Annotated in this window: 50 protein-coding genes and 2 pseudogenes (1 of these 52 only partly in view); 31 read left to right on the plus strand and 21 right to left on the minus strand. The window is 61.1% G+C overall.

What is annotated here, in order from left to right:
• Positions 1–104 precede the first annotated feature (104 nt).
• Positions 105–1667, minus strand: coding sequence for a DHA2 family efflux MFS transporter permease subunit (locus tag PQQ52_RS30755; RefSeq protein ID WP_408220085.1), 1563 nt, complete (start codon positions 1665–1667; stop codon positions 105–107).
• Between the two features lie 134 nt (positions 1668–1801).
• Positions 1802–2344 (minus strand): MarR family winged helix-turn-helix transcriptional regulator, encoded by a 543-nt coding sequence (locus PQQ52_RS30760; RefSeq protein WP_408220088.1) that lies wholly within the window; start codon positions 2342–2344, stop codon positions 1802–1804.
• A 251-nt stretch (positions 2345–2595) separates the two neighbouring features.
• Between PQQ52_RS30760 and PQQ52_RS30765 the strand changes: the two genes are divergently transcribed.
• Both PQQ52_RS30765 and PQQ52_RS30770 read left to right on the plus strand, forming a co-directional pair.
• Positions 2596–2958 (plus strand): hypothetical protein, encoded by a 363-nt coding sequence (locus PQQ52_RS30765; protein WP_408220214.1) that lies wholly within the window; start codon positions 2596–2598, stop codon positions 2956–2958.
• A 246-nt stretch (positions 2959–3204) separates the two neighbouring features.
• A complete protein-coding gene (locus PQQ52_RS30770) occupies positions 3205–4770 on the plus strand; it encodes an efflux transporter outer membrane subunit (RefSeq protein WP_408220090.1) in 1566 nt (521 codons plus the stop codon).
• 26 nt (positions 4771–4796) lie between these two features.
• Here the strand turns inward: PQQ52_RS30770 and PQQ52_RS30775 are convergent, their stop codons facing one another.
• The 8 genes from PQQ52_RS30775 to gspG form a co-directional block, all read right to left on the minus strand.
• A complete protein-coding gene (locus PQQ52_RS30775; RefSeq protein ID WP_408220093.1) occupies positions 4797–5576 on the minus strand; it encodes a type II secretion system protein N in 780 nt (259 codons plus the stop codon).
• A gap of 22 nt (positions 5577–5598) precedes the next feature.
• The gene (locus tag PQQ52_RS30780) at positions 5599–6102 is read right to left on the minus strand and encodes a type II secretion system protein M (protein ID WP_408220096.1); all 504 of its coding nucleotides are present in this window, start codon (positions 6100–6102) and stop codon (positions 5599–5601) included.
• Entirely contained in the window at positions 6099–7520 is a 1422-nt protein-coding gene (gspL, locus tag PQQ52_RS30785; protein ID WP_408220098.1) for a type II secretion system protein GspL, read from the minus strand. The genes PQQ52_RS30780 and gspL overlap by 4 nt, the downstream gene beginning before the upstream one ends.
• A 28-nt stretch (positions 7521–7548) precedes the next feature.
• A complete protein-coding gene (gene gspK, locus PQQ52_RS30790; protein WP_408220100.1) occupies positions 7549–8907 on the minus strand; it encodes a type II secretion system minor pseudopilin GspK in 1359 nt (452 codons plus the stop codon).
• A 752-nt stretch (positions 8908–9659) separates the two neighbouring features.
• Positions 9660–10337: a PulJ/GspJ family protein gene (locus PQQ52_RS30795; protein ID WP_408220103.1), complete on the minus strand. Its 678-nt coding sequence runs from the start codon at positions 10335–10337 to the stop codon at positions 9660–9662.
• Positions 10315–10719: a type II secretion system minor pseudopilin GspI gene (gene gspI / locus PQQ52_RS30800; RefSeq protein WP_408220105.1), complete on the minus strand. Its 405-nt coding sequence runs from the start codon at positions 10717–10719 to the stop codon at positions 10315–10317. Before gspI ends, PQQ52_RS30795 begins: the two co-directional genes overlap by 23 nt.
• A gap of 1 nt (position 10720) precedes the next feature.
• Positions 10721–11251 carry a GspH/FimT family pseudopilin gene (locus PQQ52_RS30805; protein ID WP_408220216.1) on the minus strand — a complete coding sequence of 177 codons (531 nt, stop codon included), beginning with the start codon at positions 11249–11251 and terminating at the stop codon, positions 10721–10723.
• Positions 11252–11455: 204 nt separating this feature from the next.
• Entirely contained in the window at positions 11456–11920 is a 465-nt protein-coding gene (gspG, locus tag PQQ52_RS30810; RefSeq protein WP_408220108.1) for a type II secretion system major pseudopilin GspG, read from the minus strand.
• Between the two features lie 235 nt (positions 11921–12155).
• Here gspG and PQQ52_RS30815 point away from each other — a divergent pair, with 235 nt between their 5' ends.
• The gene (locus PQQ52_RS30815; RefSeq protein ID WP_408220111.1) at positions 12156–12569 is read left to right on the plus strand and encodes a type II secretion system protein N; all 414 of its coding nucleotides are present in this window, start codon (positions 12156–12158) and stop codon (positions 12567–12569) included.
• 40 nt (positions 12570–12609) lie between these two features.
• Here PQQ52_RS30815 and gspF read toward each other — a convergent pair whose 3' ends face one another.
• Genes gspF through gspD form a run of 3 tightly spaced genes read right to left on the minus strand, consistent with a single transcriptional unit; the run spans position 12610 to position 17796 of the window.
• Entirely contained in the window at positions 12610–13827 is a 1218-nt protein-coding gene (gene gspF, locus PQQ52_RS30820; RefSeq protein WP_408220114.1) for a type II secretion system inner membrane protein GspF, read from the minus strand.
• Between the two features lie 4 nt (positions 13828–13831).
• Positions 13832–15412, minus strand: coding sequence for a type II secretion system ATPase GspE (gene gspE / locus PQQ52_RS30825; RefSeq protein ID WP_408220117.1), 1581 nt, complete (start codon positions 15410–15412; stop codon positions 13832–13834).
• Positions 15409–17796, minus strand: coding sequence for a type II secretion system secretin GspD (gspD, locus tag PQQ52_RS30830; protein WP_408220120.1), 2388 nt, complete (start codon positions 17794–17796; stop codon positions 15409–15411). The genes gspE and gspD overlap by 4 nt, the downstream gene beginning before the upstream one ends.
• Between gspD and PQQ52_RS30835 the strand changes: the two genes are divergently transcribed.
• The 3 genes from PQQ52_RS30835 to PQQ52_RS30845 all read left to right on the plus strand — a co-directional run bounded on the left by PQQ52_RS30835 (position 17790) and on the right by PQQ52_RS30845 (position 20323).
• Entirely contained in the window at positions 17790–17966 is a 177-nt protein-coding gene (locus tag PQQ52_RS30835) for a hypothetical protein (protein ID WP_408220123.1), read from the plus strand. The two genes, gspD and PQQ52_RS30835, sit on opposite strands and share 7 nt — an antisense overlap.
• 346 nt (positions 17967–18312) lie before the next feature.
• Positions 18313–18759, plus strand: a complete 447-nt coding sequence (locus PQQ52_RS30840; protein WP_408220125.1) for a lytic transglycosylase domain-containing protein — start codon at positions 18313–18315, stop codon at positions 18757–18759.
• A gap of 256 nt (positions 18760–19015) precedes the next feature.
• On the plus strand, positions 19016–20323 hold the full coding sequence (locus PQQ52_RS30845) for a GTP-binding protein (RefSeq protein ID WP_408220127.1): 1308 nt from the start codon (positions 19016–19018) through the stop codon (positions 20321–20323).
• A gap of 125 nt (positions 20324–20448) precedes the next feature.
• Here the strand turns inward: PQQ52_RS30845 and PQQ52_RS30850 are convergent, their stop codons facing one another.
• Positions 20449–20727: an HU family DNA-binding protein gene (locus PQQ52_RS30850; RefSeq protein ID WP_006050811.1), complete on the minus strand. Its 279-nt coding sequence runs from the start codon at positions 20725–20727 to the stop codon at positions 20449–20451.
• A 416-nt stretch (positions 20728–21143) separates the two neighbouring features.
• Between PQQ52_RS30850 and mnmC the strand changes: the two genes are divergently transcribed.
• From mnmC to PQQ52_RS30885, 7 genes and pseudogenes are all read left to right on the plus strand, one after another.
• A complete protein-coding gene (mnmC, locus tag PQQ52_RS30855) occupies positions 21144–23111 on the plus strand; it encodes a bifunctional tRNA (5-methylaminomethyl-2-thiouridine)(34)-methyltransferase MnmC2/FAD-dependent 5-carboxymethylaminomethyl-2-thiouridine(34) oxidoreductase MnmC1 (RefSeq protein ID WP_408220129.1) in 1968 nt (655 codons plus the stop codon).
• A gap of 842 nt (positions 23112–23953) precedes the next feature.
• Positions 23954–25159, plus strand: coding sequence for a cation:proton antiporter (locus PQQ52_RS30860; protein ID WP_408220132.1), 1206 nt, complete (start codon positions 23954–23956; stop codon positions 25157–25159).
• A 104-nt stretch (positions 25160–25263) separates the two neighbouring features.
• Positions 25264–26379, plus strand: a complete 1116-nt coding sequence (locus PQQ52_RS30865) for a YbdK family carboxylate-amine ligase (RefSeq protein WP_325044051.1) — start codon at positions 25264–25266, stop codon at positions 26377–26379.
• Positions 26380–26914: 535 nt separating this feature from the next.
• On the plus strand, positions 26915–27553 hold the full coding sequence (locus PQQ52_RS30870) for a MarR family winged helix-turn-helix transcriptional regulator (protein WP_408220135.1): 639 nt from the start codon (positions 26915–26917) through the stop codon (positions 27551–27553).
• Positions 27554–27681: 128 nt separating this feature from the next.
• A complete protein-coding gene (locus tag PQQ52_RS30875; protein ID WP_408220138.1) occupies positions 27682–28395 on the plus strand; it encodes a glutamine amidotransferase in 714 nt (237 codons plus the stop codon).
• 142 nt (positions 28396–28537) lie between these two features.
• Positions 28538–29580: pseudogene (locus PQQ52_RS30880) on the plus strand (NADH:flavin oxidoreductase/NADH oxidase).
• Between the two features lie 218 nt (positions 29581–29798).
• The gene (locus tag PQQ52_RS30885; RefSeq protein WP_408220141.1) at positions 29799–30317 is read left to right on the plus strand and encodes an SET domain-containing protein; all 519 of its coding nucleotides are present in this window, start codon (positions 29799–29801) and stop codon (positions 30315–30317) included.
• A gap of 70 nt (positions 30318–30387) precedes the next feature.
• Here PQQ52_RS30885 and PQQ52_RS30890 read toward each other — a convergent pair whose 3' ends face one another.
• Together PQQ52_RS30890 and PQQ52_RS30895 are read right to left on the minus strand one after the other, a co-directional pair.
• Positions 30388–31890, minus strand: a complete 1503-nt coding sequence (locus PQQ52_RS30890) for a sensor histidine kinase (RefSeq protein WP_408220142.1) — start codon at positions 31888–31890, stop codon at positions 30388–30390.
• A 142-nt stretch (positions 31891–32032) separates the two neighbouring features.
• A complete protein-coding gene (locus PQQ52_RS30895) occupies positions 32033–32719 on the minus strand; it encodes a response regulator transcription factor (RefSeq protein WP_028197606.1) in 687 nt (228 codons plus the stop codon).
• 173 nt (positions 32720–32892) lie between these two features.
• Here PQQ52_RS30895 and PQQ52_RS30900 point away from each other — a divergent pair, with 173 nt between their 5' ends.
• Positions 32893–33117: a DUF3717 domain-containing protein gene (locus PQQ52_RS30900; RefSeq protein WP_408220219.1), complete on the plus strand. Its 225-nt coding sequence runs from the start codon at positions 32893–32895 to the stop codon at positions 33115–33117.
• A 94-nt stretch (positions 33118–33211) separates the two neighbouring features.
• Here the strand turns inward: PQQ52_RS30900 and PQQ52_RS30905 are convergent, their stop codons facing one another.
• Together PQQ52_RS30905 and phhA are read right to left on the minus strand one after the other, a co-directional pair.
• Positions 33212–33502 carry a 4a-hydroxytetrahydrobiopterin dehydratase gene (locus PQQ52_RS30905; RefSeq protein ID WP_408220144.1) on the minus strand — a complete coding sequence of 97 codons (291 nt, stop codon included), beginning with the start codon at positions 33500–33502 and terminating at the stop codon, positions 33212–33214.
• 103 nt (positions 33503–33605) lie between these two features.
• On the minus strand, positions 33606–34496 hold the full coding sequence (phhA, locus tag PQQ52_RS30910) for a phenylalanine 4-monooxygenase (RefSeq protein WP_408220146.1): 891 nt from the start codon (positions 34494–34496) through the stop codon (positions 33606–33608).
• A gap of 147 nt (positions 34497–34643) precedes the next feature.
• Between phhA and PQQ52_RS30915 the strand changes: the two genes are divergently transcribed.
• A complete protein-coding gene (locus PQQ52_RS30915) occupies positions 34644–35135 on the plus strand; it encodes an Lrp/AsnC family transcriptional regulator (protein ID WP_408220149.1) in 492 nt (163 codons plus the stop codon).
• 90 nt (positions 35136–35225) lie between these two features.
• On the opposite strand, the gene PQQ52_RS30920 is transcribed toward PQQ52_RS30915, so the two are convergent.
• Entirely contained in the window at positions 35226–35762 is a 537-nt protein-coding gene (locus tag PQQ52_RS30920; RefSeq protein WP_408220152.1) for a class IV adenylate cyclase, read from the minus strand.
• 387 nt (positions 35763–36149) lie between these two features.
• Complete coding sequence (locus PQQ52_RS30925; protein WP_408220155.1) at positions 36150–37049, minus strand: LysR family transcriptional regulator; 900 nt, start codon at positions 37047–37049, stop codon at positions 36150–36152.
• Between the two features lie 133 nt (positions 37050–37182).
• Between PQQ52_RS30925 and PQQ52_RS30930 the strand changes: the two genes are divergently transcribed.
• The 16 genes and pseudogenes from PQQ52_RS30930 (at position 37183) to PQQ52_RS31005 (ending at position 56917) form a co-directional block, all read left to right on the plus strand.
• A complete protein-coding gene (locus tag PQQ52_RS30930) occupies positions 37183–38721 on the plus strand; it encodes a CoA-acylating methylmalonate-semialdehyde dehydrogenase (RefSeq protein WP_408220158.1) in 1539 nt (512 codons plus the stop codon).
• 483 nt (positions 38722–39204) lie between these two features.
• On the plus strand, positions 39205–40920 hold the full coding sequence (locus PQQ52_RS30935; RefSeq protein WP_408220161.1) for a GMC family oxidoreductase: 1716 nt from the start codon (positions 39205–39207) through the stop codon (positions 40918–40920).
• A gap of 387 nt (positions 40921–41307) precedes the next feature.
• Positions 41308–42087 carry an ABC transporter ATP-binding protein gene (locus tag PQQ52_RS30940; protein ID WP_097390772.1) on the plus strand — a complete coding sequence of 260 codons (780 nt, stop codon included), beginning with the start codon at positions 41308–41310 and terminating at the stop codon, positions 42085–42087.
• 85 nt (positions 42088–42172) lie between these two features.
• Positions 42173–42931, plus strand: coding sequence for an ABC transporter ATP-binding protein (locus PQQ52_RS30945; RefSeq protein WP_408220164.1), 759 nt, complete (start codon positions 42173–42175; stop codon positions 42929–42931).
• A gap of 51 nt (positions 42932–42982) precedes the next feature.
• Positions 42983–44197 (plus strand): ABC transporter substrate-binding protein, encoded by a 1215-nt coding sequence (locus PQQ52_RS30950; protein WP_408220167.1) that lies wholly within the window; start codon positions 42983–42985, stop codon positions 44195–44197.
• A gap of 195 nt (positions 44198–44392) precedes the next feature.
• Positions 44393–45277: a branched-chain amino acid ABC transporter permease gene (locus PQQ52_RS30955; RefSeq protein WP_408220170.1), complete on the plus strand. Its 885-nt coding sequence runs from the start codon at positions 44393–44395 to the stop codon at positions 45275–45277.
• Complete coding sequence (locus PQQ52_RS30960; protein WP_408220222.1) at positions 45277–46248, plus strand: branched-chain amino acid ABC transporter permease; 972 nt, start codon at positions 45277–45279, stop codon at positions 46246–46248. The genes PQQ52_RS30955 and PQQ52_RS30960 overlap by 1 nt, the downstream gene beginning before the upstream one ends.
• A gap of 573 nt (positions 46249–46821) precedes the next feature.
• A pseudogene (locus PQQ52_RS30965) lies at positions 46822–46944 on the plus strand (ABC transporter substrate-binding protein); the annotation flags it as partial.
• Between the two features lie 403 nt (positions 46945–47347).
• On the plus strand, positions 47348–48508 hold the full coding sequence (locus PQQ52_RS30970) for an ABC transporter substrate-binding protein (RefSeq protein WP_408220173.1): 1161 nt from the start codon (positions 47348–47350) through the stop codon (positions 48506–48508).
• A gap of 205 nt (positions 48509–48713) precedes the next feature.
• A complete protein-coding gene (locus PQQ52_RS30975; RefSeq protein WP_408220175.1) occupies positions 48714–49769 on the plus strand; it encodes a branched-chain amino acid ABC transporter permease in 1056 nt (351 codons plus the stop codon).
• A gap of 4 nt (positions 49770–49773) precedes the next feature.
• The gene (locus PQQ52_RS30980) at positions 49774–51558 is read left to right on the plus strand and encodes a branched-chain amino acid ABC transporter ATP-binding protein/permease (protein WP_408220178.1); all 1785 of its coding nucleotides are present in this window, start codon (positions 49774–49776) and stop codon (positions 51556–51558) included.
• A gap of 11 nt (positions 51559–51569) precedes the next feature.
• A complete protein-coding gene (locus tag PQQ52_RS30985) occupies positions 51570–52322 on the plus strand; it encodes an ABC transporter ATP-binding protein (RefSeq protein WP_408220181.1) in 753 nt (250 codons plus the stop codon).
• 175 nt (positions 52323–52497) lie between these two features.
• Complete coding sequence (gene mnmG / locus PQQ52_RS30990; RefSeq protein WP_408220184.1) at positions 52498–54456, plus strand: tRNA uridine-5-carboxymethylaminomethyl(34) synthesis enzyme MnmG; 1959 nt, start codon at positions 52498–52500, stop codon at positions 54454–54456.
• Positions 54453–55136: a 16S rRNA (guanine(527)-N(7))-methyltransferase RsmG gene (rsmG, locus tag PQQ52_RS30995; RefSeq protein ID WP_408220187.1), complete on the plus strand. Its 684-nt coding sequence runs from the start codon at positions 54453–54455 to the stop codon at positions 55134–55136. The genes mnmG and rsmG overlap by 4 nt, the downstream gene beginning before the upstream one ends.
• Before the next feature lie 83 nt (positions 55137–55219).
• Positions 55220–56011 (plus strand): ParA family protein, encoded by a 792-nt coding sequence (locus tag PQQ52_RS31000; RefSeq protein ID WP_408220190.1) that lies wholly within the window; start codon positions 55220–55222, stop codon positions 56009–56011.
• Positions 56012–56029: 18 nt separating this feature from the next.
• Entirely contained in the window at positions 56030–56917 is an 888-nt protein-coding gene (locus PQQ52_RS31005; protein WP_408220193.1) for a ParB/RepB/Spo0J family partition protein, read from the plus strand.
• A 299-nt stretch (positions 56918–57216) separates the two neighbouring features.
• Here the strand turns inward: PQQ52_RS31005 and PQQ52_RS31010 are convergent, their stop codons facing one another.
• Positions 57217–57339, minus strand: partial view of a hypothetical protein gene (locus tag PQQ52_RS31010; protein WP_408220196.1) — the 3' portion only. Its footprint extends 75 nt past the window's final position; only the last 123 of its 198 coding nucleotides appear in the window; its start codon lies off the right edge, out of view — the gene reads right to left on this strand; the stop codon is at positions 57217–57219.

A 57339-nucleotide genomic window follows, 5' to 3' on the forward strand; every position in this document is an offset into this window, starting at 1 on the left:
ACCGACAAGAAATCAAGGAGAGGCCAAAGAAGCCAGACCAAGGAAAGGCCAGCGGCATAAACCACAAACAACAAACAACAAACGCCGCACAGGCAAAAAAAACCTCAATGCCCCATAGAAGGCCCAACCCCCTTCCTGGGTTTAGTCACCCAAACCAGCACAGCAAGCACAAGAAACCCTGCACAAGAAATCCGAAAGAAATCATTAGTGGCCATCATATAAGCCTGCGCAGTAACAATCTGATTCAACTGCGCGGTGACGCCGTCACCAGAAAGCCCAAGACTCCCCAGCGCACTGGTAAAAGCATTCGTATTAGCCGAATAAACATTCACCGAATCGGTCAACATCGCATGATGGTAGATCGTGTCATTCTCCCAGTACGTCGTACTGATAGCCGTCCCAATTGCCCCGGACAAAGTCCGAAAAAAGTTCGACAAACCAGAAGCACTAGCGAGCCGATCATCAGACACGCTGGACAGCGTAATCGTAGTCATCGGCACGAAGAAGCAAGCAACGCCAATGCCTTGCACCAAGCGTGGCCAGATCACATGATTGAACGGCACATCGAGCGTAAAAGTCGAATTCCAGAACGACACGAACGCAAACACGATGAACGCAAAACTCGCCACCATGCGCAGGTTCAGCCGGTGCATGTTCTTGCCGATCATCGGCGACAAAAACAACGCAAGAATACCGACCGGCGCGGTCGCTAAACCGGCAAGTCCAGCGGTGTAACCCATCACCGTCTGCAACCAGAGCGGGAAAATCACCACCGATCCAAAGAACGCCATAAACCCGAACGAAATAATCACCACGCCGAGCGCGAAGTTACGATCCTTGAATAGCGAGAGATCGACGACGGGTTCTTTGTCCGTCATCTCCCACACCAACAGGAACGCGATCGACACCACCGCGATAATCGCCAGCGTGACGATGAACGTCGAGTTGAACCAGTCGCGATCCTTGCCCAGATCGAGCACCATCTGCAGGCACGACACGCCGATCACGAGCAACGCCAGTCCGACCGCGTCGATACGCTGTTTGGTGACCTTGGTCTCGCGGCCGCGCAGCAGCAGGAACGCGCACACCGCCGAGAACAACCCGATTGGCACGTTGATGTAGAAGATCCACGGCCATGTGTAGTTGTCAGTAATGTAGCCGCCCATCACAGGCCCGAAAATCGGCGCGCAAATCACGGTCATCGCCCAGAGGCCAAGCGCGAGTCCGCGCTTTTCCGGTGGGTATGAGCGCATGAGAATCGTCTGCGACAGCGGAACCATCGGCCCGGAGACGAGCCCTTGCAGGAGCCGGAACCCGATCAGCGACTCGAAGTTGTGCGCAAAGCCGCACAACGCCGAGGCGATCGTGAAAAGCAGAACGGACAGCGTGAACAGCCGCACTTCGCCGACGCGCCGCGCGAGCCAGCCGGTCAGCGGCACCGCGATCGCCGAGGCCACGGAATACGATGAGATAACCCATGTACCCTGGCTGGTCGCCACGCCAAGGCTGCCGGAAATGGTCGGCACAGCGACGTTCGCGATCGACGTGTCGAGTACCTCCATGAACGTGCCGAGCGCGAGGCCAACAGTGAGCAGCGCCAGCGCCCCGCCTTTGAGCGGGGTGAGAGCGGCGGCGGGTAGGGCTTCGGCGGGAGCCGTAGCAGCCATGTGTTTCTCCTCAACTGGGAAAGCTTGTCGCGGCAGCTTTATCGCGTCCACCGAACGGCACGCTTACATGCTGCATCACCCTCTGCCCAGACAGACATTTTCAAACGATGGCGCTTGCAAAAAACGCCTCCTGGTTACTGCCCGCCGTGATCTGACGACGGTTCTTCGGGTGAGTCTTCAAGCGATTCCTGCGACGCTCCGAGGCCGCAACACGCGCTGGCTCCCTCACCGATGCCGTTCGCAATGAAACGGCCGAGCAGGTCAAGCAAGGCGGAGTGATCCGCAGCGGAAAATCCGCGCAATTGCTCGTTCAACACGGCGGCCCCCAGAGCGGGCAATTGCTGCGCGGCGTCGTGACCCTGGGGCGTCAGCTCCAGCTTGACCATCCGGCGGTCGGCGTCACTGCGCGAGCGCACCACAAAGCCTTTCTTTTCAAGGCGATCGAGCAAACGCGTCATCGATCCGCTGTCGTATGACATGACGCGCGACAACTCGAACGGCGTGCTCGCGCGTTGCGCAGACAACAGCAGAATCACGCCGATTTGCTGGGCGGTCAGGCCTAACGGTTTGACCGCGCGGTCCATCCGCTCGACCAGCACGTTTCGCGCTTTCGTCAGGTAATAGCCAAGACTCGATTCGAGGTGAATCTCGTCCGCGTTGTAGGGCCCATCGGTCATCGTGTATCCGGGAACATCGTCTAGCAGAACAGATTTTAGCTGCCTAAGCAGACAAGTCAAATTTCGTTTCACGCAGTGCGGACGGCGCAAAAAACAACACCCCACGCCGCGCGAAGCAAAGTATCTTGAAATTTAATTGCATAGTCAATATTATTGTAGGCAACGAGTTACGCGCGATCCGCGCCACCCGAGACCATGTTCTGACCGATTGTCTGCACGCTGCGCTGGCGCCGTGCGAAAGGATTTTCCCGATGCTGTACCTCAAAAACACCCTTGGCGGCTTGAGCCGCTCCCTGACCGATTCCGCGCTAAGCACCTTTCAAGGGCCGCATCGCTGGTGGAAACTGGCGTTGTTCGCCGTGCTGTTCGTGCTGCCCGGTGGATCTGTGGGGGTCGCGGTGCTTGCGTGGCTGGAGCATCGCCGGGGTCAGAAGGGCGCTAAGGCCGCGCCAGAGGAATCGGTAGTGTCCTCCGTCGCGGCGGCGAATGTCGTTGTAGCCACGAGTGCTGCGACAAGCTCTGGGGGCGCTTGCCAGGCGCGTTTAGGTGCGCCGTGTCGGGCTGCGGCTGGAAAGCTGGCCCGGCAGACTACTTCATCGGATTCGCGGGTTTAATCCTGTCGGACAAAAGCCGGCCTTCGTTGCCCACGTGGTGTTTTTGCCGCCGCCAAGGGCAACGCAGCCGGTAATAGCATGTAACCATCCCGACACCCTAAGTAACACACCTCTTTCTCCCCCCGCATTACCCTTTCAGTTTTCCGCGCCCGCGCGGCTCCATACGCTAACATCCCGGCAGAGCCATGATCTTGGCCGGCAGTGCCGCCAACGGCCGCACTGCGGCGTCCAGAAGGAATCCATTGCATGCAGTTTGATCGAATCTCGCGCGCGCGGACGATTACGCCCCGCGTCCTGACTATCGCGGTAGCAGCGGCCCTCGCTACCCTGCTGGCCGGCTGTGCAGTCGGCCCCGACTACAAAACGCCCGGGGCTGAAATCCCCGCTTCCTACAAGGAAGCCGCCCCCGGCTGGAAAGTCGCCCAGCCGGCCGATCGGCAAGATCGCGGCGACTGGTGGACCATTTACGAAGACCCGCAACTCAACGCTCTCGAAGACAAGCTGAACGCGTCGAACCAGACCATCGCCCAATTTGCCGCCGCCTACCGGCAAGCACGCGCGCTGGTCGGCGAAGCGCGCGCGGCGTATTTCCCGACGGTCGGTGCATCGGCAGGCGCCACGCGCTCCGGCAACGGTTCGTCGTCCAGCGGCAACTCCACCACCGCATCGAGTCGCTCCGGTGTCAGCAACAGCTTCAATGTGCAACTCGATGCAAGCTGGGAGCCGGATCTGTGGGGTTCGGTCACGCGCTCGGTGAATGCGCAGAAAGCCGGCCAGCAAGGTGCCGCCGCCGATCTGGCGAATGCCCGCTTGTCCGCCCAGGCCACGCTGGCTCAAACCTATTTCTCGCTGCGCGCGCTCGACTCCGCCCAGAAGCTGCTCGACGACACCTTCGCGGCTTATCAGCGCTCGCTGCAGCTCACGCAGAACCAGTACGCAGCGGGCGTCGCCGCGCGCTCCGACGTGATTCAGGCGCAAACGCAGTTGCAATCGGCACAAGCGGCCGCGATCGACAATGGTGTGCAACGCGCGCAGGACGAGCACGCGATCGCCGTCCTTGTCGGCGAACCGGCCTCGATTTTCTCGATTCCGCCGATGCCGCTCACCGCCACGCCGCCTACCGTGCCCGCGCAGATGCCGTCGGCTCTGCTCGAGCGGCGCCCGGATATCGCATCGGCTGAGCGCAAGGCGGCGGCAGCGAATGAACAGATCGGCGTCGCAATCGCCGCGTTCTTCCCGTCGTTGACACTGTCGGCCACCGGCGGCTTCGAAAATTCGGTGTTCTCGCAATTGCTGACCGCGCCGTCGCGCTTCTGGACGCTCGGCCCGCAACTTGCCGCGACCATCTTCGACGCCGGCTTGCGCCAGGCAAAGACCGAAGCCGCTCGCGCTGCCTACGATCAGGACGTCGCGACATACCGCCAAACGATTCTGACGGCGTTCCAGGACGTCGAGGACAATCTTGCCTCGCAGCGCATCCTCGAACAGGAAATCGTCGTGCAGCGACAAGCGGTGGATTCGGCCAAACAGGCGCTGGCCATTGTCACGAACGAGTACAAGGCGGGTACGGTCGGCTACATCAACGTGCTGACCGCGCAAACCACCGCCTTCACGGCGGAGCAGAAACTGCAGAGCATCGCCGGACAGCGGATGGTGTCGTCAGTGGGTCTGGTGAAGGCGCTCGGCGGTGGCTGGGATACCGCGCAAATGAATCGCGAAACGGGCGATGTGGCGGCGCCCGCGCCGCTGCCGGCGGCGTCAATGCCTGTAGCACAAAACGGAGCCGCGTCGCAACCGGCGCAGAGCAACTAGGCGTGACACTCGCGCTAACCCACGCCTTAGTGCACGAACGTCAACGCGACCGTATCTGGCCCACTTGGCCGTCCCAACAGATTCAGCAGTCCCGCCAGGTTGTCGCGCGCTTCTGGGGCGGCGCCGGCGGTCCCATGAAACGACGTCGAGGCCGGCGACACGCTGCCATTACCGGTCAGCATCAGCGGCCCCTTGATGGTCGTCAGATCCAGCGTGGACGACGCGCCCTGCGCCTGGAACAGCAGCCGGTATGAACCCAGCGGCTTAACCAGCGAGACGCGCGAACTGACATCGTTCAGGGTCACAGTCAGTTGGCCGAACGCTTCCTGATTGAAGCTGCGCCAATCGGACCATGCCAGACGCACGTCGCCTTGCAGATCGAGCGTATTGAAAGGTGCGCCGAGACCGCTCAGCAACGAAGCCGGCACCGCCATCGCACCCGGCGTGACGATGGCGCTGCGCGGGGTGACGTCGACGGTGATCGGGTCGGGCATCGCTTCGCTGTGCCGCATGATCATGCGCACCCGGCCAGTGAAAAGCGGCCAGAACGCGGTGCGCCATTCGATCCGCCCTGGCAGCAGGGTCGCTGCGCTCATGTCGGAACCGGCGGCGAGCATCAGTGTGGCTGAGCCGTGCCACAACGAGCCGGCCGGGTCGACGAGATTGATGTGGCCACGGGTCTGTTTGGCGAACTGCGGTGTGACCCAGGCGGCCGGCAACAAGGTGAGCATCACGGCTGCGCTCGCCAGTATCGCGACCGCCAGCCAAGGTAGCGCGACGCGCAGGCGCCGCATCCAGTAATTCATGCGAGATCCTGTAGCGGCGCGGTCATTTCGCGGTAGACGGCTGTAACGACGCCGTCAGATCCACCTGACCGTCTTCCTTGAGCGCGGTCACGTGCGCCTCGGCGACCTGGACCTTGAACTGCTTGCGCGCATCGTCGACCCAGCTCGTCCACGCGGGGAACGACGCGTTCTTCATCTGGATCTGCACCGCGTTGCCGATCACCTGCACCTGGGTCGCAGCAAGACCGTGATCGCTGAGCGAGGCAGTGAGCGCATCCTTCAGCGCAACGCCGGTTGGCGCGACACCTTGAGCCGCTGCGGAGAGCTGGCGCGCTTCATTCGACTGCGCAGTCATCTGCGCCAGCTGACGCTGCAAGGTGGGCAGCGATTCACGCAGATGCGCGCGGCCATCCTGCGCCGGCGCCCACAGCACCGACCAAGCGATTACCACGGCCAGCGCGCCACCGCCCCATGCCAGCAGCGTTTTTTCGCGCTCGGTGCGCTGGTCCCAGAATCCAGCCCAGCTTTGGGCGAGTTCAGCTTTCATTGTCCGTTCCTGATGGTCCACTTGCCGGTGTTGCTATCGATCGCGCCGGTCAACCCGTTGCGCGCGAGGCGCTTGGCGAAATCGGTATCGAGTTTCACCTCGGGCTTGAAGGTCACATCGAGCCGCCGGTCGTGATAGTCGAGCGCGGCGATGCCGTTGACCGGTACCGGCGCCAGCGAACGCGCGAGACCATCGGCAAGCGACAGAAAGTCGTCCGGCGACAGCTCACCCGCCGCCACCCGCAACTGCTGCAATTGGCGCGACATCTGATCGGGCGCATCGAGCACGACCGTCGTCTTGGGGAAGGTATTGAGGAACAGCTCGGTCATCTGCGTGTTGATCGCGTCGCGCTGGCGCGCGAGCATCAGCCACTGCACATTCGCACCGATGATCGCGATCACCAGCGCGCCAATCGCCAGCATGACCGGCAGGCGCAGACGCCGCAGCGTCGCACGGTCGAGCCGCCACGGCTGCGAAGCGAACTCGAACTGACACAGATCGAAGCGGCACTCCAGCGCGCGCCGCGCGAGTTGCTCGAACGGCAGTGGGCTCGCCCCATGGATATGGGCAGCGAGCCTTGCGGGGCCGGTTGCAGCGAGACTCGGTTCGTTGCCAGGCACCTCGGTCAGCATGTACAGCGAAACTGGCGCTACGCCGGCCAGCGCCGCGAGCGTCGCGTTCACGGCATTAGCCGGCACCGCCAGTCCTTCGCCTTGCACGCCGCGTGCAATAGCCAGTTCGACGCGCGGCGCACCGCTGACCACCGCGCTTTCAATCGCGCTTTCGAGCAGCAACGCGGGCGCGGTCTGGACAACGGCGCCGAGCACGGCCGCCACCATCGGCACCGCCGACGCGACGCCGGGCGCCACCACCGGCGCCACGCCCGGCAGCGACGTCGCCACGCTAGCCGAGCCCGCCATGACCGGCTCGCCCGCATTGACCGTTTCCGCGACTTCGGCGGGGGCATCGAGCGCGACTGCTTGCGGCAGGCAGCGCGTGACCGGCACGGCGCGCACGCTGCGGTGGCCGGCTGCGGCAAAGCCCTCGCAGATGAAGCGGAACCAGCCCCGGTCGATGATCGCGAGCAATTGCCGGCCGCCCGCGACCGGCTGCGGGTCGACAGCGATGTGGCAGGTTTGCGGGTCCTGGATCAGCTGATCCTCGACGATATTCGGCAACGCCTGACGCAGCCGTGGGCCGCGCAACGGCGGCAGCTTCGCGGGCATCATCAGCAGGTCGCGGGCGGCGACCATCAGCACCGTCGACGAAGCGCGCGGCAGCAGCGCGAGCGCCGAGCGGCCCGCGCGTTGGGTGCGGCCCGACTTGTCGAGCAGCACGAACGGCAGGTCCGGCAGTTGCCATTCCTGCGATGGCACCGCCGGATCACGCGGCGGCAATAGAACGATCAGCGTGCTCAAAGGCCACTCTCTCTGGGAAAGGCGTTATTCATAGTTGGTCTTGTACCCGCACGATACGCGTAGTGTGAGTCAATGCGTCACGATAGACGAGGGTCGTGCGGTCCACTTCCGCGCGTTCGTGCTGCACACGGCCGTGGATCAGAAAGTAATTCGTGTTGACGTCCATTTCGCTCGGATCGATCCCGATCTGCTGTACGCCAGCGCCGGTCAAGGCGAGTTGCACATCGCTCACGTTATGGAAAAACACCGTCTGCCGGCGCGCGACGAAGGCTTGTGCGGACGACAGATTCATTCCCGGCACGATCGCCGCGATGACTTCGGCGGAGGCCGTATTCATGTTGACTGCCGATACCGTCGGCAGCACGGTGACGAACGGCCGCAAACGCGCGACCATTTCCGGCGTATAGCCAGGGATGTCGAGCAGCGAATCGACGCTGATCATTTGCAGCGGTGCGAGCGCCGCGTTGTCGTCGCCGTCTTCCATACCGGGTTTGTCGGTGAAGCTGCCACCGGTAGCGCCGCCCTGCGGAGTCGGCGTCGCTGTTGTTCCGGTGGTGGACGTGACGGTCTGGAAGCGTGTCGCCGATTGGGCGAGGCTCGCGCGGACCTGCACGGCGGTGTTTTTTGCCAGTTGGCTGTTCACGCCGAGGGACACGAGCAAACGCTGGTAGGCGCCTATCTGTTCCGTGTTCAGTTGCATGACGCCAGGCGCTGGGCTCGAGACCAGATTGCGGAGGTTGAATTTCGCCTGGGCGTCTTCGATTGAACCTGAGAGGTAGGTTGCCTGACCTTGCTCGGCTCTGACTTCACCTATTTGCCCAAGGAAATCCGACAGGCGTGTTTTGGCGATGGGGACGCCCCAAAGACCACCCAGATAGGTGATGCCTGCTGAGGTGTCGCCCTCCGAGCGGAGGATCAGGCGCGTCCAGTCGAGTGCGCCTCGGGCGACCCATTGGGCCTGGGATAGGAGGCGCTGGTTTTCTATCCTGCGGATTTGGACTTGCTGGCGCCAGAGCATGCCCGATACTAATATCGCTGATAGCGCGACTACTAGTAGGGCGCTGATGATTGCTACGCCTTGTTGTTTTGCCTGCGGCTGCTTTCTTAGCTGTGCGCCTGCGGCGTTGGCCTTTCCTCGGTTTGCCTGCGGCCGCTTTCCTGGCTGTGTGCCTATGGCGTTGGCCTTTCCTTGTTTTGTTATTGGTTTATTAGCTTTCCCCCTGTGCGGGGGGGCACCTACTTTTCTTTGCCTGCTGCAAAGAAAAGTAGGCAAAAGAAAGCAGCTCAAACCGCTAATTCTGAAGCGGGTCCCCTGGCTTGGAGGGGACAGTGGTGCATTTGGAATCTGTGCCCCCATACCCTCAACCCGTAGTGACAAGGCAGTCATACTTCCCGCCTCGCGCTGCGCGCTCGCCGGAAGGGCTTGCCTGGAAAACCAGTGGCTTCGCTTGAGGTGGGTGGGGGCCGTCGGCTTCGCCTCGGCGGGGCGCCTATCCACTTTTTCTGCAGATGCTTGTGCGTGAGGCCAAGTGCGTACAGCCGAATGGCCTGCCACGTCGGAGCGATCGGATGTGAGCGGAGGCGCTGATGGGAGTAGCCGTGCCTCCCCGCGTGCAAAGGCGATAGCCACCGGGACACAAGTGCCAAAAACACCAAACGCAGTGCCCATCGAGGCGTGAGTGTCGGAAATGCCAAAGGCGGTGCTCGGTGCACAGGCTTCAGAAGCACCCCGTGTTTTTCGTGATGTACCGCTCGGCGCGCGCAGCGCCGCCGGAACGGATGATGGCCTTGTCACACGCACGGAGTGTGCAGGGGCACCGATTCCAGATGTGCCACTACCGTTAGCTGTGCGGGGGGCCCGCTTAGCATTAGCGGTTTGAGCCGCTTTCTTTTGCCTACTTTTCTTTGCGGCTGCAAAGAAAAGTAGGTGCCTGCCCCGCACAGGGGCGACGCGAATAGACCGATAAGAAAACAAGGAAAGGCCAACGCCATAAGAGCGCAGACAAAGACAAACACGCCGAGCAGGCAAAGAATCGAAGAAACGGCACGGCCGCACGCGCCCAAACCCAGAGCGTCGCGGAGACAACAAAGACACCAAAACCCCAAAGCGTCGCGGAGACAAAAAAGAGAACTTCATATTCATTCTCCGACGAGAAAAACCCGCGTAACAGGCCGCGCCAACGACTTAGCCCCAACACTCACTTCCAGCCCAGTCACCGACCGCGGCAGCGGCGCATTCCCCAATTGGGGCACCTTCAAATTATTATCGTTCTCCGTGATAGCACTCTGCACATCCTTCATCTGCGTGGTCCAGCCAACCTTCGGCACATAAAGACGGGCAGAAATAGCACCGACCCCACCCATCAAAGGCACCGCCGTCCAGCCATCTCCCTCGCCACCGCGCAACGCGCGCCGCAACTCACCCACATTCCCCAACGGCGGCGACGCATACCGAACCACGCGCCCCTCGGACACGCGATACCTCACGACCTGCAAACGCGGCGCGGTCCCCGGCAATAACGTCTCCCGCACAATCTGCAGCACGCTGCCAGAAACCGACACCGCCGCCTGACCGGATTCATCATCCGACGCCGCCTGCCGTGCATCGATCCGCATCTGGTCGAATAGCTGCGCAAAGACGCGCTCGTCTTCCATCGCGCTCGTAATCGTCTGGCGGCCACGAATGATCTGATCGAGCCCGCGCCACGACAACACGGCAATCACCGCCATGATCGCGATCGCGACCAGCAACTCGATCAGCGTGAAACCACGCGCGCCCGATCGGCTACGGCGCTTAGAGCGAACGGTTGTTTTCATTCGCGACCACCGTCACCATCTGGGCAAGATTGCCGGAACGCCCAGGCATCGTCACCATCACTTCCACTCGACGAAACACCGGGTTCGGCGTCGCCGTCACATGCTCGGTACACATCAACTGCAAATTGCCCTGCGAACAGTCGAAACTCGTCGAGCCGACGTTCGGCCAGCCATGCGTCAAATGCAATTGCGCCAGCGTATTGTCCGCGCTCCATCCTGCAAGCAGACGACGATGCAAATCGGCCTCGCCATTCGCAAGACTCCCCACCGCGCGCAACGACGCCGCCAATGCAATCGCGATAATCGCCAGCGCCACCAGCACTTCGATCATCGTAAAACCGCGCTGCGCTACGCGCGCGCCCCTGTCCCTGCAACGACGCATCTCAGTGCACCTCATAGCGGCCATTGCCGGTGCCGACGATCGTCGCGCGCCCCACCGCCGAAAACAGCGTGATCTGTACCGGCACGTCGATCGCTTCGGTGCCGAACACGATGCGGCTCGGGTGCGAATCCGACCCCGGGTAATTGATCGTTACGCCGGTCACGCCACCTTCCCAGTTGCGCGGTCCAAGCAGATCGTCACGCAGCGGACGCCAGCCGTCTTCGGTACGCTGATCGAAGCGGAAGCCGCCGTCGAGCGGTTGCCAGGCGATTGGTCGTGCACGCACTTGCGCCTCGTCGCCGGCCGACTCGAACAGCAGCGCGAGGCGCTGCGCTTCTTCGTTCAGATCGGTGCGCGGGTTGCGGGTCATCGTCAGCGCGGTCAGCGATACCAGAATGCCCGCGATCAGTAGCACCACCATCATTTCGAGCAGCGTGAAACCCGCCGCGCGCTTCGGGCCACCTGCGCCGCGTAAGCCACGTGAGCCACATGAACCACGCGGCTCATGCACGCGCGCGCCGGCGCACGCCATGCCCGGCAGCGACGCCGTACACGGAGTGTCCACACGGGACTTGCAAGCGGACAGTCGCATAGTGCCGGCCACAAACGATCAACTAAAGATCAGAAAAACAATGAGTCGATAAGACGCGCGGTGGATCGCCAGAAGAGCAGGGCGATCCGGCGCGCCTGAAAATCAACGGCGCTTGCTGAGCTACTGGACTACCGGACTACCGGACTACTGCCACGAACCTATGTCGGCGTCGTTGCCTTCGCCGCCGGCTTTACCGTCCGCGCCATAGCTGAATACATCGATTTCGCCGTGCACGCCCGGGTTCAGATACTGATAGCTATTGCCCCACGGATCGTTCGGCAGACGTTCGAGGTAGCCGCCGTCCTTCCAGTTGTTCGGAACCGGGTCCGTGCTCGGCTTTTCGACCAGCGCGCGCAGGCCTTGCTCCTGAGTCGGATAACGGCCGTTGTCGAGACGATAGAGTTTCAGCGCCTGCATCACGGTGCCGATGTCCTGCTTGGCAGCCACGCGCCGCGCTTCGTCCGGACGGCTCATAATTTTCGGCACGATCAATGCGGCCAGAATGCCCAGAATCGCGATCACGACCATGATTTCAATCAGCGTGAAACCGCGTTGACGACGGCTGCGCGGACCCGCGATTTCAGTACGGCGAGTGGTCGACAGTTGCATAGCTTGCTACCTCTTCTCAGGTGAAATTTTCGATCGGGCGGGATTCGCGTGTCAGACAATCAGGGTGCCATTGAACACGCCCGGCCGGTCATTTTAATGTCATGGTGTTGAAGGGTTGCGAGAAAACGCAGGGCCGCCCCAAGTTTCTCGCGACCCCTCGGGGGTCTGGCGCGAAGCGCCTGGTTAGTGCAGTTTCCCCCAACGCAATTTTCACAATAGTCCGTACAATATGCACATGAACGCCATCCAAATCCGCCTTCTGTCGCTCGCGCTGTTCGCCGTGTTTTGCGCGACGCTGACCTACTGGGTCATCACGATCTCCACGACATCGGGCGCGCCGTTGCCGGCAGCCGCCGCGCATGCACAGGTCTCGACCGACCAGGCCGCCACGCTGTTCGGCGGCCAGCTCACTCGCAGCGCCAACCAGGACGTGCATCTGTTCGGCATCCTCGCTTTGCGTGAAGGCGCCGCGGCCATCGTCAGCGTCGGTGGCGAACCGCCGCATGCGGTGTCGCTCGGCAGCACGCTCATGCAAGGCGCCAAACTCTCCGAAGTCCGCCCCCGCTCGATCATCATCGACCGCAATGGCGCGCATTCCGAAGTATTCCTGCCGGCTAATCCAGCAGGTCCTACGATCTACGTGCGCTGAGTCAGTTGCAATCAGGCGTTTCGCCTGGCTGCAACTGCTCTTACTGCACCAGGTTGTTCAACTCGATGATCGGTAGCATCACCGCCAACACGATCACGAGCACCACGCCCCCCATCGCCAGAATCAGCAACGGCTCGAGCAGGCTCGTCAGGAACATCGTGCGACGCTCCAGCTCGCGTGCTTCGCCGTCGGCCGCGCGGTCGAGCATGGTCGTCACATCGCCGGTCGCCTCGCCCGACCGGATCAGGTGAACCAGCACCGGCGGGAAAGTCTTCGTATTGCCGAGCGCGCGCGACAGGGACGTGCCTTCGCGCACCCGCACGATCGCATCGTCAATGTTCTCGCGCATGGCGTTGTTGCTAAGCGTTTCGGCGGCGGCTTGCAGCGCGCGCAGAATCGGCACGCCCGCGGCCGTCAGAATGCCTAGCGTGCTGGCAAAGCGCACCGTGTTGTAGCCGCGCACGAGTTTGCCGAGCAGCGGCGCGGTCAACAACCACCGGTCGAAGGCGAGGCGCGGGCCGGGCTGCTTCAGGATCGAGCGCACCAGATACATCAGTACGACCACGCCGATCAGCATTGCCCACCACCAGTGCCGCACGAAACCGGATAGCGCCATCATCATGATGGTGAGAATCGGCAGTTGCTGTTTGGTGCTGGCGAACACGTTCACCACTTGCGGCACCACGTAGCTCAACAGAAACGTGACGATGCCGAACGCGATGAGGGTCACGATCGCCGGGTACGTGAACGCGAGCACGATCTTCTGCTTGAGTGCGTTGCGTTGCTCGATATAGTCGGCCAGACGCGAGAGCACGAGACCGAGTTTGCCGGTATGTTCGCCGGCGGCGACCAGCGCCCGATAGATCTCGGGGAAGTCTTTCGGATGCTGTGTCAGCGCATTCGCGAGCGAATGGCCCCCGAGCACTTCGGCGCGAATCGATGCCATCAGTTCGCGGATGTAATCCCGCTCCGATTGCTCGGTCAGCACCGAGAGCGCTTCGTCGAGCGGCAAACCGGCGATCAGCAGACTGGCCAGTTGACGCGTGAGAATGGCCTGCTCGCGCTGCGACAAACGCCGTCCCATCGACAAGCGCTGATTGCGCTCGCCGCGCGTGCGCGTCGCAGCCGGTTCGACGACGAGTGGCGTCAGCCCCTGCGAACGCAGATTGGTCCGCGCGCCGCGCGCGCTGTCCGCGTCGAGCACACCTTTTTGTGCTTTGCCCGCCGCATCGATCGCTTCAAAACGAAATGCCGGCATGCGCTTACGCTCCGCCCGTTACGCGGATCACTTCTTCGAGCGACGTCAGCCCGGATGCGAGCCAGCGGTCCGCGTCTTCGCGCAGCGTACGCATGCCTTGTGCGCGGCCGGCGATGAGAATCTCGGCGTCCGCTGCATTGCGGTGAACCAGCGTGCGGATTTCGTCGTCGATCAGAAGCAATTCGTACACGCCGCGCCGGCCTGCGTAGCCGGACTGGCCGCACTTGTCGCAGCCGACCGGATGCCAGCGCACGCTGCCATCCTCTTCGACGCGTTCTTCGCGGCACACCGAACACAAACGCCGCACCAGCCGCTGCGCCAGCACGCCAAGCAGCGACGACGCCAGCAGATACGGCTCAACGCCCATGTCAGTCAAACGCGTCACGGCGGATGCCGCGTCGTTCGTGTGCAACGTGGCCAGCACAAGGTGACCTGTCAGCGATGCCTGCACCGCGATCTGCGCGGTTTCCAGGTCGCGGATTTCACCAATCATGATGACGTCCGGGTCCTGCCGCAGAATCGAACGCAGCGCCCGCGCGAAGGTCATGCCGATCCGCTCGTTGACCTGCGTCTGGCCGATGCCGGACAGGTCGTATTCGATCGGGTCTTCGACCGTCATGATGTTGGTGGTCGCGGTCTCAAGCCGCGACATCGATGCATACAGCGTGGTCGTCTTCCCCGAGCCGGTTGGGCCGGTCACCAGTACGATGCCGTGCGGCTTGCCGATCAGCTTGTCGAATTTGACGAGCGTATCGGGCGCCATGCCGAGGGCTTCGAGATTCAGGCGCGACGCGTCCTTTTCCAGCAGACGCAGCACCGCGCGTTCGCCGTGACCGGTAGGCAGCGTCGAGACGCGCACATCGACCGGGCGTCCGCCGACGCGCAGCGTGATACGGCCGTCCTGCGGCAGACGCTTCTCGGCAATATCGAGCTGCGCCATGATCTTGATCCGCGAGATCAGCGCGCCGTGCAACGCTTTCTTCGGCCGCACGACATCGCGCAACGTGCCGTCGACGCGGAAGCGCACCACGGACGAAGTCTCGAACGGCTCGATGTGAATATCCGAAGCCTGTTCGCGTGCGGCTTGCGTGAGCAGCGCGTTGATCATGCGGATGATCGGCGCGTCGTCCTCCGACTCGAGCAGATCCTCGACCTCGGGAATGTCCTGCATCAAACGCGACAGATCGACTTCGCCTTCCACTTCGCCGACCACCTGCGCCGCGCTGCCGTCCTGGCGCGCGTAGGCCTGGTTGATCGCCTGGGCGAGTTCGTCAGCCGGCAAACGCACAATGGACACCGCGCCAAAGTTACGCGCGACTTCGGCAAGCGCTGCATCACTGGTGCGCTCGCTGATCCAGATTTCGAGGCTGTCGGCGTGTTGATGCGCGACCAGAATCTGGCCGCTGCGGGCAAAGCCGTAGGGCACGAGGCGCGCGGCGACGCCTGACGGCGCAATGCGTTCGGCATGCTCCGCCACGACCGCGGGCGGCATTGCCGAGGCTTGTGCCGCTGCTTGCGTCGATGCACCGGCTCGCGCCGCTGCCGGCGACGCGGAAGCTGACGGCGGCGTGGACGGCGTGCTCACGGCTGCACTCCGGGCGACGCGGTGGAAGGCGTCACCGTTCCCGGGTTCGTCTGCACAGCGGCGCCATTCGTGGCGGGGTACGTCTGCTGCACGGTTCCACCATTATTCATGACCGGATTCGTCGTCACAGCCCCGCCATTCGTGACCGGCGCCGGAGCAGAAACTGGCGGCGGCGCCAGCTGCTGACGACGCATCCTGTCGAGATCGAACAGGTTCATCGCGGGCGAGCCGCCCTGGCTCGGGCCGATCGGCATTGGCGGAACCACCGGATCGTCGTTGTCCTTGATCAGGTTGTTGTCCGACTTGTACGCACCCTGTACGCCCTGGATGTAATCGTAGCGGTTCGAGGTCACGGCCTGCGCGGTAGCGCGGTCGGTGATGATCACGGGACGCAGGAACACCATCAGGTTGGTCTTGTTGCGGGTCTTCTGTTCCGAGCGGAACAGCTGGCCGATCCACGGAATATCGCCCAGCAACGGCACCTTGCTGTTACTGACCTGATAGTTGTCCTGCATCAGGCCACCCAGAACGATGATCTCGCCGTTATCGGCCAGCACCGTCGACTGGATCGAACGCTTGGTGAACTCGGGGCCGGCCGGGTTGGTTGTCGCGTTGGTCGTGCCGTTCACGATCGCCGAGTCTTCCGTGTAAAGCTGCAGCTTGAGAATCCCGCCGTCGGTGATCTGCGGCTTGACGTGCAACGTCAGACCGACGTCGACACGGTCGTAGGTATTGAATGCCGAGGTCGCCGTACTGCTCGTGAGATTCGAATATGAACCCGTCTGGATCGGCACATTCGTACCGACGACAATCTTGGCTTCCTCGTTGTCGAGCGTAATGAGGTTAGGCGTCGACAGCACGTTTGCGTCGGCGGTTTGCGACAGCGCCTGTAACAGCGCGCCGAGTCCCTGCACACCGAAAATGTTGTGCACCCAACCGACGTTGAGCCCTTGCTGGAGCCCCCCGCTCGCGCTTCCGAGCGCCCCGGCGAGACCGCCGGTGGCCGCGCCCGCGGCGGCGGCGGCCGTCAGGTTAATGATGCTGTTGCTGTTGCCAGTCGACAGGTTGGTGCCGGCAAACAGCGAATTGTTCGCAACCTGCCACTGAATGCCGAGATTGGCATTCGTGTTCGAGTTCAGTTCGACGATCAGCGCCTCGATATAGACCTGCGCGCGCCGCGCGTCGAGCTGGTCGATCACCGCCCGCAGGTTGCGGTACACCGGCTCGGACGCCGTGATGATCAGCGAGTTGCTTGCCGAGTCCGCCTGGATCATGCCGCCTGGCTGATTGTCGTCGTTCTTGTCCTTGTCGCCGCCTAGCAGGCCGCTGGAACCGGCACCGCCGTTCTGGCCGTAGCCACCCCCGCTACCGCCCAACGGCGACGCCCCCGAGCTACCGTTGAGTCCGCCCGACGGCAGCGGCGGTGTGCCTGACGTGCCTGTCGAATTGCCGCCCAACCCGCCACCGCCGTTCTGGTTGAACGAATTCGCTTCGTTCGAACCGCCTGACGAGCCGCTGTCGCCGCCCTTGCCGAGCATCCCGCGCAAGGTCTTCGCGAGCTTCGTCGCGTCCGCGTTGCGCAGCGCCACGACGTGCATGTTGCCAGGCATGGTGGTCGGCGTATCCAGTTCCTTCGCCAGCTGCTTCGCCGCCGCGAGACGTGCGCCGTTCGACGCGCGGATCAGCAGGGAGTTGGTGCGCGAGTCAGCCGTGATCGACACCTTCAGCGTAGCGTCGGTGCTGCCGATCGCGCCGGGGTCAAGCATCTTGGTCAACTGCGTGGCGATGTCGATCGCGTTGGCGTTCTTCAACTGCACCACCGACACCGACTGGCCCGCGGCCGTATCGACACCCGCGATGATCTGCGCGATACGCCGCACGTTGTCAGCGTAATCGGTCACGACAATCGTGTTGTTGGCCGGGTAGGCCGCCACGGTATTGTTCGGCGAGATCAGCGGACGCAGGACCGGTAACAGGTTGTTGGCCGATTCGTTCTTCAGCACGAATACCTGCGTGACCACCTGATCGCCTCGCGCAACCGGTGCATTGCCGACGTAGGTCGGCACACCTTGCAGCTTGGCGTCGGCCTCGGGCACGACCTTCAGGACGCCGTGGTCCTGAACCAGCGCGAAGCCCTGCATCCGCAAAGCGGATTGCAAGGTCTTGAGCGCCTGGTCTTCGGGTACCGCGTTTTCCGAAACGAGGTTCAGCTGCCCCTTCACGCGCGGGTCGACGATGATCGTTTTGCCAGTTGCCGCGCCAATCGCCTTGGCCACCTGGTCGATATCGGCGTTCACGAAGTTGAGTGTCACCTGTGCCTGTGCTGTCTGCGCGGTGATCAATCCAGCCACCAGCAGCGCCGTTGCGACGCGACGCAATGCCATACGATTTCTTCTCATGGAATGTGGGATCGATGCCAACGGCCGTAGCCGTCGACGGTCATGCAGTGCGAACATTTGAGCAGGCCGCCGCCCTGTCGGTCTGCCAGCCGGCCTCACAGGCGATCAGCGCCCTGGATGCCGGACATCCAATGTCCGAAAAAAATGAACAGTAACAGTTTTTCATGTCGGATTTGTCACAAAACAAACGGCACCGTGCGATTACTCTAAAGACCGCCACGAACCGTCAAGCAATTGAAAGCAAATGAGCTTCCGTGCGCCAAACCGCAGAAGCCCTTCGTTTTACGCTCGATTATGTCGGTTAGCCAACTTGACGCGTCTAAGTCTGCCGGTATGATACGAGCCGTTCGAGGTACTGGTTGCGACTTGCCGACGCGGGTTTTCCCCGATGTCCGACGAAGGCCCAGCCAGTGAGCCTCAGCGGCTTCCAGCGGCTGAAGTATGGCCGATGCATTGCCTTACCAAACCTTACCCTTGCGATTTGTTTAGTCATCTTGACTGATGAAACGAACCTTCGTCACTGTCGCCGCAGGACTTGCCATGCTGATCGCAGCAGGGTCCGCGCGCGCCGATTGCTTTGACGCGGCTGCGGGGTATCAGAAGGTCAACCCCTTGATTCTGCGGGCAATTGCATGGCAAGAATCACACAATCGGCCGGACGCGCTGCATAAGAACGCCAACGGCTCGACCGACTACGGCGTGATGCAGATCAACTCGGTTCATCTGCCCACGCTCGCGCAGTACGGCATCTCGCAAGGCACGCTGATGGAGCCTTGCAAGAACGTCTATATCGCGGCATGGCATCTGCGCCGTCAGATGAACAAATACGGCAATACCTGGCAGGCGGTCGGCGCGTATCACTCCGAGACGCCGGCACTGCGCGATAAATATGCACAGCAGATCGCCGCGATCCTGCGCAAGTGGAACTTGATGCCCGCTGCCCACTGAGCGGCATCTTCGTGGGTACTTTCGTAGATTCGTTGTCAGGCGGTTTTGCCCGCGCTCATGCCGGTGCGGCTTTCCAGCCGGCACTTGTCAGCGTGACTGCTCAGGCTTTCTGATCCGGCCCGTCACGCGGCCCCTCCCCGTTTGATGCACAATGCGGCTTCGTGCTGCCGTCGCTGTTCGGCCATCTTCCGGGTCCCGGAGTCATGCAAGCCCAAGCCCGGCACGCCTTCCAATCCTCTTGTCTTTCCGTACTGCGATGAACCAGCCGCTATTGCCAGTCACCGTGCTCTCCGGTTTTCTGGGCGCCGGCAAGACCACGCTCCTGAACCATATCCTCGCGAATCGCGCCGGTTTGCGCGTCGCCGTGATCGTCAACGATCTGGCCGCCATCAATATCGATGCAACGCTCGTGCGCGATGCCGCCGCGCTTTCGCATGTCGAAGAACAGCTCGTCGAGCTGTCGAACGGCTGCATCTGCTGCACGTTGCGCGACGATTTGCTGGTCGAGATCAAGCGGCTTGCCGGCGAAAAGCGCTTCGATGCAATCCTGATCGAGTCCACCGGCGTGGCCGAGCCGATGCCGATTGCCGAAACCTTCACCTTCGTCGACGACGACGGCGTGTCGCTGTCCGACGTCGCCCAGCTCGACACGATGGTGACGGTGGTGGATGCCTTCAACTTCCTGCGCGACTACGGTTCAGCCGACGCGCTCTCCGAACGGGGCATCGCCGCGACCGACGAGGACGACCGGACGCTGGTCGAATTGCTGATCGAGCAGATTGAATTCTGCGACGTACTGGTGGTGAACAAAGCCGATCTGGTGAGCGCGGACGAACTCACGCGTTTGCAGCGCATCCTTGCCCGCATCAATCCGCGCGCCGTGCAGGTGGTGAGCCGTTTCGGCGAAGTGCCGCTTGCCGAAGTGCTCAACACCGGGCGCTTCGATTTCGACGAGGCATCGAGCGCACCGGGTTGGCTGGCGTCGCTCAATCACGAAAATGAGCATGATCATGGCCATGAACACGGCCATGCTCATCACGGTGAAGCTGACGAGTTCGGCATCGGCAATTTCATTTACCGCGCGCGGCGGCCGTTTCACCCGGAGCGCCTGTGGGCGCTGCTGCATGAGGAGTGGAAGGGTGTCTTGCGCAGCAAGGGCTTCTTCTGGCTCGCAACACGTAACGACATCGCCGGTTCGCTGTCGCAGGCGGGTGGCGCTTGCCGGCATGGTCCGGCGGGCATGTGGTGGGCCGCCCAGGATCGCAGCGAATGGCCGGATGGCGATGACGAGCTGGCCGCCGAAATTGCCGCCGACTGGTACGGCGATCCCGACGACCTGAGCATCGGCGACCGTCGCCAGGAACTGGTGATGATCGGCGTCGGCATCGACCCGGCTGCCTGGAGGGCGAAGTTCGACGCGTGCCTCGTGACCGACGAGGAATACGAAGCGGGACCGCAAGCGTGGCAACAATTCGTCGATCCGTTCCCGGCATGGGACTTCGACGAAGACGATCATGATCACGACGGCCATGGTCATGGCGAAATCGTGCATCGCCACGATTAGTCCGCCCTTGCGCCTGGCGCAGATTGTTTGGCCGCGACGCCCGTTACGGTTGCGGCCAAAACACAAAATCGCAGGCGAAAAAAAACCCGCCATTGGCGGGTGTCAACTGCCAGGCAGTAATCTGCTTAGCGCTTGTTGACTGCATCCTTGAATGCCTTACCAGCCGTGAACTTGACGGTCTTGGCGGCCGGGATCTTGATAGTCTCGCCGGTCTTGGGGTTACGACCCGTACGTGCTGCGCGCTTGCCCGAACCGAAGCTGCCGAAGCCGATCAACTGGACCGCGTCACCCTTCGACACAGACTTCTTGATCACTTCAAGCAACGTGTCCAGCGTCTCACCGGTTTGAGCCTTGCTGGCGCCGGTCTGTCCTGCGACGGCGTCGATCAGTTCCTGTTTGTTCATTAAGGTTCCTTTCTGAGTTTAGGTTGACACGAACAGCGCGAACGCGCCGATTATACGTGCGCGGGCCACGCCGTCGAGCAGCTGCGGGCCGGATCCCCTCCGGACAATAGCGCCGGGCGATTTGACTACCCGTCGGCCGTGCTGCCGCTCCCTTCGCGGCGCTTGCTATGATAGCGCAGCGCAAACCCAATCAGGATAAGGGTTTCGAAGAAATTAAGCGGTTCCGGAGCCGATATCGAGGGGAAACCCTTCGTTTTTTGCTTCCCGGGCCTCTTTTGGAGGCTCAAACCCAGTATGGACGGGGCTTAGCGTTGGTTTTTGCCAACGTCGCAGCGCGTCTTTTTCGCCGCCCGGCGAGCTGCGCGCGCTGGCGGTAACGTCTGACCCGCTCTTTCGAGCGTCATTTTCCGCCGCGCATGACCGATCCGTTGATCCCCGCCGTCCTCGCGTTTCGCGACAACGGCACGCCTTTTTCGCCGCTCTACGACGACATCTATCACAGTGCCGTCGGCAGTCTCGAGCAGGCCCAATACGTCTTCCTGCGCGGCAATGCGCTACCGGACCGATGGCAGGGCCGTCGCGTGTTCACCGTGCTCGAAACCGGCTTCGGCATGGGCATCAACTTCCTGATGACCTGGTCTGCCTGGCGTGACGATCCGGCGCGCTGCGAGCGGCTGCACTTCGTCTCGACCGAGAAACATCCCTTTACCCAAGCCGATTTGCAAAACGTCTATGCCGCGACGATTTCCGATCCGGCAATTGCCGCGCTCGCGCAAACGCTGGCTAGCGCATGGCCGATGCTCGTGCCCGGCACCCATCGGCTGGAGTTCGAAGACGGGCGGATCGTCCTGACACTCGTGTTCGGTGACGCAGGGGAAACCTTGCCGAACTTGAGGCTGCGTGCCGATGCGTTCTACCTGGACGGCTTCGCGCCGGCCAAAAACCCTGAAATCTGGACACCGGCGATCTTCAAGGCGCTCGCCCGGATGGCCGGCGAGGGCGCCACATTCTCGACCTACACCAGCGCCGGCGACATCAAACGCGCGTTGACGCAGTGTGGTTTCGAGTACCGCAAGGTCGACGGCTTCGGCTGGAAACGGGCGATGCTGGTCGGCCACTTCGCGCCGCGCTGGCGCGTGCGGCGCTACGAGCCGCCAGCGCCGCTCGAGGTCGACGAGCGGCACGCCATTGTGATCGGCGCCGGGCTTGCCGGTTGCGCCGTGATCGAGCGCCTGGCTGCACGGGGCTGGCGCGTCACCTCGCTGGAGCGTCACGCGGCGGTGGCGCAGGACGCCTCGGGTAATCCGGCCGGCGTGTTCCATCCGATGATCTCGCGCGACGACAGCGTCGCGTCGCGTGTCACGCGTGCGGGCTTTCTCTACACACTGAGGCGCTGGGCAGCGCTTGAACGGCGTGGCCACCGTGTGTTACGCAGCGGTCCCGGCCTGTTGCAGATCGCCGCGGACGACGAAGAAGCACGCTCGATGAGCCAGGCAATCGCGGCGTTCGGCTACCCGTCTGAATACGTGACGCCCGTATCGCTCAGCGAAGCACAAAAACTTGCTGGCATACCGCTCGCACGAAGCGGTTGGCTCTTTCCTCATGGTGGCTGGATCGACCCGGCATCCCTTTGCGCCGCACAGTGCGCAGCGGCAGGCGATCTGCTCGAACGCCGCTTCGGCGTGGACGTGGCGCGCCTCGAGCGGTCCGGCAATCAATGGACCGTCTTCGATGCAGAAGGGCAGGCCGTCGCGCGTGCGCCGGTGGTCATTGTCGCAAGCGCACACGACGCCGCGCGCATCGCCGGCTTGCGGCACGCGCCGACCCGCAGCATCCGCGGCCAGTTGACCTTGCTGCCACCGGGCGCCGTACCTTCGCTCGGAATGCCAGTGATCGGCGAAGGCTACGCAGTCCCACTAGCCGACGGCGTCACCCTCACTGGCGCTACCTATGAGCTCGACGACCCCGACACCTCACTGCGACCGGATGGGCATCTGGAGAACCTCGAGCGCGTCGCACAGATGCTGCCGGCCTTTGACGGCATCGTCGATCCGTCACAGGCGGCAGCACTCGCGGGACGCGTTGCGTTTCGCTGCGTCACGAGCGACCGCATGCCGATGATCGGCAACGTCGCCGATGAAGCCGCCTCGACGCGCGACGCCGAGCGTCTGCGTGGCGCATGGCCGCTCGATTTGCCGCGCGTCGACGGCTTGTACAGCGCATTCGCTTACGGCTCTCGCGGTCTGGTCTGGGCGGCGTTAGGCGCCGAGTTGATCGCCTCGCAGATCGAAGGCGAGCCATGGCCGATCGAACGGGAGTTGGCCGAAGACATCGATCCTGCTCGCTTCCTCTTACGCGCGTTGCGCCAGGGCACGGTGCGTTAACTGCGCGCGCTGAACATTGACGACAAAAAAGTTATCCACCGAAACATGTGGATAACCGCGCCGTTTACCCGCGCAACTCATGTGGAACCGTTGTGGACGTAAACGGGGTAACTTGGCTGGGGTCGAGAATCGCGAAAAGTTACCCTTGTATACCCGTCACTGCAGCACACGCTGTGCCTCCTGTTATACGAGCGGCAACCCAATGAATTGATTCGGTAAACCAAGGTTATCCACAGAAAACGAGGCACCTTGTTAACTATTACTACGTATACATACGGTAAACCTGTAAACAGAAGAACCGTCTCGAGATGGAACGCGATCGTCGGATCAGAACCGTCAGCAATCGATGAAAAACACCGCCCCGCGATGCACTGAAAAATACATCGGCCACGTTGAATCGGTACGCTATGAACAGTAGACTCGCCTTTCAAACGGTCGCTTTTTCCTCATCTCTGTAGATAACGCACGTTTTTACCGTTTTGCCTGCATGTTCCTGTCTTTTCGGTCAAGTCTGAAAAAGCTATGGCACAATCGCCGTTCTTTTCCGCGTCGTGCCTCGCCTCTGGCGGCACACGCTGCAACGGAACGGTGCCGCTCAATCAGAATCTGATTCAAAGTCGACGGCGTTCTTTCACCGTGCCGGGCCGGATGCTACGGCCGCACCCCGGAATGCGCCGCGCTCCCTGCGGCTGCTGCGCATTCAGATCATCCGATCGTTGAAAACTCGCAACGCTGGTCACGCGAAACGATCGCGACAGTGAGCGCCTCATGCGCCCACCCGCTCGCCGGTATTTGCGCCGGTTCGTGTCGTCCGCCGTTGCTGCAAAGGAGAACCCATTACGATGAAATCGGCGTTTTCATTTTTTCCAGCCTGGCCCCTCACACCCGACGCCATTTTTTGGGCTGGTCTCGCATTGCTCGCCGCGGGTCTGTGCGGTGAACTTTGCTATCGCGCGTGGCGTTTGCCGCGCATTTCCGGGTATGCGGTCATCGGCCTGATAGCAGGCGCCGCCGGTTCCGGCGTGATTGATGCGGATTCCGCCAGCGCCGCACGGCCGTTGCTCGATGTAGCGCTCGGTTTGTTGTTATTCGAACTTGGCAGCCGACTCGATCTGCGCTGGATTCGCCGCAATCCCTGGCTGATTCTGTCGAGCGTCGCCGAAGCCACGCTGACGTTCGCGCTGGTTTTGCCGGTTTTGTTGTTCCTGAAAGTGCCGCTGATGGTAGCGACTGTGCTTGCCGCGATTGCCATGGCGACTTCGCCGGCAATGGTGATCCAGCTCAAAACCGAGTTGCGCGCGGAAGGTCAGGTCACCCAACGTTTGTTGACCCTTACCGCGTTGAACAGCATGTATGCGGTCGTGATCGAAAAGCTGGTATCGAGCTGGTTGCATCAGGAGATTTACGGCAACGTCTATGCCACGATTCTGCAGCCGCTGTATCTGCTGGTCGGCTCGCTCGTGCTGGCGTATCTGCTGGCACGCACGTGCACGTTTTTCTATCGCCGCCTGAACATGCAGGACGAGCATTCTTTCGTCGCGCTGTTCGGCCTCGTGCTGCTGGCGATTGCGGTGGCGCACCTGTTTAAGCTTTCCACCATTCTTGCGTTGCTGGCCGCAGGCATCATCGTGAAGAATCTTGAAGCGCGTCCGCAATTGTGGCCGGAACATTTCGGCACGGCCGGCTGGTTGTTGACCGTGATTCTGTTCGTGCTGACGCTGACTTCGTTCGAATGGAAAGATATCGCGCTCGGCGGTGTTGCTGCGCTGGGTCTGATTATTGCGCGCCTGGTTGCGAAACTGGTCGGCGTGCTGGCCTTTGCCAAACCGAGCGGCCTGAACTGGAAGCAGGGCATGGCGTTAGGTTTGTCGTTATCACCCATGTCGGCGCTCGCGTATCTGCTCGTCGACGATACGTACAACCTCTATCCGAATTTCGACCCGCAGTTGCGGGCTATCGTGATGTGCTCGATTTTCGTGCTGCAGATTCTCGGGCCGTGGCTCGTGTATCGCAGCCTCGCGCTGGTAGGTGAACGGCGCGAAGAGTAAGCGCACAGCGCTTCTCGACGTTGTACGCGCTTTATCCAACTTATTCGCTTCAAAAACGGCCGGGCATGTGACAAATACCCGGCCGACCTGACCCAGGGGACGCCATGTCACTCGAACCCTTCATCGATTCGAAACCGTTTACTTTCGGTGTCGAACTCGAAATGCAGATCGTCAATACGCACGACTATGATCTGACCAAAGCCGGCTCGGATCTGATGCGTCTCATCAAGGATGAAAAAATCCCCGGCAACATTACGCCGGAAATCACCGAAAGCATGATCGAGTTGTCGACCGGTATCTGCACGACGCATGAACAGGCCGTCACCGATTTGCGCAAGATTCGCGACACACTGGTTTCCGCAGCCGACCACCTGAACGTCGGCTTGTGCGGCGGCGGTACCCATGCGTTCCAGCAATGGAGCGAAAGGCAGATCGTCGACACACCACGCTTCCAATATCTTTCCGAGTTGTACGGCTACCTGGCCAAACAATTCACGGTGTTCGGCCAGCACGTGCACATCGGTTGTCCGGATCCGAACAGCGCGCTGTATCTGCTGCATTCGATGTCGCGCTTCATTCCGCATTTCATCGCATTGTCCGCTTCATCGCCGTTCGTGCAAGGTGTCGATACCGGTTTTCATTCGGCACGACTGAATTCCGTGTTCGCATTTCCGTTGTCGGGCCGCGCGCCGTTTGTGCTGACGTGGGACAGCTTCGAAGAATATTTCTCGAAGATGGTTCACACAGGTGTGGTCAACAGCATGAAGGATTTTTACTGGGACATCCGGCCGAAGCCGGGTTTCGGCACGATCGAAGTACGCGTGATGGATACGCCGATGTCAGTGGATCGCGCCGCGGCGATCGCCTGCTACATCCAGACGCTTGCACGGCATCTCTTGCTCGACAAGCCGATCACGCCGAAAGAAGACGATTACCTTGTCTACACATTCAACCGTTTCGAGGCATGCCGATTCGGTCTGGCTGGCAACTGCATCAATCCGCAAACGAGCGAACGCAAGACCATTTCCGAAGATATCCTCGAAACACTGGATCTGATTGCACCGCACGCCGAAGCATTGGGTTCGGGCAACGCGCTCGCCGAAATCGGTGCGATTGCGCGCGGTCAGGTCAATGATGCGACGTGGTTGCGTGGCGTCTTCGAGCGGGAAAAGTCCTTGCACGAGGCCGTAAGGCAGCAATGTCTGCAGTGGCGAGCCTAGCCAGATACAGGATTGCGTACGTCAAACCGTAAGGAAGACCCGCTACGTGCGGGTTTTTTTTCGTAAATAATTTCCAGCTCGCGGAGCCTTAAGTTTTTCTAAAGTTTACGTATACAAACGTAGTAGTAGTTAACAAGCATTGCATCTGCCTGTGGACAACTGAATAATTCCCTGCAAAGTCAAAGTTCTACGTAAACTATAACTAGGCTGGCCAGAGGTGCATCGGCACGGGGAAACGAGGACAACTTCTGTAAGGCGGGGGTGGTCAGATTGCTTATCAAGAATCGACACACATGCCATCCCCTGTGTTTTCCCATGGTTATCCACAGCTTGCGTTGGATAACTTAGCTGTACGATTCGCCGCTCTCGCATAGAATGTCGTTTGCGCCGCTTTGGCTTGCAGGGCGGTAAATTTTTGAGATAGTAGATTCCGTCTCGTCTGCTTTTGGACGAGGCTACCCCACACAGGCTACGGGCGTGTTCGGCGGCGGTTCGTCGGCATCGCACGCAAGCTTTAATAAACCAAACGAAGATTATGAGCGAAGGCGTATACGGAGAACAGGCATCCGGGCGAGTGACCCACAGCCTATTGCGATTGAGCACGGCCATGCGGAGCCAGGCTTGGGAATGGGCGGAAGGCGCAGGCCTTACGCCGACCCAGGGCGAAATCCTGGTCTTGCTGATGCAACGCAAAGGCCCGATGCGTCTCGGCGAAATTGCCCGTGAAACGGCCCTGACCGCCGCGACTACCAGCGATGCCGTGAGCACGCTCGAGACCAAAGGCCTGGTCGAAAAACGCCGTGCCCTCGACGACGGTCGCGCCCTTGCCGTCCGTCTGACGGCGCGTGGCCGAACCGCCGCGAAGCGCGCTGCGCAATGGCCGGACTTCCTGGCCAAAGCGGTTGGCACGCTGCGCGACGAAGAACAGGCGTTGTTCTATCGCACGTTGCTCAAGACCATCCACCAGCTGGAAGCGCAAGGCACGATTCCGCCGCACCGCATGTGCCTGAGCTGCACACACTTCGAGCCGAGCAAGAATCCGAAGAAGACGCCGCATCACTGCGGGCTGCTCGACATGAATATGTCGGACACGGATTTGCGTCTCGATTGCTCGGTGTACGAAGCGGCTGACGTCGCCACCCAAAAGAAGACCTGGAAGATCTTCGCCCAGTAAGGCGGCTTCTCCTGGGACTATCCGCTACACTGCCATGCCGTGTTCCGGCGGGCGGTGATTGCCGTCTGCTGGCCGGTTCGCGCCGTGTAGCGGCAAGTCTTTAGTCAACCTGAAGGTGGGACAGGCTGATGAATCACGAAGTTCTGGCTATTCGCCATGTGCACTTCGAGGATCTGGGCAGTCTTGAACTGGAGCTCGGCGAACGTGGCCGCCCGGTGCGTTATCTCGATGTCGGCTTTGCCCGGATCGAAGCGCCGGACCCGGTAGCCGCATCGCTCATGGTCGTACTCGGCGGCCCGATCAGTGCAACCGACGACGCCCTTTACCCAACGCTCGTCCCATTGCTCTCCATGATCGAAAAGCGTATCGCCGCGGGTTTGCCGACGCTCGGCATCTGCCTCGGCGCGCAATTGATCGCACGAGCGCTCGGCGCGCGCGTCTATCCCGCAGGCCATACCGAACTCGGCTGGACACCGCTTACGCTCACCGAGGCGGGCCGTGCTTCGCCGATGCGTCATCTGGACGGCGCATACACGTCGATGCTGCATTGGCATGGCGACACTTTCGATCTGCCCGATAACGCCACACGTCTTGCTTCGACGCCTGCGTGCGAAAACCAGGCGTTCGCCTGGGGCGGTCATGTGCTGGGTCTGCAATGTCATCCGGAGATTCGCGCTGACCGTTTCGAACCCTGGCTGATCGGCAACGCCGGTGAGATTGCCGGTCACGGTATCGATGCGCGTCAGTTGCGGGCCGAGACCGCGCAGTTCGGTCCGGCACTGGAAGCCGCCGCGCGCCGGATGTTCGGAGAGTGGCTCGATCAGGTCGAGCCGAAACCCTGATCTGGGTGCGCCTGCAGACAATCACCTGCGGTGCTATGCTCGTTCGCTCTCGGGTTTTCACTGGGCGTAATCCATGAGCGCGCTTTTTTCCCCGCTCACGCTGCGTAGCGTGACGCTTCCCAACCGTATCGTTGTGTCCCCGATGTGCCAGTATTCCGCCGACCGTGGCGAGGCTACGGCGTGGCACATGATCCATCTCGGCAGTCTCGCGTTATCCGGCGCCGGCATGTTGTGCATCGAGGCGACCTCGGTCGAACCGGATGGCCGCATCACGCCGGGCGATCTCGGACTGTGGGACGACGCTACCGAAGCCGCACTTGAGCCCGTCCTGGCCGCGATTCGCAAGCATTCGCATACTCGTGTGGCGATGCAGCTGTCGCATGCGGGGCGCAAGGCGTCGAGTCAGACGCCTTGGGAAGGCGGTCAGCTGATTCCGGTGTCGCAAGGGGGCTGGCTACCGCATGCGCCGTCGGCGTTGCCGCACAAGGCGGGCGAAGAGCCGCCTTTGGCCCTTGATACGCCCGCACTGAACCGGATTCGCGAAGCGTTCGCGGCTTCCGCGCGTCGCGCCGCGCGGCTCGGCATCGATGCACTGGAAGTGCACGCAGCACACGGTTATCTGCTGCATCAGTTCCTGTCGCCGATCGCCAATCAACGTAGCGACGACTACGGCGGTTCGCTCGAGAACCGCATGCGCTTTCCGCTCGAAATCTTCGACATCGTGCGCGCCGCGTTTCCCGCCGACAAACCGGTCGGCGTGCGTGTCTCGCGACCGACTGGGTCGAAGGCGGCTGGACGCTGGAGGACACGATCACGTTCGCGCAGGAGTTGAAAAAGCGCGGCTGCGACTGGATCGATGTGTCGTCCGGCGGTGTCTCGCCGTTGCAGCGGATTCCGCTTGAGCCAGGTTACCAGATTCCGTTCGCGAGGGCCGTCAAACAGGCAACCGGCCTTGTGACCATCGGCGTGGGCCTGATTACCGATCCGCTGCATGCCGAACAACTCATCGAAGCGGGCGATGCCGATCTCATCGCGCTGGCCCGTGCGTTGCTGTACAACCCGCGTTGGCCGTGGCACGCCGCGGCGCAACTCGGCGCGACGGTCGAAGCGCCGCCGCAATACTGGCGTTCACAACCGCGCGAGCAAAAGGCACTCTTCGGCGAGATTTCGTTCGGACAACGGTGAACTTGCCCATGCGCCGTGTGCGCACATGTCTTTTTGACGGTTGAACGAAGCCGTCTTGAGCGTGTAGGATGCCGGATGTGGCGCATGAGCGTCACAAGTCGACGCGGCGCTCGCAAGGCGCCGCGTTTGCTATCCGCGTCAGAAAAGCAACGCGTTACACGCGGGCATTTCTGGCGGCTGCCGGATCTTCACCCCTAGTTCTTCAAAGGATTCATTCAATGAGTTCACGCAGGATCGCCGTGCTCCGTTCGGGTGTGCACGGCAAAGGCGTGTTTGCCATCGAGCCGATTGCGGCCGGCGAGCGGCTGATCGAATACAAGGGTGAGCGGATCTCCTGGAAAGAAGCATTGCGTCGTCATCCGCACAATCCGGACGATCCGAATCACACGTTCTATTTCGCGCTCGACAGCGGCAAGGTGATCGACGGGAAAGTGGACGGCAACAGCGCGCGCTGGATCAACCATTCTTGCGCGCCGAACTGCGAAGCCGAAGAGATCGATGGCCATGTGTTCGTGCACGCGCTGCGCGACATCGCCGAGGGCGAGGAAGTCTTTTATGACTACGGCCTCGTCATCGACGAGCGCCAGACCAAGAAGCTCAAGAAGGAATACGAATGCCGTTGCGGCGCACGCAAGTGCCGCGGCACGATGCTGGCTCCGCCGGAAAAAGAGAAAGAGAAGGGCGCGTCCAGATCCGACAAGACGGTGAAGAAGGCGAAAAAGGCGAAGAAGAAATGAAGCAGGCTGCCTGAGTTATACGTAAGCAAACTCAAGGCAGCCCGCAGTAGTGCATTGACCCACCGCAGAGTCACATATCGATCGGCGCCGAGTGCGCCGATTTTTTTGCCGGGCGCAGCACCTCGGGCTCGACGTCATACTGAACGCTGCTCGGCACAAGCGGAATACGCACGATGAAGCGCGCACCGCCTTCCGGCGCGTCTTCATAATGCACGCTGCCGTGATGCAGCACCATGATGTCGTGAACGATCGCGAGACCGAGACCGGCACCGCTATCCACACCGGCGTCGCTCTGACCGTCGCCGCGGAAGAACCGTTTGAACAGATCGGCTTGCTGAGTCGGCGGCACGCCCGGCCCATTATCTTCGACGATGATCTCGGCCATGCGCAGATCGTCGATCACAGTTTGCGACACCGTCACGGTAATGCGACCGCCATCGAAGCGCGACGGCGGCACGTACTTGAGCGCGTTATCCAGCAGATTGGCGATCACTTCGTGCAGCAGCACCGGATTGCCGCGTGCCATCAGCGGGTGACTGTTGGCGGGGTCGTCGAGGCGCTGGAAGCCGAGGTCGACGTGGAAAGTCAACGCGCGCGGCACCCATTCCGCACCCGTATCGAAAGCGAGTGCGGACATATCCACGTTGACGAAACGTGCCGCCTGTTCGCCCGGCTCCGCGCGTGCAAGCGAAAGCAACTGGTTGGACAGCCGCACGGCGCGATCAGCCGCTGCGCGCAGCTCGCGGACCGCGGCAAGGGTCTGCTGCGGGTCACGCGCGACCGCTGCCTGTTCCGCATGCAGCTTGACGGCGGTGAGCGGGGTGCGCAGCTGATGCGCGGCGTCAGCGATGAATTTGCGCTGGCCGTCGAGCGCGGTTTTCAGACGGCCGAGCAGCGCGTTCAGCGCGCCAGTGAGCGGTCGGATTTCAACCGGCACATAGGTTTCGTCCACCGGTTCGAGCGACGTGTGGGTTTGCCGGTTCAGTGAGTCTGCGAGATCGGTCAGCGGATTGAGCTGTTGGTTGACCACGCGCCACACGATTACCCAGCCCGCCAGCAGCAGCAGCAGCAGCGGCATCATGATCGCGACCAGAAACTCGGCGGCGATGCGAAAACGGTGATGCACCGGCTGACCCACTTCGACGACGATCGGATTGCCGCTGGGCTGATCGACGCGCACCTGTGCCACGCGTACCGTGACGCCTTCGTGTTGCGCCTCGAAGACGTACGCATAGTGCATACGCCGTACGCTGGTGCCTTGCAGCGGCAAATTGGGGTCGCCGGCCATTTCGGTTTCGCCATTGCTGATTCGATAGACGAGATGTTCGACCGGATCGGAGAACATGGCCTGCGCGAGCGGCGGCACGGTGACGCGCGCATTCGGTCCGGCAATCTGGATCTGTTTGGAGATCGCAGTGGCGAGGTCGGCGAGCGAGCGGTCGACCACATGCTGCGTGTACTGCCATGCCAGCCAGTAAGCGATCAGGCCGCTCATCAGCGCGAGCAGCGAAAGGGGAGCAGCGAGGCGCCGCAGCAGCGTGCGGCGCAGACTATTGGCGGCCGGCTGGGGCATGATCGAACGCGCGGAAAGAGGCAACGGCATAAAACACCGTGGTGCCGTGAAAATTCGCCGGATGCCGGCGAATTGCGCACCGAGTGCGCGGCGCCGGCCCGGCGCTGTCAGGCCGCAACACAGATTGCGGCCCTTGCGACGATTATGCGGCCTGGCGGATTTCCTGCAACAGGTAACCGAAGCCGCGCACCGTGACGATTTCGACACGGCAGTTTTCGAGCTTTTTGCGCACCCGGTGCACATACACTTCGATCGCGGTATCGCCGAGATCACCGCCGAAGTGCGTCAGATGGTCTTGCAGCTGGGCCTTGCTGACTACGCGACCGTGGCGCAGCAGCAGCATTTCGAGCACGGCGAATTCGCGCGGCGACAGTTCGAGCGGCTTGTCGTCGTTGAAAATGCGGCGATCGACGCCCGACAGACGCACACCGCCCAGCGACACTTCCGGACGCGGCATATCGCCGTGCGGGCCACTGCGACGCATCACGGCGCGGATGCGCGCTTCGAGTTCGGTGGGTTCGAACGGCTTCAGCATGTAGTCGTCCGCGCCGGAATTCAGGCCCTGCACGCGGTCGTTCAACTCGTCGCGCGCGGTGAGGATGATCACCGGCGTATGACGATTGCTCTGACGGAAGCGCGCGAGCAGCGTCATCCCGTCGATTCCGGGCAGGCCCAGATCGAGGATCACCAGCTCATGGCGGTTTTGGGTCAGGGCCTGTTCGGCGAAAATGCCGTCATGGACCATGTCGACGGTGAAGCCGGCTTGTTCGAGACTGCTTTGGATGCCGCGTGCGATGGGGCGGTCATCTTCGATCAGAAGGAGTCGCATGGATTTCGCTCAAGTACAATGGTTTTAGGCGTTTGGGCAAGCGGTTCGCCGGGGCGCCTGCTGCACAGGTAACGTGCGGCGTGGCCGTGCCGAACTGGCACAAAGCGGCCACGAAGCAGGTATCGAGCAGCCATGAAGTAGCCATAAAGCGGCCACCGAGCGATCACGAAGTCATGTCCGAGATAACGATTCACGAACTGGAAGCCGCGATCAACTTCTGGCGCGCCCGCTCACCTTCAAGCGGCGACGAACTCGTTCTGTGCAAGGAGGCAAGCGCGCTCTCCAAGCCGTATGCGCTGATGATTGTACAGCGTCAGCACACGCTATCGCCGGATCGTTTAGACGGGATTGCCAAGCAAGCCTGGGATTCTTACGTGCGCCTTAATAATAGCCTGTAGAACTGAAGGTTTGAGCGCCAGATTGCCTGCAATGCCCTTTCATTACCGCGAGATCGTTCGATTCAGGGCGCATCAAGGCACCTGATCGTCTGTATTAAGCAGTAATACTGTCGATAAATTGAGCCAATTTGATGTCCCGCTCAGTGACGCCATTGGCCTCGTGCGTCGACAGCGTGATCTCCACCTTGTTGTACACGTTGAACCATTCCGGGTGGTGGTCCATCTCCTGTGCCTTGATCGCCACGCGCGTCATGAAGCCGAATGCTTCGTTAAAGTCGGCGAATTTGATGTGGCGCTGGATCGCGTCGCGTCCCGCTACGGCTTGCCAGCCGTGCAGTTCCGCAATTTGCGTAGCGCGTTCTTCAGAAGTCAGTTTATGAATCATGGTGCTACCTCGTTAATCTGAACAGGCGCGCCAGTGGGCGTGCGCATCCGCTATTTTTTCACGGATGCCGTCAGCCTGCTGCCGGCCTGCCCAGGCTGTGTAGTCAGATATCACCGTCGGCTTGCCAGCCTTCCTGCGAACCGTGCGTGACGACGCGATCGTGCTCGAGCACGTCGCCAGCGGCGAATGCCGGTTCTGCAGCGAGCTTCGCCAGCAGCGGCGCGAAATCGGTTTGCGCGACGCCGAACAATTGCGCGAAGTCGTCGATCACGAAGTAGGTTTTCTGGAACGTGTCGATGCGATAGCGCGTGCGCATCACGCGTTCGAGGTCGAAGCCGAGCCGGTTCGGCGCCGCGCTCTGCTGACTGTAGAGCGTCTCGCCTTTGCTCGACACAATGCCCGCGCCGTAGATCTTCACGCCGTTCGGACTCGCCGCGTCGCGGATCAGGCCGAACTCGACTGTGTACCAATAGAGCCGCGCGAGCAGCGGCAGGGCGCCGGCATCATTGGCGGCGAGCGCGGCGCGGCCGTAAGCGTGCATGTAGTCCGCGAACACGGGATTGATCAGCAACGGCACGTGGCCGAACAGATCGTGAAAACAGTCCGGCTCCTGCAGATAATCGAGCTGGTCCGGACGGCGCATCCACCATGTCACAGGGAAGCGGCGGTTTGCCAGATGCTCGAAGAACACCTGGTCCGGCACCAGTCCGGGCACGGCGACGATTTGCCAGCCCGTCGCGGGCGTCAGCTTCGCATTGATTTCGTCGAAGGCCGGCACGCGACCGGGCGGCATGCCGATACGGTCGACGCCTGCCAGAAACTCATCGCACACACGGCCCTTGAGCAACGCGGTTTGGCGTGCATAAAGCTGTTGCCATACTGCGTGGTCGACGGCGCCATATCGTTCGGTCGGCTGGTCGATCGTGAAATCGGCGCGGGTTTCGAGGCCGGCGTCGAATTGTTCCTTGAGTTTGGCGGTGTTGGGTGTGGACATGTACTGCGCGCTCTACGGTGACTGCGGGTTGAAACGGTGATGCAAGTGTAGAGCGGCAGGCGTGCGGAAAGGGCGCAATGATGGCGTTATGATACGTCGATATGCAATAATCGTGCATCAATGACAGATTTAATGCGGATATCGATCATGTTAGAACTCGATCACTTCGATCTCGCGCTGCTGGACGTTCTTCAGCGCTTCGGCCGGGCCACGCATCAGCAATTGGCTGAGCAGGTGCCGTTGTCACCGTCGCAGATTGGGCGGCGTTTGCAGCGCTTGGAGCAGATCGGTGTCGTGGACGGTTATCGCGTCGTGTTGCGGCCGGAAAAACTCGGGCTTGGCGTGACGGCGTTTACCAGTCTGAAATTGAAGCATCACGGCGATTCGATCATCGAGCAATTCCAGCAACAGATCGAGGTGCTGCCGGAAGTACTGGAGTGCCACGCGGTGGTTGGCGACGCCGATTATCTGTTGCGCATCGTCGCACCCGATCTGAATTATCTCTCGACGTTCGTGATGAAGAAGCTGATGCGTGTACCGGGCGTCGACAGCGTGCGCTCCAATATCGTGTTGACCACGTTCAAGCGCAATGGGCCGCTTCCGCTCGGGCATCTGTCGCCGGGAACGGGCGCCGCTTGATGCGGCGCTTTCCCGGCCTTTCCGATGTTCCGGGGTTTTAGGGCCGCTGGTGCCAGATTGACGTCGCCGCGACCCCACGATGCCTAAGTTTTATGCAGCCTGCTTCGGCTCGCTGTCCGGACTCAGCAAATCGACGTAAGCCACCGCCACCAGATCCGATTCCGGCACGCCGAGGGTCGCGAACATCGCGTGTGCTTCGGCGTGACCGCTCTCTTCGTCGTCGTCCTGAGCCAGCAGGACTTCGAGCTCGACGAAGTCGCCGAGACCATCGACCCGATCCAGATGAATCCGCGTACGGCCCGTCAGATAGACGTGACGTTCCTTCGTGACGATCCCACGTGTGGTCAGCGCCGTGGCAAGCAGCGCGTGCATTGCTTCAGGGTTGGTCACCGGGCTGCGCGTGTAATACGACGCCTTCGGGCCGTCGCGGTCGTCGCGCTGATAGAAGATCAGTTCGGCCGGCGTGCCGTCGTCGAACTGGCGCAGCTTCAGGCGGCCGCGCGGCACGTCGTAGAAAAAGTCCTGCTGGCGAAAGATCAGTGGCGCGTCCGGTGCGAGCTTCGCGGCGCGTTCACGCAGTTGCTCGAAATGCTGGGCGCGGGCTTTGATTTCAATGTTGCGTGCCATGTCAGGGCTCCTGTCGAAGGATGGCGTGGTCGGCAGCTTCCGGTGTTGCCGGGGTGAAGCTGCCGGGAAGGACAAAGTCAGATGGAACAAAAAACGAGGCGGGGCCGGCGCGTGAGCGCGAACCCCCAATCTAACAAAAAGCGCGTGACGGTGTCGTTTCAGATGAGGGGATCGAAGAGGATGGCCTGCCAATGTGACTTGCGAGAGCGACCGGCGCTGACTGCCAACGCACGGCGATCAGCGACGGCGATCGGCAGGGGCCGCCAGAGATGTCGCCCTCAGAGGCAGTCAGCGACGTACCTATCGGCCGGGCCGACGCCATACAGCTGTCATGAGAGTGGCTCATATCGCTCTCGTCTTACCCTCAGGTGCGCCTTCTTGCCGCACTCAAGTCGCCCATTGCTGCTCGATCAGCTTCAACGCGGCGGCAATCGCCGGTTCGTCCTTGCGCTCCGCCAGCGTGATAAAGCTGAGCTGGGTCGGCACAGTGACGCCTTCGACGATGGTTAGCGCGTGCGCATGGGCTTCGGCGATCGCGGTGGCGTCGCGCGCGAGCGTCAGACCGACGCCTGACTTGACCAGGTCGAGCATCGACGGCTCCTGATCTACTTCGGCCACCTTAACCGGTTTTACGCCAGCCTCATCAAAGCAGCGCGTCAACAATCTGTTGTGCGCGGACGCGGGTGGCGTCCAGATCCACGGCAATGCGGCGAGCGAACGCCAGTCGCGCGCACCTTTCACGCGATCTTTCCAGCCCGCCGGGGCCAGCACGCGGTACTGGAAATGCGTGAGCGTGACGGCGTGAAAGGCAGCGCCGTCGCGGGTATCGTCATCGGACGGCAGGCCAATGTAGTAGCCCACATCCAGTTCCCCCACGCGAACCTGCTCCAGCACCCAGCCCGACATGCCGTGGCGTAAAGCCGTCTCGATGCGCGGCCAGGTTTCGACCAGTTGCTTGAGAAAGCCGCCGAGGCGCAGAAAGGCCGGATCGAGAATCGTGCCGATCCGCAATCGACCGCGCACTTCGTGGCGCAGCGACGCCGCCGCGCGCTGCACGTCGCTCGCGGCGCCCAGCGCACGTTCCGCATGGGGCAGCAGGGCCTGGCCGTCGCGTGTCAGCGAAAGCCCGTGCGAGGTCCGCGTGAACAAGGTCACGCCGAGCGTCTCCTGCAAATGCTTGATTTGCAGGCTGACGGCAGGTTGGGTCAGGTGAAGCTGCACCGCGGCACGCGTGAGGTTGCCCTCGCGTGCGACGGTGACGAACGCCCGTAGCAGAGTCAGATCCATATCCTGATATTAGCCCGGCTTATAGCGCAGTTGAGCATTACTCATTGGATTTGTCACCTCGAAGCGCCGTACGCTTGCGTTCATCACGCCGGTTGCGATGGGCGGAAGACATTCATAGGAAGAGGACACGAAGATGAGCGAGACATATCAGGACGAGACCGTCCGGAGCGAGACGGGTGCACGCGTGCTGACCCATTTCATCAACGGCAAGACTGTCGACGGCACGAGCGGCCGCTTCGGCGACGTCTTCAATCCCGCGCTCGGCAGCGTGAGTGCGCGCGTGCCGCTGGCAAGCGTCGCTGAAGTCGACGCGGCGGTCGCCGCCGCCAACGCCGCGTTTCCTGCATGGAGCGAAACCGCGCCGATCAAGCGGGCGCGCGTGCTGTTCAAGTTCAAGGAATTGCTCGACCGTCACCATGACGAACTGGCGGAGTTGATTACCCGCGAGCACGGCAAGGTGTTTTCGGATGCGAAGGGCGAGGTGATGCGTGGCATCGAGATCGTCGAATTCGCGTGCGGCATTCCGAATTTGCTGAAGACCGATTTCACCGACCAGATCGGCGGCGGCATCGACAACTGGAATTTGCGTCAACCGCTGGGCGTGGTCGCCGGCATTACGCCGTTCAATTTCCCGATGATGGTGCCGTGCTGGATGTTTCCGGTGGCGATTGCATGCGGCAACACGTTCGTGCTCAAGCCGTCAGAGCGTGATCCGTCCGCCTCGATTCGATTGGCTGAACTGTTCAAAGAGGCGGGCTTGCCGGATGGCGTGTTCAACGTCGTGCAAGGTGACAAGGTGGCGGTCGATGCGCTGCTCGTGCATCCCGAGGTGAGCGCGTTGTCGTTTGTCGGTTCGACGCCGATTGCCGAGTACATCTATACGGAAGGCACGAAGCACGGCAAGCGCGTGCAGGCTTTGGGCGGTGCGAAGAATCACCTGGTGGTGATGCCGGACGCGGATCTCGATCAGGCTGTCGATGCGTTGATCGGTGCGGCATATGGGTCGGCGGGTGAGCGCTGCATGGCGATTTCGGTGGCTGTTGCGGTGGGGCATATCGCCGACGAACTGATCGAGCGACTGACGCCGCGCGTGAAGAGCCTGAAGATTCTGAACGGCATGGAACCGGAAGCCGAGATGGGGCCGTTGGTGACGGCGGTGCATCGCGAGAAAGTGACTGGCTATATTGATGCCGGCGTTGCTGCGGGTGCGAAGCTGGTGGTCGATGGGCGTGGCCATCAGGTGGCCGGACATGAGAAGGGGTTCTTTCTCGGCGGCACCTTGTTCGATGATGTCTCGACCGATATGAAGATTTACCGTGAAGAGATTTTCGGTCCGGTGCTGTGTGTTGTGCGGGTGCCGGATTTTGCTTCTGCTGTTGAACTGATTAACGCTAACGAGTTTGCTAATGGGGTGTCGTTGTTTACCTCCGATGGCGGTGTGGCTCGGGCTTTTGCGCGGCGGATCGAGATTGGGATGGTGGGGATTAATGTGCCGATTCCTGTGCCGATGGCGTGGCATTCTTTTGGTGGGTGGAAGCGGTCGCTTTTTGGTGATCACCATGCCTATGGGGAAGAGGGTGTGCGGTTCTACACTCGCTACAAGAGCATTATGCAGCGGTGGCCCGATAGTATTGGGAAGGGGGCTGAGTTCACTATGCCGGTGGCGAAGTAGGTTTGTTTTTTGCCTGTGCGGCGCTTAGTGTCTGATTGCCTACAGTGGTGGATTTTTCTTGATCTGGCTTCGGTGGACTTTGCTTGATTTGTTTGCCCGCGCGGCACTTTTTGTTGTGTGCCTATGGGGTTGGCCTTTCCTTGTTTTCTTAGTGGTTTATTAGCGTTTGCCCCTGTGCGGGGCGGCACTTACTTTCTTTGCCGCCGCAAAGAAAGATAAGCAAAGAAAGCCGCCCTGCTTTCTTTTGCCTACTTTTCTTTGCAGCAGGCAAAGAAAAGTAGGTGCCTGCCCCGCACAGGGGCGGCACTAATAGACCAATAAGAAAACAAGGAAAGGCCAAAAGTCAGATCAAGGAAAGGCCAACGCAATAGGCAAACAAAAAACCGAGCGCCGCGAAGGCAAAAAAACCAGGCAAAGTCCAACGCCGCAGGCGTACAGCCGGAACAAGCGCCGCGCAGGCAAGAAAGCTTAGGAGACGAAACAATGAGCAACGCTGAAAAAACGCCACCATCACCTCCTCGCCTGGAAGGCGAATTCGACTACATCATAGTAGGCGCCGGCACAGCAGGTTGCGTGCTGGCCAACCGTCTGACCGAAGATCCAGAAATACAAGTCCTCCTACTAGAAGCCGGCGGCAAAGACGACTACCACTGGATCCACGTACCGGTAGGCTACCTCTACTGCATCGGCAATCCCCGCACGGACTGGCTCTACAAAACCCAATCAGAACCTGGCCTGAACGGCCGCTCCCTCTCGTACCCACGAGGCAGAGTATTAGGCGGGAGCTCATCGATCAACGGCATGATCTACATGCGCGGTCAGCGCGAGGACTACGACGAATGGGCCCGCGTCACCAACGACGCCTCCTGGTCCTGGAACGCCGTCCTGCCCATCTTCAAACGCAGCGAAGATCACCACGCCGGCGTGTCCGAATCGCATGGAGCAGGCGGTCCATGGCGCGTTGAAAAGCAACGCCTGAAATGGAAGATCCTCGAAGAGTTTTCACACGCCGCGCAACAAGCCGGCATACCCGCCACCGACGACTTCAATCGCGGTGACAACACCGGCGTCGGTTACTTCGACGTCAATCAGAAACGCGGTATCCGTTGGAATGCGTCGAAGGCATTCTTGCGCCCGGCGCTCAGGCGCCCGAATCTCACCGTCATCACCGGTGCGCACACCCAGCGCGTGGTGTTCGAAGGGCGCCGCTGCACCGGCGTCGAATATCGCGGCGACAACACCGACTTTATCGCCAAAGCCCGTTGTGAAGTGATCCTCAGTTCGGGCGCAGTCAACTCGCCGCAATTGCTCGAACTCTCCGGCATCGGCAATGGCGCACGTCTGCAGAATCTCGGCATTGAGGTTGTGAAGGATCTGCGCGGCGTCGGTGAAAATCTGCAGGACCATCTGCAATTGCGGATGGCATATAAAGTCGACGGCGTGCGCACGCTCAATACTGCCTCTGCGCATTGGTGGGGCAAGCTGATGATCGGCATGCAGTACGCGCTCTTTCAAAGCGGTCCCATGTCGATGTCGCCGTCGCAACTCGGTGCGTTCGCCAAATCCGATCCGGACGATCGCTCCCTCACGCGCCCCGACCTCGAGTATCACGTGCAGCCGCTCTCGCTTGATCGCTTCGGTGAACCGCTGCATCGCTTTAATGCGTTCACCGCGTCGGTGTGCCAGTTGCGGCCGACCTCGCGCGGCAGCATTCACATTGAATCAGCCGATGCTTCAGCACCGCCGTTGATCGCACCGAATTATCTGTCCACCGATTACGACCGGCACGTCGCCGCCAACGCATTGCGTCTTACGCGCCGCATTGCCGCGGCACCGGCGCTCGCACCCTATCGGCCGCAAGAGATTCTGCCCGGCATCCAGTACCAGACCGAAGAAGAACTTCGGCAGGCCGCGGGCGCGGTCGGCACCACCATCTTTCATCCGGTCGGCACCTGCCGTATGGGTACCTCTGACGATCCTGGCGCGGTAGTCGATAACCGCCTACGCGTTATCGGGGTTGACGGTTTGCGTGTGGTCGATGCGTCGGTCATGCCGTTCATCACCTCAGGCAACACCAATTCGCCGACGCTGATGATCGCCGAACGCGCCAGCGACATGATCCGGGAAGACCGCCGCGCACGCGTGGCCGGCAGCGTTGCGGCTCAGTCGAGCGCTGCGCCGTCCATGTCCGCTATGTGACACACAGTGTGACAACGGGAGCCGAGGCACGCGGGGCGTGCCTCGGCTTTCCTCCGGCATGCTTCGAGCAGGAGCGAAGCGCCGTTCGAGTATTCCCCAGGCCCTTCCCGAGCAAGGGTCAAGTACCACTCGAGCACCGCTCGAGCTTGCCTTGGGTCTGCTTTGGGTCCGCCTAAGGCAGTCGTCATCCACTAAGTGCAAATCCCGATGAATGCGCTGCATCATTGGCGCGACAATGGCAGCCATGCTGCGTGCCGCCCCATGGATTACCGTCCGGATTGGTGCAGCACGCCAACGAGCGGCACGGGGTGCCCTCGTCGTCCAAAGCCGCGCAGCCATTCGCGCGGAAGATCGTAATGCTTCGCCTTACTCCGTATGGAAGGGAACATGATTCTCGGCGATACGATTCTCGAAACGCGCGGCCTCACCCGCGAGTTCAAAGGCTTTATCGCCGTGAACGGGGTGAACCTGCGCGTGCGCCGTGGCTCGATCCATGCGCTCATCGGCCCCAATGGGGCAGGCAAGACCACCTGCTTTAACCTGCTCACCAAATTCCTCGAACCGACAGCGGGCCAGATCGTCTTTAACGGGATCGACATCACCAATGAGCGTCCGGCGCAAATCGCCCGTCGCGGCATCATCCGGTCGTTTCAGATCTCCGCGGTATTTCCGCATCTGACGGCATTGCAGAACGTGCGTATTGGCTTGCAGCGCGTGCTCGGCACGGCATTCCATTTCTGGAAGAGCGAACGCACGCTGCGTCAGCTCGACGATCGGGCGATGGACTTGCTCACCCAGGTCGGACTGACCGATTTCGCCGATGTGCTCACGGTAGAACTGTCCTACGGCCGCAAGCGCGCGCTGGAAATCGCCACCACGCTCGCGATGGAGCCCGAGTTGATGCTGCTCGACGAGCCGACGCAAGGCATGGGCCATGAAGACGTCGATCGCGTCACTGCCTTGATCAAGAAAGTATCGAGCGGCCGCACGATCCTGATGGTCGAGCACAACATGAACGTGATTGCCGGCATCTCCGACACCATCACTGTGCTGCAACGGGGCGAAGTGCTCGCCGAAGGCAGCTACGCCGAGGTGTCAAAGAACCCGCTCGTGATGCAAGCCTATATGGGTAGCGCAGACGCGGCGCTCGCCGGAGCACACGCATGAACACAATCGCAGAAATGTCAAAGGCCCCGGGCGTGATGCAAGCCTATGTGGGCAGCGCAGACGGCGCGTTGGCCGGAGCGCACGCATGAACACAATTGCAGAGCGCGAAAGCCTCGAAGTGAGCGGCATGGCCGGCGCTGCACCTGCGCTGGAGATTGCGGGCTTGCAGGCCTGGTACGGGGAATCCCATATTCTGCATGGTGTCGATCTGACGGTGAACCGCGGTGAAGTCGTGACGCTGCTCGGCCGCAACGGCGCGGGCCGTACCACGACGCTGCGCGCGATCATGGGCCTGACCGGTCGCCGCACCGGTTCGATCCGTATTGACGGACGCGAAACCATCAATCTGCCGACGCATCGCATCGCCCATTGCGGCATCGGTTATTGCCCGGAGGAGCGCGGGATTTTTTCGAGCCTCTCATGTGAGGAAAATCTGCTGTTGCCGCCGCCCGTTGGCGACAAGGCGCACATGATGTCGCTCGAAGAAATCTATTCGATGTTTCCGAATCTGCAGGAACGTCGCACGAGCCAAGGCACGCGCCTCTCGGGTGGTGAGCAGCAGATGCTGGCGGTTGCGCGCATTTTGCGCACCGGCGCGAGTCTGCTGCTGCTCGACGAAATCTCGGAAGGTCTCGCGCCCGTGATCGTGCAGGCGCTCGCCCGCATGATCATGACGCTCAAGGCGCGCGGCTACACGGTCGTGATGGTCGAACAGAATTTCCGCTTTGCCGCACCGCTCGCCGATCGCTTCTACGTGATGGAGCACGGTGCGATCGTGGAGCACTTCGGGGCCGCCGAGCTCGAAAGCAAGATGCCAGTACTGCACGACCTACTGGGCGTATAAAAACGTCCGATTGCCTCTGATAACCACAAGCGAAGAAACAAGGAGACAGGAATGAAAAAGAACCCACTCGCGCGGTTTGCCACACTATGTTTCGCGGTTGCGGCCGGCGCCGCGTTGACGATGAGCAGCGCGCAAGCGGCTGACGATGCGGTGAAGATCGGCTTCATCACCGATCTGTCGGGTCTGTACGCGGACATCGACGGGCAGGGCGGCCTCGAAGCAATCCGCATGGCAATCGCCGACTTCGGTGGCAAGGTCAACGGCAAGCCGATTTCTCTCGTCTATGCGGATCACCAGAACAAGGCGGATATTGCCTCCTCGCGGGCGCGTGAATGGTTCGACCGTGACGGCGTCGATATGCTGATCGGCGGCACGAATTCGGCGACCGGTCTGGCGATGAACACGGTGGCGGGCGAGAAGCACAAGGTCTACATCAACGTTGGCGCCGGCGCCGACACGCTGACCAACGAGCAATGCACGCCATACACGATTCACTACGCGTACGACACCACGGCGCTCGCCAACGGTACCGGTTCGGCGGTGACGAAGCAGGGTGGCAAGACGTGGTATTTCCTGACGGCTGACTACGCTTTCGGCAAGGCGCTGGAAAAGGCGACGTCAGATGTCGTGAAGGCGAATGGCGGTCAGGTGCTGGGCGCCGTGCGGGCGCCGCTGTCGGCCTCGGATTTCTCGTCGTTCCTGTTGCAGGCGCAGGCTTCGAAGGCGCAGATTCTCGGCCTCGCGAATGCCGGCGGCGACACGGTCAACTCGATTAAGGCCGCGAAGGAATTCGGCCTGACCAAGACGATGAAGCTGGCGGCGCTGCTGATGTTTATCGACGACGTGCACAGTCTGGGTCTGGAAACCACGCAAGGTCTCGTGCTGACGGACAGCTGGTACTGGAACAAGGACGCCACCACGCGCAAGTGGGCACAGCGCTACTTCGACAAGATGAAGAAGATGCCGTCAAGCCTGCAAGCGGCAGACTACTCGGCGACCATGACCTATCTGAACGCAGTTAAAGCGGTCGGCTCGACAGACACCGACAAGGTGATGGCGCAGCTGCGGAAAACAAAGATCGACGACTTCTATGCGAAGGGCTACATCCGTCAGGACGGCAGCATGGTCCACGACATGTACCTGATGCAGGTGAAGACGCCGGCCGAATCCAAAGAGCCGTGGGACTACTACAAGATCATGGCGACGATCCCGGGCGAGCAGGCGTTCACGACCAAGGCGCAGACACGCTGCGCCTTGTGGAAATAAGCGCGGATTGATAACCAGCAAACCGTCTGTGTGCCAGTCCTGACGGACGATTCTGAACGGCTGGATGGTACACGGTCTGGCGACAAACCGTTTCATCTGCCGCGTGCGATTGGTGAATGGCTGGCCGATCGCACGCCGGCCGGGTCGTGCGTAACCGATCTCACCTGGGCGATGGCTTAAGGGATTAAGGCTTCAATGGAAATCTTTGGCGTTCCGCTACCGGCAATGCTGAGCCAACTGCTGCTGGGGCTCGTGAACGGCTCGTTCTACGCGATTCTGAGCCTGGGTCTGGCCGTGATCTTCGGCTTGCTCAACGTGATCAATTTCGCGCATGGCGCATTGTTCATGCTCGGCGCGATGCTCGCGTGGATGGGCCTGTCGTATTTCGGTCTGCCGTACTGGGTGATGCTGGTGCTCGCACCGCTGATCGTCGGCGTGTTCGGCATGGCGATCGAACGCTCGATGCTGCGCTGGCTGTACAAGCTCGATCATCTGTATGGGCTGCTGCTCACCTTTGGACTCACGCTGGTTGTCGAAGGCGTGTTCCGATCGGTCTACGGTTCGTCCGGCCAGCCGTACGACGTGCCGTCGGCACTCGCCGGCGCAACCGATCTCGGCTTCATGTATTTGCCGAACTATCGCGCGTGGGTCGTGGTGGCGTCGCTCGTGGTCTGCTTTGCGACGTGGTTCGTGATCGAGAAGACACGCCTCGGCGCTTACCTGCGCGCGGGCACCGAAAACCCGAAGCTGGTCGAGGCGTTCGGTGTCAACGTGCCATTGATGATCACGCTCACATACGGCTTCGGCGTTGCACTGGCGGCGTTCGCCGGCGTGCTTGCCGCGCCAGTGATTCAGGTCTCGCCGTTGATGGGCCAGCCGATGATCATCACCGTGTTTGCCGTGGTCGTGATTGGTGGCATGGGTTCGATCATGGGCTCGATTCTTACCGGCCTGATGTTAGGCGTGATCGAAGGGCTGACGCGCGTGTTTTACCCGGAAGCGTCGGCGACCGTCGTCTTCGTGATCATGGCGCTCGTGTTGCTGGTGCGCCCGGCGGGTCTCTTCGGCAAGGAAAAATGATGCAGAGAAAAGTGCTCTACGGTCTGCTGCTGATCGCGCTTCTCGCGGTGCCTGTGCTCGGCATCTATCCGCTATTTGTGATGAAGGTTCTGTGCTTCGCGTTGTTCGCCGCGGCCTTCAATCTGCTGATCGGCTACACGGGCCTGCTTTCGTTCGGCCACGCGATGTTTCTCGCTTCGGCCGGCTACGTTACCGGCTACGCGATGCAGACGCTCGGCTTCTCTCCGGAACTCGGCGTGCTGGCCGGCACCGCTGCGGCAACGCTGCTCGGGTTAGTGGTCGGCCTGTTCGCAATTCGCCGGCAGGGCATCTACTTCGCGATGGTGACGCTGGCGCTCGCGCAGATGGTCTACTTCGTATTCTTGCAGGCGCCGTTCACGCACGGTGAGGATGGCCTGCAAGGCGTGCCGCGCGGCAAACTGTTCGGCTTGCTGGATCTGTCGTCAGACATGACGCTGTACTTTGTCGTGTTGGCCGTGATGGTCCTGGCATTCCTGCTGATCGTGCGAATCGTGCATTCGCCGTTTGGGCAGGTGCTGGTGGCTATCAAGGAGAACGAGCCGCGCGCCGTGTCGCTCGGTTACGACACCGATCGCTTCAAGCTGCTGGCTTTTATCCTGTCCGCGGGGCTCGCCGGCCTGGCGGGCTCGCTCAAGGTGCTGGTGCAGGGCTTCGAGACACTGAGTGACGCCTACTGGACCATGTCGGGCCTCGTCATCCTGATGACGCTCGTCGGCGGCATGGGCACCCTGTTTGGGCCGCTGCTCGGCGCGGCGCTGATTGTTGCGCTCGAAGACCGGCTCGGCGATATTGGCACGGCGCTGGCTGCGTCGACGGGCGTTGAATGGTTCCGATCGCTGGGTGAATCGGTAACCATCGTCACGGGCCTGATTTTCATTGCCTGTGTGCTGGCATTCAGACGCGGCATTGTCGGTGAGATCGTCGCGCGTGTGCGGCCATTGCGAGCCTGAAACGGCGCCGGATTTTAAATTGCTTTGGCATCCGATATAATTCGACGGCCTTGAAGTCGGCTGAGCCGGGTCCTGTATTGTGCGGACCTGATCCCTGCGACCCAAGCTGCACCAAACGTGCCCCAAATTTGTGCCGCAGTGCACCACTAGGGTAATTGCTAGTTGTAGTCACCCAGGTGCTCGTTTAATCTTCATGCAGTTCTGATGCACCACGAATTTTGCAGGTGGAGAACGAGGAGACAATGAGGCACTCAGTGCCCAGACGAAAGCGCTGTTGGATTGATATCCAACAGCGCTTTTTATTTGTGCTTTTCGTAATTCCCCATTCAAATCTTCCGCTAAATCGGTGCCCCTTTTTTATTCACCGAACCCCTCCCGATTTCACTCGTTACCACCCTGCAAATTGCTTGCAGCGCGGGGCTTTTGTCCGCTAAACTTGCCATTCACCGACCGCTTGGTCGGCGAATCGAATCTGCGGGTTTGAATTCAAATGAATAACGGGGTAGACAGGGGAGCGGGATGAAGTCGGCATTGCGTTGGATGAGCGCCGTATGGGTCGCCGCCGAAAGCATTAAAAACATGCCTGCTTCCCACGGCATCTTCAACATGAGCACGAACGACTATGCTGGCCTCGACCAGCGGGCGCGTGCGATGGTGGGGATCGTTGGCGGTAAGTGGAAGCTGTCTGGCGACTGAGCGGAGACGAAGCGATACGGAACCCCATTAAAAAGACGCGTGCAGTTGACGCGTCTTTTTTATTGCCCGCGTTTGCTGAAAGGCGGTGCATGAAGTGCGTTGGACGAGTGAAGGTTGGGCGGTCAAAGCGCCGCGAAAGCGGCCGGTTTCAGGACAAACCCGCATTCGGGCGACAGTCTATTGACCATGGATGATGCAGAACGCAATACTACTAACATATTAGTGTTTCGCATATGGAAATCGCAGCAATGGTTCGCAGCAGGGAGTAGCACCAGAACGGAGAAGGCATTGGCGCTGAGCAGGGAAAACCATGCTTGGCATGCCTGAACCCTATAACTAGATTCAGACACCCGGCCCGTGAGCCGGATTCAGATACGCGCTTCAAAGCGTTTGGAGACTTGCAATGAAAAAGACAAAGCAATGGGTACGCACCGGTATCGCGATGGCGTTGATGTGCGGCGCGGGCGCTGCCTTCGCACAGGTGAAAATCGGCGTCACGCTATCCACCACGGGGCCGGCTGCATCGCTCGGGATTCCTGAGAAGAACACGATCGCGTTGCTGCCGAAAGAGATTGGCGGCAAGACCGTGCAATACATCATCCTCGATGATGCATCGGACACCGGCAAGGCCGTTCAGAACACGCGCAAGCTGATCGACGAAGACCACGTCGACGCAATCATTGGCTCGACCGTCACGCCGAATTCGCTGGCGATGCTCGACCCCGCAGCCGAAGGCAAGACGCCGGTGATCTCGCTGGCAGCATCGGCGGCGATTATTTCACCGATGGACGCCAAGCGCGCATGGGCCTTCAAACCGCCGCAAAACGACAGCCTGATGGCTGACGCAATCGCCGATTACATGGAGCGTCACGGCGTGAAGACGGTCGGCTTCATCGGCTTCGCCGATGCGTATGGCGACGGCTGGAACAACGTCTTTACCGCTGCGGCCGCGGCACACCATCTGAAGATCGTCTCCAACGAACGCTTTAACCGCACCGATGCGTCGGTGACCGGCCAGGTGTTGAAGACGATGAGCGCGAACCCGGATGCAGTGCTGATCGCGGGCGCGGGTACGCCCTCGGCGCTGCCGGCCAAGACGCTCAAGGAGCGCGGCTACAAAGGCAAGGTCTATCAGACGCACGGCGTCGCCAATAACGACTTCCTGCGCGTCTGCGGCAAGGATTGCGAAGGCGAGTTCCTGCCGGCTGGCCCGATCCTCGTGGCGGATCAGTTGCCGGAATCGAATCCGGTGAAGAAGTCATCGGAAGCGTACAAGGCAGCGTATGAGAAAGCGTATGGCGCGGGCTCGGTGGCGACCTTCGGCGGTCACGCATGGGATGCCGGCCAGATGCTGCAGGCTGCGATCCCGGTCGCGCTGAAGACCGCTCAGCCGGGCACGCCCGCGTTCCGCGAGGCGCTGCGTGGCGCGCTTGAAAACATCAAGGAGCTGCCGGTCTCGCACGGCATCATGAACACCACGACGACCGACCACAACGGCCTCGACAAGCGCGCACGCGTGATTGTGCAGATCGTCGACGGCAAGTGGAAGTTGCAGAACGACTAACAACAAAAGCGGTACGCGCCTCTCGCGCAACCTGCGGCACGTCATGCCGCATTGCCATTCTGTTCGATGACAATGGCAACGACCGCCGCGCCGTGTTCCGGCGCGGCGGTCGCCCTTTCTGGCATTGCACGTCAGTGACCGGCCGCGCTTTTTGCCGCCACGACTGTTTCCCGGTTTCGATTTTGACGCTTCAGGACGAGGAAGTATGGATCTATCAATTGCGGCGATCCTCGCGCAGGACGGCATTACCACCGGCGCCATCTACGCGCTACTCGCGCTCGCGCTGGTGCTGGTGTTCTCCGTGACGCGGGTGATCTTTATCCCGCAGGGCGAGTTTGTTTCGTACGGCGCGCTGACGCTCGCCGCATTGCAGACACAGAAATTTCCCGCGACATGCTGGTTGCTGATGGCGATGGGTGCGGCCTGTTTTGTCGTCGAGATTGCGGGGCTGGTGCGGCATCCCGAAAGGCGCCGGCACGCGGCGCGTACGCTGGTGATACTAGTCGGCAAATATCTGCTGTTTCCGATCGCGGTTTACGCGCTCACGCGGGGTGTTTTCCTACAACCGCTGCCCATGCTCGCGCAAATCGCGCTGACGCTGCTGATCGTGATTCCAATGGGACCGTTCGTCTATCGGCTCGCGTATGAGCCGATCGCGGAGGCGACGACGTTGCTGCTGCTGATCGTGGCAGTGGCGGTGCACTTCGCCATGGTCGGCCTCGGGCTCGTGATGTTCGGTGCGGAGGGTTCACGCACCACGGCGTTCTCCGATGCGACCTTCAACCTCGGCACGTTGTCGATTTCCGGACAAAGCCTGTGGGTGCTGGGCACGGCGGTGGTGCTGATCGGCGCGTTATATCTGTACTTTGATCGCTCGATTTCCGGCAAGGCTTTGCGCGCGACGTCGGTGAACCGGCTCGGCGCGCGGCTCGTCGGCATCGGCACGACGCAGGCAGGGCGCCTCGCGTTCACGCTCGCTGCGGGCCTCGGTGCGCTGTGCGGCATCCTCGTCGCACCCTTGACCACCATCTACTACGACTCGGGCTTCCTGATGGGTTTGAAGGGCTTCGTCGGCGCGATTATCGGCGGCCTGGTCAGCTATCCGCTGGCGGCGGCGGGCGCGCTTCTGGTCGGTCTGCTGGAGTCGTATTCGTCGTTCTGGGCGAGTGCTTATAAGGAAGTGATCGTGTTCACACTGATTATCCCGGTGCTGCTATGGCGGAGTCTGGCCAGCCCGCACTCGGAAGAGGAAGAGGAGTGACACGATGAAACGGATCATGCAAAACAAGTTCTTCTGGTTGTTCCTCGTGGTGCTGTTCGCATTGCCGGTGTTGCCGCATCCGATTCATGTGCCGGAGTACTGGGTGACGCTGCTCAACTACATCGGCCTGTATTCGATCGTTGCGATCGGTCTCGTGCTACTGACGGGTATCGGCGGGATGACGAGCTTCGGCCAGGCGGCGTTCGTCGGCATCGGCGCGTATGCGACTGCGTATCTGACGACGACGTACGGCGTGTCGCCGTGGCTCGCGCTGATCGCGGGTGTGGTGGTGACGGCATTGATTGCGCTGATGCTGGGACTCGTGACGATGCGACTATCGGGCCACTTTCTGCCGCTCGGCACGATCGCGTGGGGGCTTGCGCTGTTCTATCTGTTCGGCAACCTGGAGATGCTCGGCAAGTACGACGGCATTAACGGAATTCCAGTGCTGAATGTTTTTGGCATCAACCTCGAGTCCGGTCGCCATATCTATTACCTGATCTGGGTGGTGGTGCTCGGCGCCGTGATTTCTGTTCAGAATCTGCTTAATAGCCGCCCGGGGCGGGCGATTCGCGCATTGCGCGGCGGCGGCATGATGGCCGAGGCGATGGGCGTCAACACGGCGTGGATGCGCGTGGTGATCTTTGTCTATGCGGCGGTGTTGGCATCGATTTCGGGGTTCCTTTACGCGCACTTGCAACGCGCGGTAAACCCGACGCCGTTTGGTCTGAACCATGGCATCGAGTTTCTGTTCATGGCGGTGGTGGGTGGCGTCTCGCACGTCTGGGGCGCGGTGCTTGGTGCAGCGATCCTGACCATCCTGCAGGACTATCTGCAAACGCTGCTGCCGAAGCTGCTTGGCGAGAACGGTAACTTCGAAGTGATCGTGTTCGGCATTCTGATGGTGTTGCTGCTGCAATACGCTCGGCAAGGTGTCTGGCCGTTTGTCGCGCGGTTTTTCCCGAAAGGGCCGCGCGCGCATGTGTCGGATCACGCCGAGCCTTTGCCGCAGCGCAGCAAGCCGGCCGCGGGCGAAAACCTGTTGACGGTGAATAAGGCACGCAAGCAGTTCGGCGGCCTGGTCGCAGTGAACGACGTCAGCTTCGAGGTGAAAGCAGGGCAGATCATCGGGTTGATCGGCCCGAACGGCGCCGGCAAATCGACCACCTTTAATCTGGTCACAGGCGTGTTGCAGGCAACGAGCGGCGAAATTACGTTTCGCGGCGAGCGTATCGATTCGCTGAGTTCACGTGAAATCGTCAAGCGCGGCATTGGCCGCACCTTCCAGCACGTCAAGCTGCTGCCCGGGATGACGGTACTGGAGAACGTTGCGATCGGTGCGCATCTGCGTGGCCAGGCCGGGGTGTGGCGCAGTGTGGCGCGCCTGAACGGCGTGGAAGAAGCGCGCTTGATGGCCGAAGCGGCTCGCCAGATTCGTCGTGTCGGGCTCGAACAGCATATGTACGACGAGGCGGGTAGCTTGGCGTTGGGACAGCAGCGAATTCTCGAAATCGCTCGCGCGCTGTGCTGTGACCCGACCTTGCTGCTGCTGGATGAACCTGCCGCCGGGCTGCGGTATCAGGAAAAGCTGCAACTGGCGGACTTGCTGCGCCGCCTCAAAGCCGAAGGCATGAGCGTGTTGCTGGTCGAGCACGATATGGATTTCGTGATGAATCTCACCGATCGTCTGGTGGTGATGGAGTTCGGCACGCGGATCGCGGAAGGCTTACCGCAGGATGTTCAGCAAGATCCTGCCGTGCTTGAGGCTTATCTGGGCGGGGTGGAGTGATGGAGAACACGATGAATGCAACTGCACCGATTCTTGACGTGAACGGTTTGTCGGTCCGCTATGGCAAGGTCGAAGCGCTGCACGGTGCGGCAATCAAAGTGCGCCCCGGGCAGATCGTCTCGGTGATTGGTCCGAACGGCGCTGGTAAATCTACGTTGCTGAACGCGATCATGGGTGCATTGCCGACCACAGGTCATGCGAAAGGCTCGGTCCTATATCAGGGCGAAGACGTCAGCGCGGTGCCGGTTGAAAAGCGAGTCGCGCGCGGCATGTGCCTGGTGCCGGAAAAGCGCGAGCTGTTCGCGTCGATGACCGTTGAAGACAATCTGGTCCTCGGCGCGTATCGACGCAAGCGGGCAGGGGAGCGCAACTTTCTCGATCAACTCGAACCCGTCTTTACGCTTTTCCCGCGTTTGAAGGAACGCCGGAAGCAGGCGGCCGGGACGCTGTCGGGTGGCGAGCGGCAGATGCTTGCTGTCGGCCGTGCATTGATGGGCAAACCGGATCTGCTCATGCTCGACGAACCGAGCTTGGGTCTCGCGCCACTGATCGTGAAGGAAATTTTCCACATCATTAGCGCGCTGCGGCAGACCGGCGTCGCAACGCTGCTGATCGAGCAGAACGCACGCGCTGCGCTGCAGATATCCGACTACGGTTATGTGCTTGAAACTGGTGAACTGGCGCTGGAAGGGCCCGCGACTGATCTGGCGCAGAATCCACGTGTGATTGAAACGTATCTGGGGCTGGCCAAGAAGGTGGCTTAGCTCTCCAGTTTCGTCCAGTTTGCCGTGGTTCAAAGCGGTGTGTTTCACGTGAAACACACCGCTTTTTTGTTGCCTGGCCGTTCGGACGAAATTCGGGCCTAAACCGAACCCGTTATAATTCGCCCATACATTTTCCTCTGAAAGGCTCACGCGACGATCTGGCGTGAGATCCGCGATGCTTTTTCCCACAGAATTTGACGTAATCGTCGTCGGCGGCGGTCATGCTGGCACCGAGGCCGCATTGGCTTCGGCACGCATGGGCAATACGACCCTACTGTTGACGCATAACATCGAAACCCTCGGTCAGATGAGCTGCAACCCGTCCATCGGCGGGATTGGTAAGGGCCATCTGGTGAAGGAAGTCGATGCGCTCGGCGGTGCGATGGCCGCTGCGACTGACGAGGGCGGAATCCAGTTCCGCATCCTCAATTCGTCGAAGGGGCCGGCTGTTCGAGCGACGCGCGCGCAGGCGGACCGTCTGCTGTACAAGCAGGCGATCCGGCATCGGCTGGAGAATCAGCCAAACCTGTGGCTGTTCCAGCAGGCCGTCGATGATCTGATGGTGGAAGGCGACCGTGTTGTCGGTGCCGTGACGCAGGTGGGGATTCGCTTCCGTTCGCGCGCTGTTGTACTGACGGCTGGGACGTTCCTCGACGGCAAGATTCACGTGGGTTTGAACAACTACACTGGCGGCCGCGCCGGCGATCCGGCGGCGGTGTCGCTGTCAGCGCGCCTCAAGGAATTGAAGTTGCCGCAGGGCCGCCTCAAGACCGGGACGCCGCCGCGCATCGACGGTCGGACGATCGATTTCTCGAACCTTGAAGAGCAGCCGGGTGATCTGGACCCGGTGCCGGTTTTCTCGTTTCTTGGGCGTGTCGAGCAGCATCCGCGGCAAGTGCCGTGCTGGGTGACGCATACGAACGAGCGTACGCACGACATCATCCGTGGCGGTCTCGACCGCTCGCCGATGTACACGGGCGTGATCGAGGGGGTGGGGCCACGGTACTGCCCGTCGATCGAGGACAAGATTCACCGCTTCGCGTCGAAGGAATCGCACCAGATCTTCCTCGAACCGGAAGGGCTGACGACCAACGAGTTCTATCCCAATGGGATTTCCACCAGCCTGCCGTTCGACGTGCAACTGGAACTCGTGCGCTCGATGCGTGGTTTGGAGCATGCGCATATTCTGCGACCGGGTTACGCGATCGAATACGACTACTTCGATCCGCGTGGGCTGAAGGCATCGCTGGAAACTAAAGTCATCAACGGGCTATTCTTCGCGGGCCAGATCAATGGCACAACCGGCTACGAAGAAGCAGCTGCGCAAGGTTTGCTGGCGGGGATTAACGCCGGCCTGCAAGTGCAGGGTAAGGATGCATGGTGCCCGCGCCGCGATCAGGCATATCTGGGTGTTTTGGTCGACGATCTCGTGACGCGTGGTGTCTCCGAGCCGTATCGCATGTTCACGAGCCGCGCTGAGTACCGTTTAAGCCTGCGCGAAGACAACGCCGACATGCGCCTGACGGAGATGGGCCGCGAACTGGGTGTCGTCGACGACGTGCGTTGGGACGCATTCAGCCGCAAGCGCGACGCTGTTTCACGTGAAACAGAGCGCCTTCGCACGACGTGGGTCAATCCTAAGACGTTACCGGCAGAAGAAGCGACCGTATTGCTCGGCAAGCCGATCGACCACGAATACAGTTTGGCCGATCTGCTGCGCCGCCCGGGCGTGACATACGACGGCGTTTGCGGCTTGCGCGCGGGTGCCTGTGCTGCACCCGAAACGCTGGCCGAAGACGACGTGCTGCTCGCGCAGATCAAGGAGCAGATCGAAATCGGTATCAAGTACCAAGGTTATATCGACCGACAAGCTGATGAGATCGAGCGCAATGAGTCGCACGAAAGTACGCGTCTGCCGGAAGGTTTGGACTACGCCGAAGTACGGGGGCTATCGTTCGAGGCACGTCAGAAGTTGACGCAATTCCGCCCTGAAACTATCGGGCAGGCGTCGCGTATCTCCGGCATTACCCCGGCGGCAATCTCCTTGCTGATGGTCCACCTGAAGCGTGGGTTGGGGCGCCATTCGACGAAACCCGCCGAACCTGGCGCCGACAGCACACCGGTGACGCAATGACGGTGAGTCAGAAGGGATGTGGTAGCGAGGCATTGGCGCCGCGCTTGGTGGAAGGCGTCCGCGAACTCGGCCTCGATTTGAGCGACGCGCAACTCGGCAAACTGCTCGACTATGTAGCGTTGCTGTCCAAGTGGAATGCCGTCTACAACCTGACGGCGATCCGCGATCCGCGGCAAATGCTTATCCAGCACATTCTGGATTCGCTTTCGATCGTGCCGCATCTCGCTACGCGCGGTGCATCCTCGGTGCTGGACGTGGGCTCCGGTGGTGGCTTGCCTGGTATCGTGCTCGCTATCGTACTGCCTGACTGGAGCGTCACCGTGAACGACATCGTTCACAAGAAGACGGCGTTTCAGGCGCAGGCCAAAGCTGAGCTCGGCCTTGCGAATCTGTCGGTTGTCACGGGCCGTGTCGAGACTTTGCAGCCTGGCGTCGAAGTACCGGCAAAGTTCGACGTAATCGTGTCGCGCGCATTCGCAGAGCTCTCGGATTTCGTTACACTGGCCCGTCATCTGGTTGCGGAGCAGGGTGCGATCTGGGCGATGAAGGGCGTGCGGCCAGACGGCGAGATCGAGCGCCTGCCGGCGGGCGCCCACGTGGAACAGATCATTCGGCTGAACGTGCCGTCACTCGACGCGGAGCGGCATCTGATCAAGGTGCTGGTGGACGCCGATAACTGACGGCCATCGGTAGGCTCAAGGCACGTACCGCATAGCAGACGCGCTTTCCACTTTATTCAAGCAGCAAAAGGGACACACCAACGATGGCAAAAATCTTCTGCGTTGCGAACCAGAAGGGCGGCGTCGGCAAGACGACGACGGCAGTCAATCTGGCCGCGAGCTTGGCAGCGCAGGGACAGCGAGTCCTTCTCATCGATCTGGACCCGCAGGGCAACGCCACGATGGGCAGTGGCATCGACAAGGCGGCATGCGCGAACACCGTCTATGAAGTGCTTGTAGATGGCGTGTCGGTGGCAGATGCGCGGGTACGTCCGGAAGCCGTTGGCTACGACGTACTGCCCGCGAACCGTGAACTGGCGGGTGCCGAGGTTGAACTGGTCAGCGTGCAGAACCGTGAGCGCCAATTGAAGGCCGCCTTGGCGGCGGTCGAAAGTGAATACGACTTTGTGCTGATCGACTGCCCACCGGCTTTGTCGCTGCTGACGCTCAATGGTTTGTGCGCCGCGCATGGCGTGGTGATTCCGATGCAGTGCGAGTACTTCGCGCTCGAGGGGCTGTCTGACCTGGTCAACACGATCAAGCAGGTGCACGCAAACCTGAATCGCGATTTGAAAGTGATCGGCCTGCTGCGCGTGATGTTCGATCCGCGCATCACATTGCAACAGCAAGTCTCTGATCAGCTGAAAGAGCACTTTGGCGACAAGGTGTTCGATGTGGTGATCCCACGCAACGTGCGCCTTGCCGAGGCGCCTAGCTATGGGCTGCCCGGCGTTGTGTTCGATAAGGCATCGCGCGGCGCGCAGGCGTATGTGCAGTTCGGTGCAGAGATGATTGAGCGGGTGCGCACATTGAATGACGCGCCCCAGGCGTCCTAAGCGGATCGAGGAAGCACGATGAACGCAGTGGCAAGAAAGAAGGGGTTGGGCCGTGGTCTGGAAGCATTGCTTGGCGGCAGTGCGAACATTACAGATGCCGTGGCGATCGAGGGTGCGCCGAACGTGCTGCCGCTCAGCAAGCTGCAGGCCGGCAAGTACCAGCCGCGTACGCGCATGGACGAAGGCGCGTTGCAGGAGTTGGCGGCCAGCATTCGTGCCCAAGGGGTGATGCAGCCGATCCTCGTGCGGCCGGTTTCCGCGGATAGGTACGAGATCATTGCCGGCGAGCGGCGTTTCCGCGCCGCGCGCCTTGCCGGCCTCGACGAAGTGCCGGTGCTGGTGAGGGACGTGCCGGATCAGGCCGCCGCAGCGATGGCGCTGATCGAGAATATCCAGCGCGAAGATCTGAATCCGCTAGAAGAAGCGCAGGGTATTCAGCGCTTGCTCGACGAGTTTAATTTCACGCATGAGCAGGCGGCGGAATCGGTGGGTCGCTCGCGCAGCGCTGTATCGAATCTGCTGCGTTTGCTTAACCTGGCGACGCCGGTGCAGACGATGTTGCTGGCCGGTGATCTGGACATGGGTCATGCACGTGCGCTATTGGCCGTCGACGCTGCGACGCAGATCACGCTGGCCAATCAGGTCGTCAACAAGCGCATGTCGGTGCGGGAGACCGAAAAGCTGGTGACGGCGACCACCAAGGCTGCGCCGACAGTAAAGGCGCGTGCGAATCAGGACGGTGGCCGCGACACGCGGCGACTCGAAGAGGAGTTGTCCGATCTGCTTGCCGCAACGGTGAAAATCAAGCTCGGCCGACGCGGCCGTGGCCAGGTGCTGGTGGACTTCGGTGATCTGGACGCACTGGAAGGCATTCTTGTCCGCTTGCGCGGTAACGCCACGGCGTAATCGTGACAAGTTGAACGGAGAAGGGCGCTGGACATGCTTGTGAATTGCCTGGATGGTCGCTGGCAAGCTGTTTGGCGCACTTTCGACGATGGGTTTGGTTTTATCGGGTTTGCCGGCGTTACGTTCAAGGGGCGGTTTGATGATTTCCCCTGATTGATCGGCATACCGTATTAATACTGGGTGGATTCCTGATTAAATTCAACGCAAGATAGTCAGGAATACTGATGTGTCTGCTCGGCCACTTTTGCAATGAGGCTGCGTTGATCGTGTTGCGTGGGATTTGACTGGGCACAGATTGGTCAGGTCGCGTCGGCGATAAAGCGCACGTCGCCGTTTTTGTTCCCAATCCGGGCCGCGATGAAACGGTCGGCGCCGCGTGTGGATCGGCCAGACGGAGCAGGGTGGACGTCGGAACGAAGCCG

Origin of the sequence: Paraburkholderia sediminicola (assembly GCF_046030555.1) — a bacterium.
Taxonomy (GTDB): domain Bacteria; phylum Pseudomonadota; class Gammaproteobacteria; order Burkholderiales; family Burkholderiaceae; genus Paraburkholderia; species Paraburkholderia sediminicola_E.

Excerpts from the sequence above, each read along its gene's own strand:
- PQQ52_RS30755 (WP_408220085.1), bottom strand. The coding sequence starts at position 1,667 with ATGGCTGCTACGGCTCCCGCCGAAGCCCTACCCGCCGCCGCTCTCACC.
- PQQ52_RS30760 (WP_408220088.1), bottom strand. The coding sequence starts at position 2,344 with ATGACCGATGGGCCCTACAACGCGGACGAGATTCACCTCGAATCGAGT.
- PQQ52_RS30765 (WP_408220214.1), top strand. The coding sequence starts at position 2,596 with ATGCTGTACCTCAAAAACACCCTTGGCGGCTTGAGCCGCTCCCTGACC.
- PQQ52_RS30770 (WP_408220090.1), top strand. The coding sequence starts at position 3,205 with ATGCAGTTTGATCGAATCTCGCGCGCGCGGACGATTACGCCCCGCGTC.
- PQQ52_RS30775 (WP_408220093.1), bottom strand. The coding sequence starts at position 5,576 with ATGAATTACTGGATGCGGCGCCTGCGCGTCGCGCTACCTTGGCTGGCG.
- PQQ52_RS30780 (WP_408220096.1), bottom strand. The coding sequence starts at position 6,102 with ATGAAAGCTGAACTCGCCCAAAGCTGGGCTGGATTCTGGGACCAGCGC.
- gspK (WP_408220100.1), bottom strand. The coding sequence starts at position 8,907 with ATGACTGCCTTGTCACTACGGGTTGAGGGTATGGGGGCACAGATTCCA.
- PQQ52_RS30795 (WP_408220103.1), bottom strand. The coding sequence starts at position 10,337 with ATGAAAACAACCGTTCGCTCTAAGCGCCGTAGCCGATCGGGCGCGCGT.
- gspI (WP_408220105.1), bottom strand. The coding sequence starts at position 10,719 with ATGCGTCGTTGCAGGGACAGGGGCGCGCGCGTAGCGCAGCGCGGTTTT.
- PQQ52_RS30805 (WP_408220216.1), bottom strand. The coding sequence starts at position 11,251 with ATGGCGTGCGCCGGCGCGCGCGTGCATGAGCCGCGTGGTTCATGTGGC.
- gspG (WP_408220108.1), bottom strand. The coding sequence starts at position 11,920 with ATGCAACTGTCGACCACTCGCCGTACTGAAATCGCGGGTCCGCGCAGC.
- PQQ52_RS30815 (WP_408220111.1), top strand. The coding sequence starts at position 12,156 with ATGAACGCCATCCAAATCCGCCTTCTGTCGCTCGCGCTGTTCGCCGTG.
- gspF (WP_408220114.1), bottom strand. The coding sequence starts at position 13,827 with ATGCCGGCATTTCGTTTTGAAGCGATCGATGCGGCGGGCAAAGCACAA.
- PQQ52_RS30835 (WP_408220123.1), top strand. The coding sequence starts at position 17,790 with ATGCCATACGATTTCTTCTCATGGAATGTGGGATCGATGCCAACGGCC.
- gspD (WP_408220120.1), bottom strand. The coding sequence starts at position 17,796 with ATGGCATTGCGTCGCGTCGCAACGGCGCTGCTGGTGGCTGGATTGATC.
- PQQ52_RS30840 (WP_408220125.1), top strand. The coding sequence starts at position 18,313 with ATGAAACGAACCTTCGTCACTGTCGCCGCAGGACTTGCCATGCTGATC.
- PQQ52_RS30845 (WP_408220127.1), top strand. The coding sequence starts at position 19,016 with ATGAACCAGCCGCTATTGCCAGTCACCGTGCTCTCCGGTTTTCTGGGC.
- PQQ52_RS30850 (WP_006050811.1), bottom strand. The coding sequence starts at position 20,727 with ATGAACAAACAGGAACTGATCGACGCCGTCGCAGGACAGACCGGCGCC.
- mnmC (WP_408220129.1), top strand. The coding sequence starts at position 21,144 with ATGACCGATCCGTTGATCCCCGCCGTCCTCGCGTTTCGCGACAACGGC.
- PQQ52_RS30860 (WP_408220132.1), top strand. The coding sequence starts at position 23,954 with ATGAAATCGGCGTTTTCATTTTTTCCAGCCTGGCCCCTCACACCCGAC.
- PQQ52_RS30865 (WP_325044051.1), top strand. The coding sequence starts at position 25,264 with ATGTCACTCGAACCCTTCATCGATTCGAAACCGTTTACTTTCGGTGTC.
- PQQ52_RS30870 (WP_408220135.1), top strand. The coding sequence starts at position 26,915 with ATGAGCGAAGGCGTATACGGAGAACAGGCATCCGGGCGAGTGACCCAC.
- PQQ52_RS30875 (WP_408220138.1), top strand. The coding sequence starts at position 27,682 with ATGAATCACGAAGTTCTGGCTATTCGCCATGTGCACTTCGAGGATCTG.
- PQQ52_RS30885 (WP_408220141.1), top strand. The coding sequence starts at position 29,799 with ATGAGTTCACGCAGGATCGCCGTGCTCCGTTCGGGTGTGCACGGCAAA.
- PQQ52_RS30890 (WP_408220142.1), bottom strand. The coding sequence starts at position 31,890 with ATGCCCCAGCCGGCCGCCAATAGTCTGCGCCGCACGCTGCTGCGGCGC.
- PQQ52_RS30895 (WP_028197606.1), bottom strand. The coding sequence starts at position 32,719 with ATGCGACTCCTTCTGATCGAAGATGACCGCCCCATCGCACGCGGCATC.
- PQQ52_RS30900 (WP_408220219.1), top strand. The coding sequence starts at position 32,893 with ATGTCCGAGATAACGATTCACGAACTGGAAGCCGCGATCAACTTCTGG.
- PQQ52_RS30905 (WP_408220144.1), bottom strand. The coding sequence starts at position 33,502 with ATGATTCATAAACTGACTTCTGAAGAACGCGCTACGCAAATTGCGGAA.
- phhA (WP_408220146.1), bottom strand. The coding sequence starts at position 34,496 with ATGTCCACACCCAACACCGCCAAACTCAAGGAACAATTCGACGCCGGC.
- PQQ52_RS30915 (WP_408220149.1), top strand. The coding sequence starts at position 34,644 with ATGTTAGAACTCGATCACTTCGATCTCGCGCTGCTGGACGTTCTTCAG.
- PQQ52_RS30920 (WP_408220152.1), bottom strand. The coding sequence starts at position 35,762 with ATGGCACGCAACATTGAAATCAAAGCCCGCGCCCAGCATTTCGAGCAA.
- PQQ52_RS30925 (WP_408220155.1), bottom strand. The coding sequence starts at position 37,049 with ATGGATCTGACTCTGCTACGGGCGTTCGTCACCGTCGCACGCGAGGGC.
- PQQ52_RS30930 (WP_408220158.1), top strand. The coding sequence starts at position 37,183 with ATGAGCGAGACATATCAGGACGAGACCGTCCGGAGCGAGACGGGTGCA.
- PQQ52_RS30935 (WP_408220161.1), top strand. The coding sequence starts at position 39,205 with ATGAGCAACGCTGAAAAAACGCCACCATCACCTCCTCGCCTGGAAGGC.
- PQQ52_RS30940 (WP_097390772.1), top strand. The coding sequence starts at position 41,308 with ATGATTCTCGGCGATACGATTCTCGAAACGCGCGGCCTCACCCGCGAG.
- PQQ52_RS30945 (WP_408220164.1), top strand. The coding sequence starts at position 42,173 with ATGAACACAATTGCAGAGCGCGAAAGCCTCGAAGTGAGCGGCATGGCC.
- PQQ52_RS30950 (WP_408220167.1), top strand. The coding sequence starts at position 42,983 with ATGAAAAAGAACCCACTCGCGCGGTTTGCCACACTATGTTTCGCGGTT.
- PQQ52_RS30955 (WP_408220170.1), top strand. The coding sequence starts at position 44,393 with ATGGAAATCTTTGGCGTTCCGCTACCGGCAATGCTGAGCCAACTGCTG.
- PQQ52_RS30960 (WP_408220222.1), top strand. The coding sequence starts at position 45,277 with ATGCAGAGAAAAGTGCTCTACGGTCTGCTGCTGATCGCGCTTCTCGCG.
- PQQ52_RS30970 (WP_408220173.1), top strand. The coding sequence starts at position 47,348 with ATGAAAAAGACAAAGCAATGGGTACGCACCGGTATCGCGATGGCGTTG.
- PQQ52_RS30975 (WP_408220175.1), top strand. The coding sequence starts at position 48,714 with ATGGATCTATCAATTGCGGCGATCCTCGCGCAGGACGGCATTACCACC.
- PQQ52_RS30980 (WP_408220178.1), top strand. The coding sequence starts at position 49,774 with ATGAAACGGATCATGCAAAACAAGTTCTTCTGGTTGTTCCTCGTGGTG.
- PQQ52_RS30985 (WP_408220181.1), top strand. The coding sequence starts at position 51,570 with ATGAATGCAACTGCACCGATTCTTGACGTGAACGGTTTGTCGGTCCGC.
- mnmG (WP_408220184.1), top strand. The coding sequence starts at position 52,498 with ATGCTTTTTCCCACAGAATTTGACGTAATCGTCGTCGGCGGCGGTCAT.
- rsmG (WP_408220187.1), top strand. The coding sequence starts at position 54,453 with ATGACGGTGAGTCAGAAGGGATGTGGTAGCGAGGCATTGGCGCCGCGC.
- PQQ52_RS31000 (WP_408220190.1), top strand. The coding sequence starts at position 55,220 with ATGGCAAAAATCTTCTGCGTTGCGAACCAGAAGGGCGGCGTCGGCAAG.
- PQQ52_RS31005 (WP_408220193.1), top strand. The coding sequence starts at position 56,030 with ATGAACGCAGTGGCAAGAAAGAAGGGGTTGGGCCGTGGTCTGGAAGCA.